50 protein-coding genes and 4 pseudogenes (2 of these 54 running past the window's edge) are annotated in these 56,225 nt (G+C 71.3%); 36 read left to right on the top strand and 18 right to left on the bottom strand.

What is annotated here, in order from left to right; genetic code table 11:
- A protein-coding gene (locus ACIBAF_RS13610) for an NTP transferase domain-containing protein (RefSeq protein WP_399463335.1) crosses the window boundary here: on the bottom strand, nt 1–431 show its 5' portion. The gene continues 181 nt to the left of window position 1, outside the view; 431 of the gene's 612 nt are visible here — the first part of the coding sequence; it begins with the start codon at nt 429–431; its stop codon lies beyond the left edge, outside the window.
- A gap of 206 nt (nt 432–637) precedes the next feature.
- On the opposite strand from ACIBAF_RS13610, the gene ACIBAF_RS13605 reads away from it, so the two are divergent.
- The gene (locus ACIBAF_RS13605) at nt 638–925 is read left to right on the top strand and encodes a DUF5955 family protein (RefSeq protein ID WP_399463379.1); all 288 of its coding nucleotides are present in this window, start codon (nt 638–640) and stop codon (nt 923–925) included.
- A gap of 11 nt (nt 926–936) precedes the next feature.
- Here ACIBAF_RS13605 and ACIBAF_RS13600 read toward each other — a convergent pair whose 3' ends face one another.
- Nucleotides 937–1,245, bottom strand: coding sequence for an antibiotic biosynthesis monooxygenase family protein (locus tag ACIBAF_RS13600; protein ID WP_399463334.1), 309 nt, complete (start codon nt 1,243–1,245; stop codon nt 937–939).
- Between the two features lie 79 nt (nt 1,246–1,324).
- Complete coding sequence (locus ACIBAF_RS13595; protein WP_399463333.1) at nt 1,325–2,122, bottom strand: IclR family transcriptional regulator; 798 nt, start codon at nt 2,120–2,122, stop codon at nt 1,325–1,327.
- A gap of 257 nt (nt 2,123–2,379) precedes the next feature.
- On the opposite strand from ACIBAF_RS13595, the gene allB reads away from it, so the two are divergent.
- The 3 genes from allB (at nt 2,380) to ACIBAF_RS13580 (ending at nt 5,983) form a co-directional block, all read left to right on the top strand.
- Complete coding sequence (allB, locus tag ACIBAF_RS13590) at nt 2,380–3,717, top strand: allantoinase AllB (protein WP_399463332.1); 1,338 nt, start codon at nt 2,380–2,382, stop codon at nt 3,715–3,717.
- Nucleotides 3,718–3,797: 80 nt separating this feature from the next.
- Nucleotides 3,798–4,913: an allantoicase gene (alc, locus tag ACIBAF_RS13585; protein ID WP_399463331.1), complete on the top strand. Its 1,116-nt coding sequence runs from the start codon at nt 3,798–3,800 to the stop codon at nt 4,911–4,913.
- 59 nt (nt 4,914–4,972) lie between these two features.
- The gene (locus ACIBAF_RS13580; protein ID WP_399463330.1) at nt 4,973–5,983 is read left to right on the top strand and encodes a hypothetical protein; all 1,011 of its coding nucleotides are present in this window, start codon (nt 4,973–4,975) and stop codon (nt 5,981–5,983) included.
- A 19-nt stretch (nt 5,984–6,002) separates the two neighbouring features.
- On the opposite strand, the gene ACIBAF_RS13575 is transcribed toward ACIBAF_RS13580, so the two are convergent.
- A complete protein-coding gene (locus tag ACIBAF_RS13575) occupies nt 6,003–6,749 on the bottom strand; it encodes an SDR family oxidoreductase (RefSeq protein WP_399463329.1) in 747 nt (248 codons plus the stop codon).
- Between the two features lie 130 nt (nt 6,750–6,879).
- On the opposite strand from ACIBAF_RS13575, the gene ACIBAF_RS13570 reads away from it, so the two are divergent.
- The 3 genes from ACIBAF_RS13570 (at nt 6,880) to ACIBAF_RS13560 (ending at nt 8,895) form a co-directional block, all read left to right on the top strand.
- On the top strand, nt 6,880–7,707 hold the full coding sequence (locus ACIBAF_RS13570; protein ID WP_399463328.1) for an AIM24 family protein: 828 nt from the start codon (nt 6,880–6,882) through the stop codon (nt 7,705–7,707).
- Between the two features lie 75 nt (nt 7,708–7,782).
- The gene (locus ACIBAF_RS13565) at nt 7,783–8,412 is read left to right on the top strand and encodes a dihydrofolate reductase family protein (RefSeq protein ID WP_399463327.1); all 630 of its coding nucleotides are present in this window, start codon (nt 7,783–7,785) and stop codon (nt 8,410–8,412) included.
- A gap of 96 nt (nt 8,413–8,508) precedes the next feature.
- On the top strand, nt 8,509–8,895 hold the full coding sequence (locus ACIBAF_RS13560) for a ribonuclease domain-containing protein (RefSeq protein WP_399463326.1): 387 nt from the start codon (nt 8,509–8,511) through the stop codon (nt 8,893–8,895).
- A gap of 68 nt (nt 8,896–8,963) precedes the next feature.
- Here the strand turns inward: ACIBAF_RS13560 and ACIBAF_RS13555 are convergent, their stop codons facing one another.
- On the bottom strand, nt 8,964–9,164 hold the full coding sequence (locus tag ACIBAF_RS13555) for a hypothetical protein (protein WP_319344738.1): 201 nt from the start codon (nt 9,162–9,164) through the stop codon (nt 8,964–8,966).
- Nucleotides 9,165–9,364: 200 nt separating this feature from the next.
- On the opposite strand from ACIBAF_RS13555, the gene ACIBAF_RS13550 reads away from it, so the two are divergent.
- From ACIBAF_RS13550 to ACIBAF_RS13535, 4 genes are read left to right on the top strand one after another with little or no spacing between them, the layout of a single operon-like run.
- Entirely contained in the window at nt 9,365–10,648 is a 1,284-nt protein-coding gene (locus tag ACIBAF_RS13550; protein WP_399463325.1) for a histidine kinase, read from the top strand.
- Between the two features lie 53 nt (nt 10,649–10,701).
- Nucleotides 10,702–11,412: a response regulator gene (locus ACIBAF_RS13545; protein WP_399463324.1), complete on the top strand. Its 711-nt coding sequence runs from the start codon at nt 10,702–10,704 to the stop codon at nt 11,410–11,412.
- A 43-nt stretch (nt 11,413–11,455) separates the two neighbouring features.
- The gene (locus ACIBAF_RS13540; protein ID WP_399463323.1) at nt 11,456–12,634 is read left to right on the top strand and encodes a cytochrome P450; all 1,179 of its coding nucleotides are present in this window, start codon (nt 11,456–11,458) and stop codon (nt 12,632–12,634) included.
- 35 nt (nt 12,635–12,669) lie between these two features.
- Nucleotides 12,670–13,170: a hypothetical protein gene (locus ACIBAF_RS13535; RefSeq protein ID WP_399463322.1), complete on the top strand. Its 501-nt coding sequence runs from the start codon at nt 12,670–12,672 to the stop codon at nt 13,168–13,170.
- On the opposite strand, the gene ACIBAF_RS13530 is transcribed toward ACIBAF_RS13535, so the two are convergent.
- The gene (locus ACIBAF_RS13530) at nt 13,163–14,185 is read right to left on the bottom strand and encodes a Gfo/Idh/MocA family oxidoreductase (protein WP_399463321.1); all 1,023 of its coding nucleotides are present in this window, start codon (nt 14,183–14,185) and stop codon (nt 13,163–13,165) included. The genes ACIBAF_RS13535 and ACIBAF_RS13530 overlap by 8 nt on opposite strands.
- A 129-nt stretch (nt 14,186–14,314) precedes the next feature.
- On the opposite strand from ACIBAF_RS13530, the gene ACIBAF_RS13525 reads away from it, so the two are divergent.
- The 7 genes and pseudogenes from ACIBAF_RS13525 to ACIBAF_RS13495 all read left to right on the top strand — a co-directional run bounded on the left by ACIBAF_RS13525 (nt 14,315) and on the right by ACIBAF_RS13495 (nt 23,754).
- The gene (locus ACIBAF_RS13525) at nt 14,315–15,052 is read left to right on the top strand and encodes a GntR family transcriptional regulator (RefSeq protein ID WP_399463378.1); all 738 of its coding nucleotides are present in this window, start codon (nt 14,315–14,317) and stop codon (nt 15,050–15,052) included.
- A 169-nt stretch (nt 15,053–15,221) separates the two neighbouring features.
- Nucleotides 15,222–15,519, top strand: a pseudogene (locus tag ACIBAF_RS13520) (hypothetical protein); the annotation flags it as partial.
- Nucleotides 15,516–16,664 carry an ROK family glucokinase gene (locus ACIBAF_RS13515; RefSeq protein ID WP_079658688.1) on the top strand — a complete coding sequence of 383 codons (1,149 nt, stop codon included), beginning with the start codon at nt 15,516–15,518 and terminating at the stop codon, nt 16,662–16,664. The pseudogene ACIBAF_RS13520 and the gene ACIBAF_RS13515, both read left to right, overlap by 4 nt.
- Before the next feature lie 78 nt (nt 16,665–16,742).
- Nucleotides 16,743–17,336: a sugar kinase gene (locus ACIBAF_RS13510; protein ID WP_399463320.1), complete on the top strand. Its 594-nt coding sequence runs from the start codon at nt 16,743–16,745 to the stop codon at nt 17,334–17,336.
- Between the two features lie 137 nt (nt 17,337–17,473).
- Nucleotides 17,474–20,335: a DEAD/DEAH box helicase gene (locus ACIBAF_RS13505; RefSeq protein WP_399463319.1), complete on the top strand. Its 2,862-nt coding sequence runs from the start codon at nt 17,474–17,476 to the stop codon at nt 20,333–20,335.
- Nucleotides 20,335–22,788 (top strand): SWIM zinc finger family protein, encoded by a 2,454-nt coding sequence (locus tag ACIBAF_RS13500; RefSeq protein WP_399463318.1) that lies wholly within the window; start codon nt 20,335–20,337, stop codon nt 22,786–22,788. The genes ACIBAF_RS13505 and ACIBAF_RS13500 overlap by 1 nt, the downstream gene beginning before the upstream one ends.
- Before the next feature lie 228 nt (nt 22,789–23,016).
- Nucleotides 23,017–23,754: a flavodoxin family protein gene (locus ACIBAF_RS13495; protein ID WP_399463317.1), complete on the top strand. Its 738-nt coding sequence runs from the start codon at nt 23,017–23,019 to the stop codon at nt 23,752–23,754.
- Between the two features lie 123 nt (nt 23,755–23,877).
- Here ACIBAF_RS13495 and ACIBAF_RS13490 read toward each other — a convergent pair whose 3' ends face one another.
- Together ACIBAF_RS13490 and ACIBAF_RS13485 are read right to left on the bottom strand one after the other, a co-directional pair.
- Complete coding sequence (locus tag ACIBAF_RS13490) at nt 23,878–24,720, bottom strand: alpha/beta fold hydrolase (protein ID WP_399463316.1); 843 nt, start codon at nt 24,718–24,720, stop codon at nt 23,878–23,880.
- A 67-nt stretch (nt 24,721–24,787) separates the two neighbouring features.
- Entirely contained in the window at nt 24,788–25,513 is a 726-nt protein-coding gene (locus ACIBAF_RS13485; protein WP_399463315.1) for an alpha/beta fold hydrolase, read from the bottom strand.
- A 342-nt stretch (nt 25,514–25,855) separates the two neighbouring features.
- Here ACIBAF_RS13485 and ACIBAF_RS13480 point away from each other — a divergent pair, with 342 nt between their 5' ends.
- From ACIBAF_RS13480 to ACIBAF_RS13450, 7 genes are all read left to right on the top strand, one after another.
- On the top strand, nt 25,856–26,692 hold the full coding sequence (locus ACIBAF_RS13480) for an alpha/beta fold hydrolase (protein ID WP_399463314.1): 837 nt from the start codon (nt 25,856–25,858) through the stop codon (nt 26,690–26,692).
- A gap of 180 nt (nt 26,693–26,872) precedes the next feature.
- The gene (locus tag ACIBAF_RS13475) at nt 26,873–27,958 is read left to right on the top strand and encodes an LLM class flavin-dependent oxidoreductase (RefSeq protein WP_399463313.1); all 1,086 of its coding nucleotides are present in this window, start codon (nt 26,873–26,875) and stop codon (nt 27,956–27,958) included.
- Nucleotides 27,955–28,569 (top strand): FMN reductase, encoded by a 615-nt coding sequence (locus tag ACIBAF_RS13470; protein ID WP_399463312.1) that lies wholly within the window; start codon nt 27,955–27,957, stop codon nt 28,567–28,569. The genes ACIBAF_RS13475 and ACIBAF_RS13470 overlap by 4 nt, the downstream gene beginning before the upstream one ends.
- Before the next feature lie 362 nt (nt 28,570–28,931).
- The gene (locus ACIBAF_RS13465) at nt 28,932–31,724 is read left to right on the top strand and encodes an ATP-binding protein (RefSeq protein ID WP_399463311.1); all 2,793 of its coding nucleotides are present in this window, start codon (nt 28,932–28,934) and stop codon (nt 31,722–31,724) included.
- Nucleotides 31,725–31,906: 182 nt separating this feature from the next.
- Nucleotides 31,907–32,833 (top strand): helix-turn-helix domain-containing protein, encoded by a 927-nt coding sequence (locus ACIBAF_RS13460; protein ID WP_399463310.1) that lies wholly within the window; start codon nt 31,907–31,909, stop codon nt 32,831–32,833.
- 148 nt (nt 32,834–32,981) lie between these two features.
- Nucleotides 32,982–33,422 (top strand): SsgA family sporulation/cell division regulator, encoded by a 441-nt coding sequence (locus tag ACIBAF_RS13455; RefSeq protein ID WP_399463309.1) that lies wholly within the window; start codon nt 32,982–32,984, stop codon nt 33,420–33,422.
- A gap of 453 nt (nt 33,423–33,875) precedes the next feature.
- On the top strand, nt 33,876–34,325 hold the full coding sequence (locus ACIBAF_RS13450) for a DUF5709 domain-containing protein (protein ID WP_399463376.1): 450 nt from the start codon (nt 33,876–33,878) through the stop codon (nt 34,323–34,325).
- A gap of 87 nt (nt 34,326–34,412) precedes the next feature.
- On the opposite strand, the gene ACIBAF_RS13445 is transcribed toward ACIBAF_RS13450, so the two are convergent.
- The 6 genes from ACIBAF_RS13445 to ACIBAF_RS13420 form a co-directional block, all read right to left on the bottom strand.
- Nucleotides 34,413–34,934: a MaoC family dehydratase gene (locus ACIBAF_RS13445; RefSeq protein ID WP_399463308.1), complete on the bottom strand. Its 522-nt coding sequence runs from the start codon at nt 34,932–34,934 to the stop codon at nt 34,413–34,415.
- A 41-nt stretch (nt 34,935–34,975) separates the two neighbouring features.
- Entirely contained in the window at nt 34,976–36,676 is a 1,701-nt protein-coding gene (locus ACIBAF_RS13440; RefSeq protein WP_399463307.1) for an MFS transporter, read from the bottom strand.
- Between the two features lie 25 nt (nt 36,677–36,701).
- Nucleotides 36,702–37,439 (bottom strand): YoaK family protein, encoded by a 738-nt coding sequence (locus ACIBAF_RS13435; RefSeq protein WP_399463306.1) that lies wholly within the window; start codon nt 37,437–37,439, stop codon nt 36,702–36,704.
- A complete protein-coding gene (locus ACIBAF_RS13430; RefSeq protein WP_399463305.1) occupies nt 37,420–37,944 on the bottom strand; it encodes a DoxX family protein in 525 nt (174 codons plus the stop codon). Before ACIBAF_RS13430 ends, ACIBAF_RS13435 begins: the two co-directional genes overlap by 20 nt.
- A 71-nt stretch (nt 37,945–38,015) precedes the next feature.
- Nucleotides 38,016–38,678 (bottom strand): hydrolase, encoded by a 663-nt coding sequence (locus ACIBAF_RS13425; RefSeq protein WP_399463304.1) that lies wholly within the window; start codon nt 38,676–38,678, stop codon nt 38,016–38,018.
- Nucleotides 38,679–38,810: 132 nt separating this feature from the next.
- The gene (locus ACIBAF_RS13420) at nt 38,811–40,706 is read right to left on the bottom strand and encodes an amidohydrolase (protein ID WP_399463303.1); all 1,896 of its coding nucleotides are present in this window, start codon (nt 40,704–40,706) and stop codon (nt 38,811–38,813) included.
- Between the two features lie 356 nt (nt 40,707–41,062).
- Between ACIBAF_RS13420 and ACIBAF_RS13415 the strand changes: the two genes are divergently transcribed.
- Nucleotides 41,063–41,638, top strand: coding sequence for a Dps family protein (locus ACIBAF_RS13415; protein ID WP_399463302.1), 576 nt, complete (start codon nt 41,063–41,065; stop codon nt 41,636–41,638).
- 61 nt (nt 41,639–41,699) lie between these two features.
- On the opposite strand, the pseudogene ACIBAF_RS13410 reads toward ACIBAF_RS13415, so the two are convergent.
- Nucleotides 41,700–42,031, bottom strand: a pseudogene (locus tag ACIBAF_RS13410) (type III effector protein); the annotation flags it as partial.
- 14 nt (nt 42,032–42,045) lie between these two features.
- Between ACIBAF_RS13410 and ACIBAF_RS13405 the strand changes: the two are divergent.
- Nucleotides 42,046–42,416 (top strand): annotated as a pseudogene (locus ACIBAF_RS13405) (DUF2267 domain-containing protein).
- Between the two features lie 21 nt (nt 42,417–42,437).
- On the opposite strand, the gene ACIBAF_RS13400 reads toward ACIBAF_RS13405, so the two are convergent.
- A complete protein-coding gene (locus ACIBAF_RS13400; RefSeq protein WP_399463301.1) occupies nt 42,438–42,797 on the bottom strand; it encodes an excisionase in 360 nt (119 codons plus the stop codon).
- A gap of 68 nt (nt 42,798–42,865) precedes the next feature.
- On the opposite strand from ACIBAF_RS13400, the gene ACIBAF_RS13395 reads away from it, so the two are divergent.
- From ACIBAF_RS13395 to ACIBAF_RS13385, 3 genes are all read left to right on the top strand, one after another.
- Nucleotides 42,866–43,837, top strand: a complete 972-nt coding sequence (locus tag ACIBAF_RS13395) for a Clp protease N-terminal domain-containing protein (protein ID WP_399463300.1) — start codon at nt 42,866–42,868, stop codon at nt 43,835–43,837.
- Nucleotides 43,834–44,946 carry an FAD-dependent oxidoreductase gene (locus ACIBAF_RS13390; protein WP_399463299.1) on the top strand — a complete coding sequence of 371 codons (1,113 nt, stop codon included), beginning with the start codon at nt 43,834–43,836 and terminating at the stop codon, nt 44,944–44,946. Before ACIBAF_RS13395 ends, ACIBAF_RS13390 begins: the two co-directional genes overlap by 4 nt.
- Before the next feature lie 74 nt (nt 44,947–45,020).
- Complete coding sequence (locus ACIBAF_RS13385) at nt 45,021–45,509, top strand: GNAT family N-acetyltransferase (protein ID WP_399463298.1); 489 nt, start codon at nt 45,021–45,023, stop codon at nt 45,507–45,509.
- A 148-nt stretch (nt 45,510–45,657) separates the two neighbouring features.
- On the opposite strand, the gene ACIBAF_RS13380 is transcribed toward ACIBAF_RS13385, so the two are convergent.
- Together ACIBAF_RS13380 and ACIBAF_RS13375 are read right to left on the bottom strand one after the other, a co-directional pair.
- The gene (locus ACIBAF_RS13380; RefSeq protein WP_399463297.1) at nt 45,658–46,176 is read right to left on the bottom strand and encodes a hypothetical protein; all 519 of its coding nucleotides are present in this window, start codon (nt 46,174–46,176) and stop codon (nt 45,658–45,660) included.
- Nucleotides 46,177–46,269: 93 nt separating this feature from the next.
- Nucleotides 46,270–48,225, bottom strand: coding sequence for an amino acid transporter (locus ACIBAF_RS13375; protein WP_399463296.1), 1,956 nt, complete (start codon nt 48,223–48,225; stop codon nt 46,270–46,272).
- A 503-nt stretch (nt 48,226–48,728) separates the two neighbouring features.
- Here ACIBAF_RS13375 and ACIBAF_RS13370 point away from each other — a divergent pair.
- From ACIBAF_RS13370 to ACIBAF_RS13345, 6 genes and pseudogenes are all read left to right on the top strand, one after another.
- A pseudogene (locus tag ACIBAF_RS13370) lies at nt 48,729–50,656 on the top strand (APC family permease).
- A 260-nt stretch (nt 50,657–50,916) separates the two neighbouring features.
- A complete protein-coding gene (gene kdpF, locus ACIBAF_RS13365) occupies nt 50,917–51,006 on the top strand; it encodes a K(+)-transporting ATPase subunit F (protein WP_010351568.1) in 90 nt (29 codons plus the stop codon).
- A gap of 1 nt (nt 51,007) precedes the next feature.
- Entirely contained in the window at nt 51,008–52,687 is a 1,680-nt protein-coding gene (kdpA, locus tag ACIBAF_RS13360) for a potassium-transporting ATPase subunit KdpA (protein ID WP_399463295.1), read from the top strand.
- A complete protein-coding gene (kdpB, locus tag ACIBAF_RS13355; RefSeq protein ID WP_399463294.1) occupies nt 52,684–54,816 on the top strand; it encodes a potassium-transporting ATPase subunit KdpB in 2,133 nt (710 codons plus the stop codon). The genes kdpA and kdpB overlap by 4 nt, the downstream gene beginning before the upstream one ends.
- A 25-nt stretch (nt 54,817–54,841) precedes the next feature.
- On the top strand, nt 54,842–55,510 hold the full coding sequence (locus tag ACIBAF_RS13350) for a potassium-transporting ATPase subunit C (RefSeq protein ID WP_399463293.1): 669 nt from the start codon (nt 54,842–54,844) through the stop codon (nt 55,508–55,510).
- A gap of 174 nt (nt 55,511–55,684) precedes the next feature.
- Nucleotides 55,685–56,225, top strand: partial view of a response regulator gene (locus ACIBAF_RS13345; protein WP_399463292.1) — the 5' portion only. The gene runs 143 nt beyond the window's last position; only the first 541 of its 684 coding nucleotides appear in the window; its start codon is at nt 55,685–55,687; its stop codon lies beyond the right edge, outside the window.

The raw sequence follows: 56,225 nt of genomic DNA, 5'->3' as shown, positions 1-56,225 counted from the left end.
CGTACGCCGTCGTAGGCGGCGGAGACGAGGGAGGAGTCGTCCTCGTATGCGGCGAGTACCCGGGCCGCCGCCTGAGGCCCGATGCCGGGCTGGTCGACGAGTGAGACGAGCGCCGCACCCGCCCCGGTCCCGGCGAGCGAGTCGAGCCCGGCTCGCAGTGACGTGCCCATGCCCTGCTCCCACTCCGGGTTCTCCACCAGCACGCACCCGTCCAGCCGCGCCCGCTCCCGGACGGCGTCGGCGGCGGCCCCGAGGACCACGTGCACGCGCGTGCAGCCCGCCGCACGCAGCACCCCCACCGCATGTTCGACCAGCGGCCGCCCCCGGTGTTCGAGCAGCGCCTTGGGCCGCCCGCCGAGCCGCCGGCCCCCGCCCGCGGCCAGCAGCAGGCCGACCACCTGGTCCCGGGCCCGGTCTTCCTTTTGCGTCATGCGTCCTGCATACCTGACGCGGTGTCGACCACACGGTTTCCGGGGGCTGAATTTCCGTCCGCGCAGTGGCGCACCCGGCATCGGGTGGCGTTTACTGACCCGCGCGTCCTCCGACGCCCGACCAGCGCCCCGGGGGGTGCGGGGTGGGAACACGCGAGAGTGTGCCAGGGGGGAGAGCTGTGTTGCGGAGCTTGGGGCAGAGAGCAGTGACCGGCAGCGACGAGGATCCGAGGGTGGCGGAACTGCGGACCGCGGTGTCCCGGCTGCGCCGCGAACTCGCCGCGCACCCGGCCGAGTTCCCCGACCGGGTCATCGCCGAGGACGAACTCGCCGCACTGGCCGCGATGGCGACCCACGGCATCCCGGAAGTCCCCCGGTTACGCCGTTCCCTGCTCCTCGTCGCCGGCGCGATCGGCTCGGTGAGCGCGCTGGCCCGCGGCCTGTCGGACGTGCGCGACGCCGTGGAGCTGTTCGGGCAGACGCCCCGCCGCTGAGCCGCGGCCGCTCAGATCTCGACGACCAGCTCGTAGCCGCTGCTCTGCATGTCCTCGCACAGGGCGTAGGCGGCGTCGAAGCGCTCCTTGAACCCGGGCGAGCCCTGCCAGGCACGCATCGAGTCGAGGTCCTGCCAGGCGGCGAAGGACACGAAGGAGTTCGGGTCCTTGAGGTCCCGGATCAGGCGCGCTCCGAGGAACCCCTGGTTCTCCTTGCCCGTCCAGGCGAGGAAATCCCGCCAGCGCTCGATGAACTCATCGGCTCGCCCCGCTGTGACCTGCCACTTTCCCGAGGACCAGTGCTTGTTCTCCTGCAGCATGATGGACACCTCGCTCCGCTGCCGTCCTCCTGCTTCCAGGCTAGGCCTCAGGCGTCCATGGTGCTGGGGTGCGGTCGGGCTAGGCGGCCGGTCCCGAGTTCGTCAGCGCCTCCGACAGCTCCGCCGCCACCTGCTGCAGCACCGGCACGATCTTCTCCGTGGCCGACTCCGTGACGCGGCCCGCCGGGCCGGAGATGGAGATGGCCGCGGCGGTGGGGGAGTCCGGCACGGACACCGCCAGGCAGCGGACGCCGATCTCCTGCTCGTTGTCGTCGACCGCGTATCCGGCCCGGCGTACGTCCCCCAGGGCGGCCAGGAAGCCCTCCGGCGTGGTGATCGTCTTCTCCGTGGCGGCGGGCATGCCGGTGCGGGCGAGCAGGGCGCGCACCTCGGCGTCCGGGAAGCCCGCCAGCAGTGCCTTGCCGACGCCCGTGGAGTGCGGCAGGACCCGACGGCCGACCTCGGTGAACATCCGCATCGAGTGCTTGGACGGCACCTGCGCCACGTACACGATCTCGTCGCCGTCGAGCAGCGCCATGTTCGCCGTCTCGCCGGTCTCCTCGACCAGGCGGGCCAGGTAGGGGCGGGCCCAGGTGCCCAGCAGCCGGGAGGCGGACTCGCCGAGCCGGATCAGGCGCGGGCCCAGCGCATAGCGGCGGTTGGTCTGCTGACGGACGTATCCGCAGGCCACCAGGGTGCGCATCAGGCGGTGGATGGTCGGCAGGGGCAGTCCGCTGCTCGCCGAGAGCTCGCTCAGGCCCACCTCACCGCCCGCGTCCGCCATCCGTTCCAGCAGATCGAAGGCGCGCTCGAGGGACTGGACCCCTCCGCCGGCGGACTTGGCGGAGTCGGTGGTGCTGGCGCTGGACGTCGGCACGGCGCGTTCCTTTCGAAACAGGCGGGAAGGGCTGAAGCCTACCCGGCGGTCGGTTGACTCCTCGCTTGTGCGTAGCTACGTTCTGCTTGACGGAATGCTAATTCCGCTTTGTGGAAACGTCCAGAGTGGCGGCAGTGGGTGCACTGTGGAGAAGTGTGCTCTTGACGGCGTGAAGGCGGGAGTGAAGACTCCTTCAACAGAACGTTGAATTTCGTTACGCGGAAGTTTCCGGAGAACGCGAACAGAGAGGGGTCCGGGTGCCCGACGCCGAACTGGTGCTGCGCTCGACACGCGTCATCACTCCCGAAGGGACGCGGTCCGCCGCGGTCGCCGTCGCGGGCGGCGAGATCACCGCCGTCCTGCCCTACGACGCCCCCGTCCCCGAGGGCGCCCGGCTGGAGGACTTCGGGGACGACGTCCTGCTCCCCGGCCTGGTCGACACGCACGTGCACGTCAACGACCCCGGCCGCACCCACTGGGAGGGCTTCTGGACCGCCACGCGCGCGGCGGCGGCCGGCGGCGTCACCACCCTCGTCGACATGCCCCTCAACTCCCTCCCGCCGACCACCACCGTGGAGCACCTGCGCGTCAAGCAGGAGGTCGCAGCCGACAAGGCGCACATCGACGTCGGATTCTGGGGCGGCGCCCTGCCCGACAACCTCAAGGACCTGCGCCCGCTGCACGACCGTGGCGTCTTCGGCTTCAAGGCCTTCCTCTCCCCGTCGGGCGTGGACGAGTTCCCGCACCTCGACCAGGACGCGCTCGCCCGGTCGCTCGCCGAGATCGCCGCCTTCGACGGCCTGCTGATCGTGCACGCCGAGGACCCGCACCACCTGGACGCCGCCCCGCAGCAGGGCGGCCCCAAGTACGCGGACTTCCTCGCCAGCCGCCCGCGCGACGCCGAGGACACGGCCATCGCGCACCTCGTCGCGCAGGCCAAGCGCCTGCACGCGCGCGTGCACGTCCTGCACCTGTCCTCGTCCGACGCGCTGCCGCTGATCGCCGCCGCCAAGGCCGACGGCGTCCGCATCACGGTCGAGACCTGCCCGCACTACCTGACGCTCACCGCCGAGGAAGTCCCCGACGGCGCCAGCGAGTTCAAGTGCTGCCCGCCGATCCGCGAGTCCGCCAACCAGGACCTGCTGTGGCAGGCCCTCGCGGACGGCGTCATCGACTGCGTCGTCACCGACCACTCCCCGTCCACGGCCGACCTGAAGACCGACGACTTCGCGACCGCATGGGGCGGCATCTCGGGCCTGCAGCTCAGCCTGGCGGCCGTCTGGACCGAGGCCCGCAGGCGCGGCCACGGCCTGGAGGACGTCGTGCGGTGGATGTCCGCGCGCACCGCCGCCCTCGTCGGCCTGACCCGCAAGGGCGCCATCGAGGTGGGCCGCGACGCCGACTTCGCCGTCCTCGCCCCCGACGAGACCTTCACCGTCGACCCGGCGAACCTCCAGCACCGCAACCGCGTCACGGCGTACGCCGGCCGGACCCTGTACGGCGTCGTCAGGTCGACCTGGCTGCGCGGCGAACGGATCGTCGCAGACGGCGAGTTCACCGAACCGAAGGGCCGACTGCTCACCCGCACCCCCTGAGCCGAAGGCGTGCCCGCCCCGCACCCCCGACGCCACCCGCACCCGCACCGGCCGACTCCCGAAAGGCAGACCTGATCACCGTGACGGCGATAGAGAGCTTCACCGGCGACGCGAACCCCTACGGCGGCGGCGACCCGTACGCGGACTACCGCACCGCCGACTTCCCCTTCACCCACCACGCCGACCTCGCCGACCGCCGGCTCGGCGCCTCGGTGATCGCCGCCAACGACGAGTTCTTCGCCCAGCGGGAGAACCTGCTGATCCCCGAGCCCGCGGAGTTCGACCCGGAGCGCTTCGGACACAAGGGCAAGATCATGGACGGCTGGGAGACCCGCCGCCGCCGCGGCGCCTCGGCCGAGCACCCCTGGCCGACCGCCGAGGACCACGACTGGGCGCTGGTCCGCCTCGGCGCGCCCGGCGTGATCCGCGGCATCGTCGTCGACACCGCCCACTTCCGCGGCAACTACCCGCAGGCGGTGTCGGTCGAGGGCGCCTCGGCGCCGGGCTCGCCGTCCCCCGAGGAGCTCCTCGGCGACGACGTGAAGTGGACGACCCTGGTCCCGCGCACCCCGGTCGGCGGCCATGCGGCGAACGGTTTCTCCGTGTCGGTGGAGCAGCGCTTCACGCATCTGCGGGTCAACCAGCACCCCGACGGCGGCATCGCCCGCCTGCGCGTGTACGGCGAGGTGATCCCGGACCCGGAGTGGCTGGCGGTGCTCGGCGCCTTCGACGTCGTCGCCCTGGAGAACGGCGGCCGGGCCGAGGACGCCTCGAACCGCTTCTACGCCCCGGCCTCCAACACCATCCAGCCCGGCCGCTCCCGCAAGATGGACGACGGCTGGGAGACCCGCCGCCGACGCGACCGGGGCAACGACTGGATCCGCTACCGCCTGGCGGCCCAGGCGCAGATCCGCGCCCTGGAGATCGACACCGCGTACCTGAAGGGCAACAGCGCGGGCTGGGCGACGGTGTCGGTCAAGGACGGCGAGGACGGCGAGTGGACGGAGATCCTCCCGCGCACCCGCCTCCAGCCCGACACCAACCACCGCTTCGTCCTGCCGGCGCCGGCCGTCGGCACGCACGCGCGCGTGGACATCTACCCCGACGGCGGCATCTCCCGCCTGCGCCTGTTCGGCTCGCTCACGGAGGCGGGCACGGCGGCGCTGCGGGCCCGCCACCAGGAACTGGGCGGCTGAACCGGCCTCCGCTACGGTGAACACCCCGTCGGGAAACGGGGTGTTCACGGGGAGGCACGATGGCGGTCCTGCTCTACTACCCGTTGGTGAAGCCACCGACGGAGGTGCTGCACCAGGCGCTGCTGTACTGGGACGGCATCGCCACGGTCGTGCCCCGCGACCCCGAGGTGTACGAGGCCGCCGTCTCCGCCGAGCTGACGGAGCTACGGGACCGCGCGCTGTACACGCCGTTGGTCTTCGGCCGGGGCGCGATGGAGCGGCTGGACGACCCGTACCACGGCATGGTCTCCCTCGGCTCCCTCACCTCCCAGGTGCTGCTCTGGGAACTGCACCGCCTGGCCGAGAGCCCGGACCGGCCGCGGCTCCCCGTACCGCCCGACACCTTCATCTACGGCTCGAAACTGAGCCGCTGGCTGGAGGAGGAGCTGCTGCGCCTCGGCCTGGCCGAGCGCTGCGACCGCGGGTACTGGAGCCTGGCCGTGCCGCAGCGGGTCCAGCAGCTCATCGTCGGCGTCATGGCGCGCGAACTGGCCCACGCCGGACAACTCGCGTACGTCCCGTACACCGACCGCGCGGAGGCCGCGGCCGCGTGCCTGGCCGCCCCCGACGAGCACCGGCTGCCCGCCTACCAGGCGGACCTCGGCGGCCTCCTGCCGGTTCCCGCGCCCGGCACCCCCACCGCCGACGTCCTCGCCTTCCGCGACCGGTACGGCGACGAACGGGAGCGGCTGATGCGGGCCCTGCACCGGATGCTCGGCGACCTCCGTCGCGACTACGCCCACCCGGCCGACGTCCTGGCCCAGCTGCGACGCGAGATCGACGAGTCCGTCGCGGACTACCGCGCGGCCGCCAGGAGCAGCCGGATGGCCTGGGTGGAACGGTCCGTGATGGTGACCGTGGGCCTCACGGCCGCCGCCGGCGAGGTGGTCCGGCCTGGCCTCGGCTGGGTCCTCGGGGCGGTCGGCGGCATCGCGCTGAACGTGGCCACCCGTGAGATCCGCCCTCTGGCCCGAGCCCGCGAGGACCACGACTTCAGCTATCTGCACCGCGTCCGGGAGGCCCTGGCCTGACGGCCAGGCACTCCCGCGCTCACGCCGCGTGCCCGCCGTCCACGGCGAACTCCGCGCCCGTGACGTAGGCGGCCCCCGCCAGGTGCGCGACCGTCGCCGCGACCTCCTGCGCCGTCCCGAAGCGGCCCAGCGCGGTCATCGTCGCCTGACCGGCCGCGTACGGGCCGTCCGCCGGGTTCATATCGGTGTCGATGGGGCCGGGGTGGACGAGGTTCGCCGTGATCCCGCGCGGGCCCAGCTCCCTGGCGAGCGCCTTGGTCAGCCCCACCAGGGCCGACTTGCTCATCGCGTACAGCGTTCCGCCGGGACCGGGCACCCGCTGGGTCATGCAGGTGCCGATCGTGATGATCCGCCCGCCGGCCGGCATCCGCCCGGCCGCCGCCTGCGAGGCCAGGAACACCCCGCGCACGTTCACGGCCAGCACCCGGTCCACGTCCGGGAGGGCGAGCTCCGCCAGCGGACCGAGGACGCCGACGCCCGCGTTGTTCACCAGCACGTCGAGGCCGCCCAGCGCCTCCACCGCACGGTCCACCGCCCCGGCCGCCTCCGCCGGGTCCGCCGAGTCCGCGCGCAGGGCGACCGCCCGCCGTCCCAGCGCCTGAACGGCCGCCACGACGTCCGCGGCGGCCTCCTTGCCGTTCACGTACGTCACCGCCACGTCCGCGCCCTCCTGGGCGAGCCGCAGGGCCGTCGCCGCCCCGATGCCGCGGCTGCCGCCGGTCACCAGGGCCACCTTGCCGTCGAGAGTTCCGTAGGTCGTCGTCATGGGTCCATCCCAGCGGCCGGCGCCCCGCAATGCTGGCGGCGAACGGACACCGAGGTCCAGGGCCGAAGGAGCCGGTGGCCGAAAGAGGGCAGGCCGGAACTCTTTCCTCCGCCTCCTGCGTTCTCCCCTCGTGACCCTTCAGCAAGAGATCGTCGGCAACGCCATGCAGATGGCCGTCGTCAGCCTGCACCCCGGCCAGACCGTGTACTGCGAGGCCGGAAAGTTCCTCTTCAAGACGACCAACGTGACCATGGAGACCCGCCTGGGCGGCCCGTCCGGCGGAGGCGGCGGCCAGCAGCCGCAGAGCGGTGGCGGTGGCGGCGGAGGCATGGGCGGCATGCTGCGCCAGGCCATGGGCACGGCCATGCAGGTCGGCCAGCGTGCCCTCGCGGGCGAGTCGCTGGCGTTCCAGTACTTCACCGCGCAGGGCGGCGAGGGCACGGTCGGCTTCGCGGGCGTGCTCCCCGGTGAGATGCGCGCCCTGGAGCTGGACGGCACGCGCGCGTGGTTCGCCGAGAAGGACGCCTTCGTGGCCGCCGAGTCCACCGTCGACTTCGGCATCGCCTTCCAGGGCGGCCGCACCGGCATGAAGGGCGGCGAGGGCTTCATCCTGGAGAAGTTCACCGGCCGCGGCACGGTGATCATCGCGGGCGCCGGCAACTTCATCGACCTCGACCCGGCGGACTTCGGCGGCCGCATCGAGGTCGACACGGGCTGCGTGGTCGCCTTCGAGGAGGGCATCCGGTACGGCGTCCAGCGCGTCGGCGGGCTCAACCGCCAGGGGATCATGAACGCCGTGTTCGGCGGCGAGGGCCTGTCCCTGGCCACCCTGGAGGGCCAGGGCCGCGTCATCCTGCAGTCCCTCACCATCGAGAGCCTCGCCAACGCCCTGAAGAAGGCCCAGGGCGGCGACAAGCAGGGCCCGACGGGCGGACTGTTCTCGACGAACGCGGGCTGAGCCCATGAGTTGCGGGCCGCGGTGGGGTCTGAGGTGATGACAGCAGGACCCCACGGAAGAAAGCAGGCACGCGCCATGGGCAAGCTGGTCTCCACCATGTTCGTCACCCTCGACGGCGTCTACCAGGCCCCCGGCGGCCGCGACGAGGACACCCGCGGCGGCTTCGAGCACGGCGGCTGGAGCTTCCCGTACGGGGACGAGGACTTCGGCCGGTTCATCTCCGGAGTCTTCGACCACGTCGGCGCGTTCCTCCTCGGCCGGCGCACGTACGAGATCTTCGCCGGGTTCTGGCCGAAGGTCACCGATCCGGGCGACCCCGTCGCGGGCAAGCTGAACGCACTGCCGAAGTACGTGGCCTCCACGACCCTCACCGACCCCGCCTGGGCGGGCACCACCGTGATCCGCGGCGACGACCTCGCCCAGGAGGTCACCGCCCTCAAGGAGCGCACCGACGGCGAGCTCCAGATCCACGGCAGCGGCGCCCTGGCCCGGTCGCTGTTCGCGCTGGACCTCGTGGACACCGTTCACCTGCTGACGTTCCCGGTCGTGCTCGGCTCAGGCCTGCGGCTGTTCGCCGAGGGAGCCCTGCCCACCGCGTTCCGGCACACCGGCGGCCTGATCACCGCCGCGGGCGTCTCCGTCCAGACGTACGACCTTCAGGGCCGTCCGAGTTACGGCTCGTACGAACTCCCGGACAACGGCTAGCCGCAGGTTAACTTCCCGAAAACTCAACGGACTTGCCGGGAAAATCCTCGAAGTTGTCATTGACATGCCACTGTCTACGCGCGTCATCATGAGGGCATGAGATTCCCCCCACGCATCACCCGCATAGGCGCCTCGGCCGCCGTCCTCTCCGCCCTCCTGGTCGGCGGCGCCGTCTCCGCCACGACGGCGAACGCCGCGGTCGGCAGCGTCTGCTACAGCAGGCTGCCGTCCCAGGCGTACGACACGCTCGACCTGATCGAGCAGGGCGGGCCGTTCCCGTACTCGCAGGACGGCTCGGTCTTCCAGAACCGGGAGGGCGTACTGCCCTCGCAGTCGACCGGTTACTACCACGAGTACACGGTGAAGACCCCCGGGTCGTCGACGCGCGGAGCGCGCCGCATCGTGACCGGGAAGAAGACCGCCGAGGACTACTACACCGCGGACCACTACGCCACGTTCAACCTGATCAACTACGGCTGCTGAGCCGTCGGGCGATCAAGAGTTGACCGTCGAGGAACGGTGCGACCGGCCGGAGGTCCGACTCCCCCCACTCAGTCGGACCCCCGGCTCTCCGCCGCCGCGAACAGGGCGAACGCCAGGACGATGAGCGCGGCGCTGGCGTAGACCTCATAGCCGTCGAGGAAACCGATCCGCTGCACCAGGCCCACCCGCCAGTCGCTGAACTCGTGCACCAGGCCCAGCACACCCTGCACCAGGGCGAGAAAACCGATCACTTCCAGCAGTTCCTTCATGTCCAGGACTGTCGCCCCGCGGACCCTCGCAGGCCATCGGCCGTGCGGCGAGACGCGTCCGACGGAAGGCTCCGCTCCGCCGGTCCGGCGGCGCCGAAAGTAGCCGGCGGCGCGACTTCGGTCGACGGTCGTCTCCCTTCGGTGGCGGATCCCGTCCACAGGGAGGTGGCGCGCCCCCGCGCTGCGTAGATTCGTCGACCATGAGGGCAGACGACGACACGGATGTCGCGGACGGCGCGACCCGGACGGCGTCCGGGTTCACGGGACGCCGATGGCTGCTGCCGTCCGCCCTGGTCTCGGCGCTCGACCCGGACGCCGAGCGGCCCGGCCGGCGGCAGCGGCGCACCGCACGCGACTGGGTCGTCGACTTCTGCTGCTTCCTCCTGGCCGTCGCCGTCGGCCTGGCCGTCGCGGACGCCTTCCCCGGCGAACGGGATCTCCCGCCCGCCTTCGCCCTGACCGACCAGCTCCTGGGCGCCCTCGCCTGCGCGGCGGTCTGGCTGCGCCGCCGGTGGCCCCTCGGCCTGGCGGCCCTGCTGGTCCCCCTCGGCTTCCTGTCGACCACCTCGTCCGGCGCCTGCGTCGTCGCCCTCTTCTCGCTCGCCGTGCACCGGCCGCTGCGGTACGTGGCCTGGGTGGGCGGCGCCGAGCTCGCGCTGATCCCGGTGCTCGCCTGGGTGCGCCCGGACCCCACCCTGACGTACGGGCCCGCGGTGGCGTGGAGCGTGCTGATCACCGTCACGGCCGTCAGCTGGGGCATGTTCGTACGGTCCAAGCGGCAGCTGATGCTGAGCCTGCGCGAGCGCGCCCGACGCGCCGAGACAGAGGCCCGGCTGCGCGCCGAGCAGGCGCAGCGGCTGGCCCGCGAGGCCATCGCGCGGGAGATGCACGACGTGCTCGCCCACCGGCTCACCCTGCTCAGCGTGCACGCGGGCGCGCTGGAGTTCCGTCCCGACGCGCCCCGCGAGGAGATCGCGCGGGCGGCCGGCGTCATCCGCGAGAGCGCCCACGAGGCCCTGCAGGACCTGCGGGAGATCATCGGCGTGCTGCGGGCCGGCGAACCCGACGACGCCGGCCGGCCCCAGCCGACGCTGGCCGCCCTGGACACGCTGGTCGCCGAGTCCCGCGAGGCCGGCATGAAGGTCACCCTCGACCAGCGCGTCACCGACGCCGCGACCGTCCCCTCCTCCGTCGGCCGCACCGCCTACCGCATCGCGCAGGAGTGCCTCACCAACGCCCGCAAACACGCCCCCGGAACGGAGACCGCGATCACCGTCACCGGCGGCCCCGGCGAGGGCCTGGCCGTCACCGTGCGCAACCCGGCCCCCGAGGGCGACGTACCGCCCGTCCCCGGATCCGGCCAGGGCCTCATCGGCCTGACCGAACGAGCGACGCTGGCCGGGGGCCGACTGCAACACGGCCCGTGGGGAGACGGCGGCTTCGAGGTACGGGCGTGGCTGCCGTGGCCGGCGGCGGCGCCCTAGCCAGCGGTGAACTCGCCGACTGGGCGGCCCGCAATCGTGATTACGTGAGGACCATGACTGCGATCAGACTCCTTCTCGTCGACGACGATCCCCTGGTGCGGGCCGGTCTCGCCTTCATGATGGGCGGCGCCGACGACATCGAGATCGTCGGTGAGGCCGCCGACGGCGGCGAGGTCGAGGGGCTCGTGGACCGCACCCGGCCCGACGTCGTCCTGATGGACATCCGGATGCCGGCCGTGGACGGGCTCACCGCCACCGAGCGGCTGCGCGGGCGGGCCGACGCCCCACAGGTGGTGGTGCTCACCACCTTCCACGCCGACGAGCAGGTGCTGCGGGCACTGCGGGCGGGGGCGGCCGGCTTCGTCCTCAAGGACACCCCGCCCGCCGAGATCCTCGACGCGGTGCGCCGGGTCGCGGCCGGTGACCCGGTCCTGTCGCCCACGGTCACCCGGCAGTTGATGGACCACGCGGCCGGCACGGCGGCCGACACCCGACGCGCCCACGCGCGCGTGCGGCTCACCGAGCTCGGCGATCGCGAACGCGAGGTGGCCGTCGCCGTCGGCCGCGGACTGTCCAACGCGGACATCGCCGCCGCACTCTTCATGAGCGTCGCCACCGTCAAGGCCCACGTCTCCCGGATCCTGGCCAAGCTCGACCTCAACAACCGGGTGCAGATCGCCCTGTTGGCGTACGACGCGGGGCTCCTGGAGGAGAGGGCGGGAGGGGCGGCGGGAGTTCAGGACGCGGCGGAGGACGGGCACTAGGCGTCGCTCCCGTCCGTTGGGGGAGTGACGGAGGGGGAGTGGCATGGCCGAGGTGATCGACCTGGGGGAGTTCGGCGACGGGCTCCGGAGCGACCCGCACACGGTGTACGGGCGACTGCGCGAGCATGGTCCGGTGCACCGGGTGCGGCTGCCCGGCGCCGGCGAAGACTATGAGACCTGGCTCGTCGTGGGGTACGAGGAGGCGCGGGCGGCGCTCGCCGATCCGAGACTGTCCAAGGACAGCAGCCGGCTGGGGGGCTTCGACGATCAGCTCATCGGCCCGTATCTGCTGACCGCCGACCCGCCGCAGCACACACGCCTGCGCGCGCTGGTCGCCCGCGCCTTCACCATGCGCCGCGTGGAGGAACTGCGGCCGAGGGTCCAGCAGATCACCGACGAACTGCTCGACGCGATGCTGCCGCACGGCCGCGCCGACCTCGTGGAGTCACTGGCCTTCCCGCTGCCCATCACGGTCATCTGCGAGCTGCTCGGCGTTCCCGAACTGGACCGCACGGAATTCCGCAAGCTGTCCACGCAGGTGGTGGCGCCCACTGACGCGGACAGCGAGTATGACGCGCTGGTCCGGCTCGCCGAGTACCTCACCGAGCTGATCGAGGACAAGCGGTCCACCGGACCGGGCGGCGACCTGCTGAGCGACCTGATCCGCACCACCGCGCAGGACGGCGACCGGCTCTCGCCCGGCGAGCTGCGCGGCATGGCGTTCATCCTCCTCGTCGCGGGCCACGAGACGACCGTCAACCTGATCACCAACGCGGTTCACGCCCTGCTCACCCACCCGGACCAACTCGCCGCCCTGCGCGCCGACATGACCCTCCTGGACGGCGCGGTCGAGGAGGCCCTGCGCTACGAGGGGCCGGTGGAGAACGCCACCTTCCGCTACGCGGCGCAGCCGTTGGAGATCGGCGGCACGCCCATCGCGCAGGGGGAGCACGTGATGATCGGCCTCACCGCGGCCGACCGGGACGGGGCCCGCTTCCCGGATCCCGACCGCTTCGACATCCGCCGCGAGACCCGAGGCCACCTCGCCTTCGGCCACGGCATCCACTACTGCCTGGGCGCCCCGCTCGCCCGCCTGGAGGCGACCACGGCCCTGCGCTCCCTCCTGGACCGCGCGCCCGGCCTCGCCGCCGGCGGCCCGCCCGGCGACTGGCTCCCGGGCCTGCTGATACGCGGGGTGCGCAGCCTGCCGGTGCGCTGGTAGAACACCGTGATCCAGACGTTCTCAGGGGGACATGCGTGCTGCGCACCGCGGAGATCACCGCCGAGCTGACCGGCCCGCTCACGGGCGACGACTTCCACAATCTGCACTGGAGTTCCAAGCTCGAGTTCAGCGTGGACTGCTTCATCTGCGAGCGGACCGGCCGCACCACGGCCTACGAGCGCGGCGCCGAGCGGGCGCTGTGCTCGGGCAGCCGCAGCGGCTTCCAGAGCCACTACACCGCGGGCCGGATCGCCGCGTACGACACGACCTCCGGCTCCGAGCGGCTCGCGCTGCGGGCCCTGGTGGACTTCTGGTGGGCCCCGTTCGAGGACGCCAGGGACAGCAGACGGGGCCTTGCGCCCACCAGCCATCCCTGGGTGCGCCTGCACCTCGGGTACTACTGCCCGAAGACCAAGGAGTCGGGCACGAACAGCATCCAGACCAACCTGGTCCGGCCGTACCGCCTGACATGCGCCCACTGCGAGTCCCTCATGGCGACGGACGCCGCGGCCCCCGCGATACGCCTGCTCACCTGAACGCCGACTCCACCCCGCCCGGGATCTCGGCGAGGGCGACCGGTCTGCGGTCCCGCCTGGACAGCTCGCAGGCCTCGGCGATCCTGAGCGCCTGCAGGGCCTCGCGGCCGTCGCACGGGTTCGCCCGCCGGCCGAGCACCACCTCGACGAAGGCGGCCAGCTCGGCCCCGTAGGCGGGCTCGAAGCGCTCCAGGAACCCCGTCCACGGCTTGTCCGCGGCCGGCGGACCGGTGGGCTCGGTGGACGCGATCGGCGTGCGGTCGTCCAGGCCCACGACGATCTGGTCGAGCTCCCCGGCCAGTTCCATGCGGACGTCGTAGCCCGCGCCGTTCAGCCGCGTCGCCGTCGCCGTGGCGAGCGTGCCGTCGTCGAGGGTGAGCACCACGGCGGCCGTGTCGACGTCCCCCGCCTCGCGGAACATCGCGGGCCCGGCGTCGGACCCGGCCGCGTACACGTCCGCCACCTCGTGGCCGGTGACCCAGCGCAGGCAGTCGAAGTCGTGGATGAGCGCGTCCCGGTAGATCCCGCCGGACACCGGCAGCCACGCGGCCGGCGGCGCCGACTCGTCGGACGTCAGCGCCCGTACGGTGTGCAGCCGTCCGAGCCGCCCCGACCGCACCGCCTCCCGGGCTCCCGCGTACCCCGCGTCGAAGCGCCGCTGGAAGCCCATCTGAAGGATCGTTCCGGCGGACTCGACCTCGGCGATCGCCTGTAACGTGCCCGCCAGATCCAGGGCGATCGGCTTCTCGCAGAAGACCGGAAGCCCGGAGCGCGCTGCCCGACCGATCAGTTCGGCGTGGGCCGAGGTCGCCGTCGTGATCACCACGGCGTCCACGCCCCAGCGGAAGATCTCGTCCACCCCAGGGGCGGCCGTCTCGCCCAGCCGATGCGCGAGCTCCTGGGCCCGCGCATGGTCCGCGTCCGTCAGGATCAGGGATCCGACCTCGCGGTGACGGCTGAGTGTGTTCGCATGAATGGTGCCTATGCGGCCCGTCCCGATGACCCCGATGCGCATGAAACCAAAGTGGCGGCGCGGGCCGCACGCTGTCAATGCGTATGTCCGGACAACCGAACTACACAACTTCCCGTCAACCGGCGGCGGAGCTACGCTCGGCCCGTGCCGAAACCAGAGGTGGACCCGACCGTGCAGCTCGAACTCCGTGTGGACCGAAGCTCTCCGGTGCCGTTGTACTTCCAGCTGGCCCAGCAGTTGGAGGCCGCGATCGAGCACGGCTCGCTCACCCCCGGCAGCCTGCTGGGCAACGAGATCGAGCTCGCCGGACGGCTCGGCCTGTCCCGGCCGACCGTCCGCCAGGCGATCCAGTCGCTCGTCGACAAGGGCCTGCTGGTCCGTCGCCGGGGCGTGGGCACCCAGGTCGTGCACAGCCAGGTCAAGCGCCCGCTGGAACTCAGCAGCCTCTACGACGACCTGGAGGCGGCCGGGCAGCGTCCGGCGACGACGGTCCTGGTCAACACCGTGGTCCCGGCGTCGGCGGAAGTCGCGGCCGCGCTCGCGGTGGCCGAGGGCAGTGACGTCCACCGAGTGGAGCGGCTGCGGCTGGCGCACGGGGAGCCGATGGCGTACCTGTGCAACCACCTCCCCTCCGGGCTGCTCGATCTGAACAGCGACCAGCTGCAGGCCACCGGCCTGTACCGCCTGATGCGGGCCGCCGGGATCACCCTGCACAGCGCCCGTCAGTCCATCGGCGCCCGCGCCGCGACCGCCGACGAGGCCGAGCGGCTCGCCGAGGACGAGGGCGCCCCTCTGCTGACCATGCAGCGCACGACCTTCGACGACACCGGCCGGGCGGTGGAGTTCGGCGATCACATCTACCGGCCGACCCGCTACTCCTTCGAGTTCCAGCTGCTCGTGCGGCCCTGAGAGCCGGGAGGGAAGCCCGAAGGCATCGCCATGTCCTGACCATGCGATCGGATGTCCGGACAAGGTGACTGCCGGATGACGGCGAACGTCTGGGCGGGCGTCGCGGTCTCCCTGCTCGCCACCCTCGCCCCCGGCGCCCGGGCCCGGAGCCGAGGAAGGGCCTCGGTGTGTTGTGTTGATCACCCACAACCCGCACCACGCTTATCCGGTCGGGGACGGGTTCGTCCTCCTGAAGCGGGGTGCGACGGTGGGGAGCCACCCGCGGGACTCCCTCACCCTGGACGACGAGCTGACGAGCTGACGAGCTGACGAGGCAGATGGCGGGCGGAAACGAGCTCGACGATCTTCGGCACTACTGGGAACGCACCCGTTGGGGCACGGGGCCGGCGCCGGTGTGCGGTTGCGCCGCACGGGCACTGCCCCACTCGGCACCCGACGTGTCGGTGAGGCAGAATCGGCGACGATGAGCACCTACGGCAACTTCAGCGCCCCCATCGGCTCCCGCCGCGCCCCCGCACTTCGCACCGTGGGCACGAGGGAGCGCCGCTCGCACCTCACCGCACCCCGTGTGCCGACCGTCGGCATCGACATCGGCGGCACCAAGGTGATGGCGGGCGTCGTCGACGCCGACGGCAACATCCTGGAGAAGGTCCGCACGGAGACCCCGGACAAGTCCAAGAGCCCGAAGGTCGTGGAGGACACGATCGTCGAGTTGGTCCTGGACCTGTCCGACCGCCATGACGTGCACGCGGTCGGCGTCGGCGCGGCCGGATGGGTCGACGCGGACCGCAACCGCGTCCTGTTCGCGCCCCACCTGTCCTGGCGCAACGAGCCGCTCAGGGACCGCCTCTCCGGCCGTCTGGCGGTTCCCGTCCTGGTGGACAACGACGCCAACACCGCCGCCTGGGCGGAGTGGCGGTTCGGTGCGGGCCGCGGCGAGGACCACCTCGTCATGATCACGCTCGGCACCGGCATCGGCGGCGCGATCCTGGAGGACGGCCAGGTCAAGCGCGGCAAGTACGGCGTCGCCGGCGAGTTCGGCCATATGCAGGTCGTGCCCGGCGGCCACCGCTGCCCGTGCGGCAACCGCGGCTGCTGGGAGCAGTACAGCTCGGGCAACGCCCTGGTCAGGGAGGCGCGCGAGCTGGCCGCGGCCGACTCCCCGGTGGCCTACGGGATCATCGAGCACGTCAAGGGCAACATCGGGGACATCACCGGCCCCATGATCACCGAGCTGGCCCGCGAGGGCGACGCCATGTGCATCGAGCTGCTCCAGGACATCGGCCAGTGGCTCGGCGTCGGCATCGCCAACCTGGCCGCCGCCCTCGACCCGTCCTGCTTCGTGATCGGCGGCGGCGTCTCGGCCGCCGACGACCTGCTGATCGCCCCCGCGCGGGACGCGTTCAAGCGCCAGCTCACCGGCCGCGGCTACCGCCCCGAGGCCCGGATCGTCCGCGCCCAGCTCGGCCCCGAGGCCGGCATGGTCGGCGCCGCCGACCTGGCCCGACTCGTCGCCCGCCGCTTCCGGCGCGCCAAGCGCCGCCGCGTGGAGCGCTACGAGCGCTTCGAGCGGTTCACGGAGGCGGCCCGCCGCACCCAGGACACGGCATGACCGCCACGACCGCCGCACTGCCCCGTACCCAGGACACGGCATGACCGCCGCGCCACCCCGCACCATCCGGGACGCCGCATGACAGCATCGCTGCCCCGCCAGGCCGCGCCCCCCGACGAGCCCTCCAGCCCACCGGAGGACCGTCGGCATGTGATCCGCCGCAGGGCTCTCACCCTGCTGATCATCGTGCTGCTCATCGGTGTCCCGGCCGGTTACCTGGTGATCTCCGCGAACCAGAGCCGCGACAGCGGAAAGGACAAGGAGGCGAAGTACTCGGCGACCGGCCTGACCGCGGACTGGCCGTCGAAGGTCCAGCGCCGCCTGTACCAGGTGCCGATCCCGCACCCCTCCAACCAGGTCGCCTACTACGAGACGAACAACTGGAAGACCAGCCGGCTCTACGTGCAGTTCCAGACCACGCAGGCCGGTCTCGACCAGTTCCTCGCGGACATCGGCGTCAGCAGGGCCGCCCTGAAGAAGGGCGACATCGAGATCAGCGACCGCGACCAGGAGATCACCGGCTGGAAGTTCACCGGCCGCGGCTCCCGTCCCGGCGACGACTTCGGCATCGTCCGCGAGCGGGAGAACCCCGATCCGACGCTGGACGTGGTGGTGAACACCGGCAACGCGCTCTATCCCTTCGTCTACGTCGTCTCCCGCACGGTGCCCTGACCGGACCGGACCGGACCGGACCTGAGCGGACCGGACCCGATGGGGTGGCCGGCCGGCCTCCGGGACCGATTGTCAGACCCCGCCCGTAGAGTCGAAGACGACTGATCCGACACGCGGGCGGGAGGTGGACACAAGGTATGAGCGCCATGGTCGGCGAGGCGGCTTCGGCCGAGCCCGGCGCCGTCTCCGTGCGGCTCGCCGCCGTCTTCCTGCCCGCACCCCTCCCGCGCGAGGGCCGCGTCGCCTTCTGGGACCCGTCACAGGGCCCGCCGACCCTCGCGGCGGACGCGGACCCTGCGGGGCTCACGGAGTTCACCGAGCTCACCGTCGTCCGGCGGCACGGCTCCTCCATCCGCCGTACCGAGTCCCCTGCCCTGTCCCTGCCGCTGGACAAGGCACTTCCGCTGCTCGTGCGCGCCCGCCGCGACCCCGCCGCCCATCCGGCCACCGCCTGCTGGGGCGCCGCCGCCCTGCACGCGTTGCGGCTCACCGCCCGCGGTCGCCTGCTGCCCGGACTGACGCCCGCCGGACACGACGCCTGGCGCGCGGGCCCCCTGGACCCCGCGGACATCGCACACCTGCGCGCGATCGCCGCCGCACTCCCGCCCGAGGGCCACGCGGTGCCGCTCCCCGGCCCCGGCCCCCTGCGGCTGCCGAAGCCGGAGGCCCTGATGCGGTCCTTCCTGGACGCCGTCGCGGACACCCTGCCCCGCACCCCGGCCGCGCCGCACGCCTGCGGGAAGCCCTTCGCGGACCGCCGGCCCCAGCGGCTGCCCGGCGCACACGACTGGGCCGCCGAGGTCGCGGCCGGCATGGACGCGGGCGTGCGGATCTCGCTCCGCCTCGACCTGTCCGCGTACGACATGTTCGACGTGTCCGACGACGGCGAGCGGGTGCGCAGCGCGGGCGCCGCGATCGTCCAGGTGCACAGCCTTGCCGACCCGACCCTGGTGACGGACGCGGCGACCCTGTGGGCGGGCGGGGCCGACGCCGCCTTCGGGGCACGCGCACGCGTGGACGCGGCCCTCGCCGTGCGGCGCGCGGCACGCGTCTGGCCGCCGCTCGCCCGGCTCGCCGAACAGCACGCGCCGGACGTCCTGGCCCTCTCCGAGGACGAGCTGGGCGATCTGCTCGGCGTGGCGGCCACCCGGCTCGCGGCGACCGGCGTCGCCGTGCACTGGCCGAGGGACCTGGCGCAGGACCTCAGCGCGGCCGCCGTGGTCCGGCCCGCGCCGGGCTCGGCGACGGACGGCGCCGGCTTCTTCGAGGGCGAGGAACTGCTCCAGTTCCGCTGGCAGCTGGCGCTCGGCGGCGACCCCCTCAGCGAGGCGGAGATGGACGCGCTGGCGGAGGCCCACCGCCCGGTGGTGCGGCTCCGCGACCAGTGGGTGCTGGTCGATCCGGCACTCGTCCGCAAGGCCCGCAAACGGGAACTGGGCCTGCTGGATCCGGTCGACGCCCTGTCCGTCGCCCTCTCCGGCGCCGCGGAGGTCGACGGCGAGACCGTGGAGGCGGTCCCCGTCGGCGCCCTGGCCGCCCTGCGCGACCGCCTCACCGCCGGGGTGCACCCCGCGCAGCCGCCCGCCGGCCTGCACGCCACCCTCCGCGACTACCAGCTGCGTGGCCTGGCCTGGCTGGACCTCATGACCTCCCTCGGCCTCGGCGGCTGCCTCGCCGACGACATGGGCCTCGGCAAGACGATCACCGTCATCGCCCTCCACCTGAAGCGGGCCCGCACCGAACCGACCCTCGTGGTCTGCCCGGCCTCCCTCCTGGGCAACTGGCAGCGCGAGATCACCCGGTTCGCGCCCGCCGTCCCCGTCCGCCGCTTCCACGGCCCCGACCGCAGCCTGACGGACCTGACCGGCGGCTTCGTCCTCACCACGTACGGCACGATGCGCTCGGCGGCCGCCACCCTGGCCGGGCAGCCCTGGGGCATGGTCGTCGCGGACGAGGCCCAGCACGTGAAGAACCCCTTCTCGGCGACGGCGAAGGCCCTGCGCACGATCCCGACGCCCGCGCGCGTGGCCCTGACCGGCACCCCCGTCGAGAACAACCTCTCCGAGCTCTGGGCCCTGCTCGACTGGACGACGCCGGGACTCCTCGGCCCCCTGAAGTCCTTCCGCGCCCGGCACGCGCGCGCGGTGGAGAACGGCGAGGACGACCTCGCGGTGGAGCGCCTCGCCCGCCTGGTGCGCCCCTTCCTCCTGCGCCGCAAGAAGTCCGACCCCGGGATCGTGCCCGAACTGCCGCCCAAGACGGAGACGGACCACCCGGTCCCCCTCACCCGGGAACAGGCCGCCCTGTACGAGGCGGTGGTGCGGGAGTCCCTGCTGGCCATCGAGACGGCCGACGGCATCGCCCGGCGCGGTCTGGTCCTGAAGCTTCTCGGCGCGCTGAAGCAGATCTGCGACCACCCGGCCCTGTACCTCAAGGAGGAGAGCGCCTCGGTCGGCGACGCGCTGGCCGCCCGCTCCGGCAAACTCGCGCTCCTGGACGAACTGCTCGACACCTTGCTCGCCGAGGACGGCTCGGCCCTCGTCTTCACGCAGTACGTCGGCATGGCCCGCCTGATCGCCGCCCACCTCACCGCCCGCGCGGTCCCGGTCGACCTGCTGCACGGCGGCACCCCGGTACCCGAGCGGGAGCGGATGGTGGACCGCTTCCAGAGCGGCGCGACCCCGGTCCTGGTGCTTTCCCTGAAGGCCGCAGGCACCGGCCTCAACCTCACGCGCGCGGGTCATGTCGTCCACTTCGACCGCTGGTGGAACCCGGCGGTGGAGGAACAGGCCACCGACCGCGCCTACCGCATCGGGCAGACCCAGCCGGTGCAGGTCCACCGCCTCATCACCGAGGGCACGGTCGAAGACCGCATCGCCGACATGCTCCAGGCCAAGCGCGCCCTGGCCGACGCGATCCTCGGCTCCGGCGAGTCGGCCCTCACGGAACTGACGGACCGCGAGCTGACCGACCTGGTCAGGCTGCGGAGGGAGGCGTGATGGGGGAGCCGCACGAGCAGAAGAGGCACGACGCGGTCCCGCCCGGGGCCGAGGTGGAAACCGGGGCCGAGGTGGAAACCGGGGCCGAGGTGGAAACCGGAGCGGAGGTGGAGACCGGGGCCGAGGCGGAGACCGGAGCGGAGGTGGAGACCGGGGCCGAGGCGGAGACCGGGGGCGAGGTGGAGACCGACGCAGTGACCGGGGCGGCGCACCAGGAGCAGGGCAGCAGGCCGGCCGACGAGGCCCGCCGCGCGCTGCGGGCGGCCCGGGAACGGCGGCAGGAACAGTCGGCGCAGGAGTCGTCGCAGCAGCCGGGAGGCCCTGCACCCCGGCCCGGCGACGCAGCCCGCGCGGCCCTGCGGCGCCCGCCGGACCCCACTCCCGCACCGACTGCTTCCACGTCGGCCACCGCTCCCGCGGACGGCGCTCCGGCAGCCGCCGACGCCCTCCCCGCAGCGGCCCCCACTCCACTCGCGGACGCCGGACCGGCGGCCGACAAGCCGCACCCCCGGCAGGGAACGACCGGCGCGCGCCCCGCCGACATCGCCCGTGAGGCCCTGCGGGCGGCACGCGCGCAGGCGCGGCAGGATGCGGCCGAAGCCGAGGAGCAGGCAGGACGGGAGAGCGAACCCGGCGGTCGGCACCCGCGCCCGCGCCCGCGTACGGACGCCCGGCGTCCCGGCCGCACGCGTGACCATGTCGCCGAAGAACGCGCGCGTGCCGTAGAGGAGTTGCTCTCGGACGCCTTCCGAATGCCACCGGAGGAAACACGCGACCTCAGTCCCGCCCCCGACCTGAGTCCCGACCGCGGTCCCGCCCTCGATCCCGACCTCGGTCCTGGCCCCGAGGTGGGTTCCGCACCCGGTCCCGACCCTGATCCCGACCGCGGTCCCGACCTGAATTCCGACCCCGATCCCGACCTGGGTCCCGATCGCGATCCCCGCCCCGAGCCTGGACCGCGTCCCGAGCGGGATCCGCGTCTCGAGCAGCGTCCGGATGCTGAGCGGCACCCGGATCGCGAGCGGCACTCGGATGCTGGGCGGCGCCCGGATTCCGAGCCGTACCCGGATGTTGAGCGGCACCCGGATCGCGAGCCCGGGCCCGTCCGGCACAACGCAGCGGCCCCGCGCGCCGGGGTTGGTGCGCCGTTCTCGGTGGCCGCCGGACCGCCTCGCGCTCCCGCCACCCCCCGCTCCATGGCCGCCCCCTCCCGGGACGGGGACCACCGTCGTACCTTCCCCGCCTTTCCGCCGCGCACCGGCGGATCGTTCGCCGAGACGTGGTGGGGCAACGCCTGGGTGACCGCGCTCGAAGAAGGCGCCCTGGACCCGGGGCGCCTGGCCCGCGGCCGCGGTTACGCCGAGCAGGGAAACGTGGACGCGATCACGGTCACCCCTGGGCTCGTCCTGGCGTATGTGCAGGGCAGCCGCCCCCGCCCCTACCGCGTCCAGGTGCGCCTGCGCACGCTGGGGGACGAGGAATGGGAGCGGTTCCTGGACGCCGCCGTCGAGCGTCCCGGACACATCGCCGCGCTGCTCGACAAGGAGCTGCCCGAGTCCCTCGCCGACTGCGGAGTGCCGCTGCTGCCCGGCCCCGGCGACCTCGACCCGCACTGCAGCTGCCCCGACCGCGGTCACCCCTGCAAGCACGCGGCCGCCCTCTGCTACCAGAGCGCGCGACTGCTCGACGCCGACCCGTTCGTGCTGCTCCTGCTGCGCGGTCGGGGCGAACGCGACGTACTCGACGCGCTGTCCCGCCGTAACGCCACGCGGGCGGCCCGTGCCGCACAGGAACAGGAACCGGAGCCCCTGCCGGGCGTAAGGGCCGCCGAAGCGCTCGCCGAACGTCGGCTCCCGCCCCTTCCGGCCCCGTTGCCCGTGCCTGCGCATCCCGAGCAGCCACCGGCGTATCCGTCCGCGCCGAACGGCCCCGACTCCTTCGCGCTGGACCATCTGGCGACCGACGCGGCGGCCCGCGCCCACGTTCTGCTGGCCACCGGTCATGACGAGATCGGCGAACTGACCCTCTGGCAGGACGCCGTACGCCTCGCCGCGTCCCGCCCGGGCTCCGGGCTCACCGCCACCACGCGTTCCCTCTACGCCTCGCTCGCCTCCGCCGCCGGCCGTACCCCGTCCGAGCTGGCGCGCGCGGTGGCCGCCTGGCGGCAGGGCGGGCCGGACGGGCTCACCGTCCTGGAGGAGTCCTGGGATCCGCCGGCCGGCCGCTTCGACCGGGCCCGCCCTCTCCTCCTGGCCGCCGACCTCCCCGCCTTCCGCCCCCGCCGCAACCACCTCACCCACCCCCGCGGTCACGTCCAGCTCCGCTTCGGCCGCGACGGCCTGTGGTACGCGTACGAGTCGGAACCGGGCCACGACGACTGGTGGCCGCGCGGCACCCCCGACCCGGACCCGGTGGGCGCCCTCACCGGACTGGGCGGCTCGGAGGACCTTTGATGCACGGGGCTCCAGGCGTAAGGAGATCCGCAGCAGGCAAGGCGGCAGACAGCAGGCGGCGCGCACGATGAGCTGCTGGACCTCTGGGAACTCACCGCGCGCCGGTGCGTCGTAACGGGGCAGTGCGCGATTTCCGCGAGACGCTGCCACTGGCATCACCCCGCGCCCTGGGCCCCTCGCCCTTCACCCTCCCCCCTGTCCGCTCTGCTCCCCTCCCCGGAGTCCGCCATGGCAGCACCATCAGCCCCGTCCACCGAGGACGGCTACCGCTTCGACGATCTGCGTGCGCTCTTCATCAACTGCACACTCAAGCCGTCTCCCCAGCTCAGCCACACCCAGGGACTCATCGACAAGAGCCGGGCGATCATGGACGCGCGCGGGGTGACCACGGAACTCGTCCGCGCGGTCGACCTGGACATCGCGCCGGGCGTCTACCCGGACATGACCGAACACGGTTTCGCCACGGACGTCTGGCCCGCGCTCTTCGAGCAGGTGATGGCCGCGGACATCCTGGTACTGGCAGGCCCCATCTGGCTGGGCGACAACAGCTCCGTCACCAAGCAGGTCATCGAGCGCCTGTACAGCTGCTCCAGCCTGCTCAACTCCCAGGGACAGTACGCCTATTACGGGCGGGTCGGCGGGTGTCTGATCACCGGCAACGAGGACGGCGTCAAGCACTGCGCCATGAACGTCCTCTACAGCCTGCAGCACCTCGGCTACACCATCCCGCCGCAGGCGGACGCCGGCTGGATCGGCGCCGCGGGCCCCGGCCCCTCCTACCTGGACCCCGGTTCGGGCGGCCCGGAGAACGACTTCACCAACCGCAACACCAGCTTCATGACCTGGAACCTGATGCACCTGGCGGCCCTGCTCAAACGGGCCGGAGGTGTTCCGGCCCACGGCAACCAGCGCACGGAGTGGGACGCCGGCTGCCGACCGGGGGCGGACAACCCCGAGCACCGCTGAAACGGCCGGGTGTCCCACGCCTCGGTGATCATGTCGAGGAGTGCGGGAAGGGGCCCGTCCGGGATGCGGGCGGGCCCCCTCGCCGTACGGCACCGCTTCGTGGTGTCGCAGAGAGTCGGTCGGTCAGCGGACCGAGCGGGTGGCGCGCAGGATCAGCTCGGTGACGGGGCCCGGGTCGCTCACCGCGACCGCGTGGGGCGCGCGGACTCCGACGGTGTGGGCGCGGGCGCGTTCGGCCATCCACTGCTCGGCGGCCGGAGGGATGTTGCGGTCCTCGGTGGCCACGAGGTACCAGCTGGGGATCTGCTTCCATGCCGCAGCGGTGGACTTCTCCTGGAGCGCGGCCAGGGCGATCGGCCGCTGCCCCACGGCCATCACCTGAGCGGTCCTGGTCGGCACGCCCGCCGCGAACTGCTCCCGGAACAGTTCCTTCTTGATGACCAGCTCCTCGCCCTGGCCGCCGTCGGGCAGCGGGTAGTACTGGGTGGAGACGGCCTGCGCAAGGGTGCTGCCGGGGTACTTGCCGGTGAGTTCCAGTGCGCTTTCGCCAATGTCCGGAACGAAGGCGGCTATGTAGACCAGGGCTTTGACCCGAGGCGCGTCTGCTGCGGCGACACTGATGACCGCTCCGCCGTAGGAGTGGCCCACCAGCACGATCGGGCCCGCAACGCTGTCCAGGACGCTGCGGATGTAGGCGGCGTCACCGGCCAGCCCGCGCAGCGGCAGCGCCGGAGCCAGGACATGGTGGCCTTGCCGCTGAAGCCGCTCGACGACGGCGTTCCAGCTGGAGGCGTCGGCGAACGCGCCGTGGATCAGGACGATGGTGGGACGCTCAGGCCGGTGACGTCGGCCCGGCCCGTCCTGCGTAGGTGCCGGAGCGGCGAGCGCGGCGCCGGAAGTCCCCAGAGCGGCGGCTCCGGCCAGGAGCGAGAGGGTGACGGTGCGGCGTGGGATCGGTGAGTTCATCGTTCGCTTCCAAGGGTGGTGTCCACGGTTTCGGCTTCGGACGGTCCGGCGTCCAGGACCCGGGCGGTCACCGGGCCGTGGCCTGGACCGCCTCGTCGATCAGTTCGGCGACACGCTGGGGATGGGCGAGCATCACCAGGTGCGAGGAGTCGACCTCGACGGTGGTCATTCCGGCCCGCCGGTAGCCGAAGCGCTCCACGTCGGGGTTGATCGTGTGGTCGGCCGAGGCGACCAGCCCCCAGGAGGGCTTGGTCTTCCAGGCCGCGACGGGCGCCTGCTCGGCGAACGCCTGCGCGGCCAGCGGACGTTGGGAGACGGCGAGAACGGAGGCCAGGCGGGGCTCGACGTCGGCGGCGAAGATGGCCGGGAACCTGTCGATCCGGACCGACACATCGGTACCGGGAGTGGCCGAGCCCTCGATCGGGAACGGCGTGTAGACGAGTGCGGCGGCGAGGTCGGAGTCGGGGAAGCGGCCCTGCAGTTCGCCGAGGCTCTCACCCTTCTCCAGGGCGTAGCCGGCCAGGTAGACCAGCGCTGTGACGTTGTCCTGCGCACCGGCGACGGTGATGACGGCACCGCCGTAGGAGTGGCCCACCAGGACGACCGGGCCAGGTATCTGGCGGACGAGCGACGCGACATAGGCGGCGTCACCGAGCAGGCTGCGGTTGGGTACCGCCGGGGCCACCACGTCCAGGCCGCGGGCGATCAGCTCGGGGATGACACGGGAGAAGCTGGAGGCGTCGGCGAAAGCGCCGTGGACCAGGACCACGGTCGGGCTGCCGGATCGAGACATGGCACAACTCCTTGCGCAGGGTGGTGACCGGCCGGACGCCCGGCCGGGCGGAGAGCCTCAGGTACGAACAGACGGTAAGGACGTACGGCGACGGCGCCTTGCCTGTGAGTGCCCGAGCCGTTGCCTGTCCGCGCTGGCGCGGTCTGCGCCGTCAGGCAAGGACCAGTGCGCTGCGAGGCAACACGGGGCTCAGCGTCCGACCTAGCGTGAAGGGCGTTCCGTGCCGCCCACGCCTGCCGACCGGCCGCCGACGGTCCGGTCTTCCGGTACGACGGCGCCCTTCCCCGCAAGGCAGGGCGTGGCCGCGCGCACCAGTCATTCCGGAAAACGAGGTAGCAACCCATGCCGTACATCACCGTGGGCCAGGAGAACTCCACCGCCATCGACCTCTACTACGAGGACCACGGAACCGGGCAGCCGGTCGTCCTCATCCATGGCTTCCCGCTCGACGGCCACTCCTGGGAGCGGCAGAGTGCCACGCTGCTCGACGCCGGCTACCGCGTGATCACCTACGACCGCCGCGGCTTCGGGCAGTCCAGCCAGCCGACGACCGGCTACGACTACGACACCTTCGCCGCCGACCTGAACACCGTGATGGAGACGCTCGACCTGCGGGACGCGATCCTGGTCGGGTTCTCGATGGGCACCGGCGAGGTAGCCCGGTACGTGTCCGCCTACGGCTCCACCCGGGTCGCCAAGGTCGCCTTCCTGGCCTCGCTGGAGCCCTGCCTGCTCAAGAGCGACGACAACCCGGACGGGGTCGCCCCCAAGGAGTTCTTCGACGGTGTCGTCGCGGCCGTGAAGGCGGACCGGTACGCGTACTTCACGGCCTTCTACAAGGACTTCTACAACCTCGACGAGAACCTCGGCACCAGGATCAGCGAGGAGGCCGTCCGCAACAGCTGGAACGTCGCCGCGGGCAGCGGCTTCTTCGCCGCCGCCGCCGCGCCGTCGACCTGGTACACCGACTTCCGCGCCGACATCCCGGCCATCGACGTGCCGGCCCTGATCCTGCACGGCACGGGCGACCGCATCCTGCCCGTCGAGGGCACCGCCCGCCCCTTCCACAAGGCGCTGCCGTCCGCCGACTACGTCGAGATCGAGGGCGCCCCGCACGGACTGCTGTGGACCCACGCCGAGGAGGTCAACGCGGCGCTCCTCACCTTCCTGGCGAAGTGACCGAACGGGAGCCGGGGCGTCTTCGAGGGCGCCCCGGCTCCCGCATGTCTTCGGCGGTGGGGCGCTGACGGACAAGCCGCTCCGCACGCACAGGCAGGTCGACCGTTCGATCGGTGCCTACATTTCCGGCACCCACACAGTCACAGTCACAGTCACAGTCACCGGAGTGAAGAGGACCCCATGCAGTTCGGAATTTTCTCGGTGGGGGACGTGACCCCCGACCCGACCAACGGCCACACCCCGCCGGAGCATGAACGCATCAAGGCCATGGTGGCCATCGCCCTGAAGGCGGAGGAGGTCGGCCTGGACGTCTTCGCGACCGGCGAGCACCACAACCCGCCGTTCGTGCCGTCGTCGCCGACCACGATGCTCGGCTACATCGCCGCCCGTACCGAGAAGTTGATCCTTTCCACCGCCACGACGCTGATCACCACCAACGACCCGGTGAAGATCGCCGAGGACTACGCGATGCTCCAGCACCTGGCCGACGGGCGCGTCGACCTGATGATGGGCCGCGGCAACACGGGTCCGGTGTACCCGTGGTTCGGGCAGGACATCCGGCAGGGCATCAACCTCGCCAAGGAGAACTACGCGCTGCTGCGCCGGCTGTGGCGCGAGGACGTCGTGAACTGGGAGGGGAAGTTCCGCACTCCGCTGCAGGGGTTCACGGCCACGCCCCGTCCGCTGGACGGCGTACCGCCGTTCGTGTGGCACGGCTCCATCCGCTCCCCGGAGATAGCCGACCTGGCGGCTTTCCACGGCGACGGCTTCTTCCACAACAACATCTTCTGGCCGGCCGAGCACACGAGGAAGATGGTCCAGCTGTACCGGCGGCGGTACGCGCACTACGGGCACGGCCGGCCCGAGGAGGCCATCGTCGGCCTCGGCGGGCAGGTGTTCATGCGGAAGAACTCCCAGGACGCGGTGCGGGAGTTCCGCCCCTACTTCGACAACGCGCCCGTCTACGGGCACGGGCCGTCGCTGGAGGAGTTCACCGAGCAGACTCCGCTGACGGTGGGCTCTCCCCAGGAGGTCATCGATCGGACGCTGTCCTTCCGCGCGACCGTCGGCGACTATCAGCGGCAGCTGTTCCTGATGGACCACGCGGGCCTGCCCCTGAAGACCGTCCTGGAACAGCTCGACATCCTCGGCGAAGAGGTGGTGCCGGTGTTGCGGAAGGAGTTCGCGATCGGCCGCTCGGCCGGCGTGCCGGACGCTCCCACCCACGCGTCGCTGCGGGCGGTTCAGGAGGTGTCCGCCGTATGAAGCTCCTCGCCGTGTCCGCCGGGTTGAGCACTCCGTCCTCCACGCGCCTGCTCGCCGACCGTCTCGCCGAGTCGGCCCGCGACGAGCTCGCCGACGGAGGCCACGCGGTGGAGACCGAGGTCATCGAGTTGCGGGAACTCGCCGTCGCCGTCGCCAACAACCTCGTGACGGGGTTCCCGGCGCCCCCACTGGCCGCCGCGATCGACGCGGTGACCGGCGCCGACGGCCTGATCGCCGTGACTCCCGTGTTCACCGCCTCCTACAGCGGGCTGTTCAAGTCCTTCTTCGACCTGATCGACCCGGAGGCGCTCACCGGAAAGCCGGTCCTCGTCGCGGCGACGGGAGGCACGGCCCGCCACTCCCTGGTGCTGGAGCACGCCCTGCGCCCGCTCTTCGCCTACCTGCGCGCCACCGTCGTACCCACCGCGGTGTACGCGGCGTCCGAGGACTGGGGAGCCGGCGGCGACGAGTACACCGAGGGCCTGCCCGCACGCATACGGCGGGCGGCCGCCGAGCTGGCCGCCCTCACGGCCGCCCGCCCGACCCAGGAGACACCCGACGACGACATCACCGCGCTCGAACGGCAGCTCTCCGACCTGCGCTTCGACTGAGACCCCCGGCGGGCCGCCAGTGACCCGGTCACGTACCGATGCCGGCCCGCCATGGCAGGCTCGTCCCCGGCCGACCGCTTCGGCCGACCTCCCGGGACGGGCTGCCCCGCGCCGGACCGGCACATGGGTGCAGGGCGGCGGATCACCTCACCGCGGTCGGCCACGCGGTCGGCGTGCTCTTCCCGGTCCGGTTCGGCTCGATCAAACGCCCCCAAACCCCCCGTCTGGCTGAAACATGGCATGCTTCGTGCAGATTCAGCGCATCGCACGCCCGCGACAGCCGCATTCTGTGCGGCCACGGCTTTTCGGGATGGCACGTGGACCGGTTTACGAAGCAACCCCCGACCGGCAGAACGGGTGCCGTGCAGGTGCCGGTGCGCGGCCGGGACGACGAGCTGGCGTTCATCGGCGCACGACTCGACGTCCTTTCCCGCGGACACGGCGGGATCGTGTGTGTCGAGGGTGCGCCGGGCAGTGGCAAGACCCGGCTCCTGGCGGAGGGGCACGCCGCCGCGGTGCGGCGGGGCATCCGGGCGTTCCGGGGAGGCGCGGATCCCGATGAACACTTCGTGCCGCTCGGTCCGCTGCTGGAGGGTCTGCTGTCGGGAGTCGAACCGCTGCTCGACACGGCGACGGTGCGAGAGCTCTCCGCGGCGCCCGACCAGCGGTTCTGGCTGCTTCAGGAGCTGCAGGACCGGCTGGAGCAGACGGCCCTCGACACGCCGCTGCTGATAGTCCTCGACGACGTGCAATGGTGCGACGACCTGACCCTTCTTGCCCTGCGAACCCTCTCGGCCAGGCTTTCGTCGCACGCGATCCTGTGGGTGGTGGCCGTTCGCAGCGGGACGGGGACCCCGTCGGTACGAGTGACACTTGACCGACTTCAGCAGGCCGGAGCGCACGAGCTGCGCCTCGGCCCGCTCACCGACGAGGCGGTCGCGAGAATCGCCGAGGACGTCCTGGGAGCAGCGCCCGATCCGGCCGTCATGAGGGCCGCCCGCCGGGCGGAGGGCATGCCGCTGCTGCTGGTGGAACTGCTCGGCGGGCTCCGCGACGAGGATTCGGTGATCATCGAGAACCAGGTGGCACGGTTGGCGCGTGGCCTGATCCCCGAGCGCCTGCGCTCCTCCGTCCAGCGGCGTCTCGACCAGCTCTCCGAGCCGGCCCGCGAGGTCGTGCAGGCTGCCTCGGCGGTGGGCCGCACCGTCCCCATCGATCTGCTGGCCGAGCTGATGGGCAGACCGGCGGCCACCCTGATCGCGCCCGTGCGGGAATCCCTCGACTCCGACCTGCTCGTCGAGCAGGACAGTCACCTGCGGTTCCGCCACGACCTGATCCGCGAGGCCGTCGACGGCAGCCTCCCCGCCTCCGTACGCCGGGCGCTGCGGCGCCATGCCGCCGACGTGTTGCTGGCGCGCGGTGCCCCGGTACTCGAAACCGCCACGCTGCTGGCCGACAGCGCGGACTTCGGCGACCGCGCGGCCGTCGAACTGCTGCGCGGCGCCGCGGCGGAACTCGCGGCCACCGCGCCCTCTTCGGCGGCGGAACTCAGCGGCCGAGCCCTGGGACTCACCGCCGACCGGGCCCCGGATCGCTCGGCGATCGTCGCCGAGACCATCCTCCTTCTGTGGCAGACGGGGCAGGCCGCACGAGCCCGCGCGCTCGGCGCCGCGACGCTGCCCGGCAGCATGCGGCCGCAGGACGAAGCACAGGTGCGGCTCAATCTGGCCCGCATGTCCAGCCAGTACGACTTCGCGGAGGCCGTCCGGCAGGCCCGTACCGGCGCGGCGCTGCCCGGCATCCCGGCGACGCTGCGGGCACAGCTGCTGGCGCTGCTGTGCCTCAATCTGTCCATGGTGGGCGACATGGAGGCGACCGCCGACGCGGTGACCGAGGCGCTGGAGGCCGCCGCGCAGGCGGGGGACCAGGTCGCCGAGGCCACCGCGATCGCCGTCGACTCGGTCGTGCTCTTCTACCGGATGGACTGGAGCGAGTCGTTCCGGCTGGCGGACCGGGCCGCGGCCTTGGCCGCCGGTCTCGGGATCGCGCACTCGCTGTGGGTGCCGGAGGCACTGTGGACGACTTTCCTGCTGAACGCTGCGGGGCGGTCCGCTGAAGCGCTCGCGGCGTCCGAGGCCGGCGTCCGGGAGACCCGGCAGCAGGGGCAGGCCGCCGCCATGCTCCTGTGGCTCATGAACCGCTCGCGCACCCTCCTGGACGCGGGGAGGCTGGCCGACGCCCGGGCCGAGGCGGAAGGCGCCTCGGCCATGGTCGACGAGCTGGGCATGGGCAACTTCGCCGACGCCACACTGCTGTACACGTTGGTGCGTGTCGCCCTCCACACGAATGACCTGGACGCCGCCCGCGCTTATGTCGCGCAGGGGAGGCGGATGCTGAGCGACGAGGCGCCGCTCGTCCGCAACGTGGGCTCGTGGATGGCCGCACTGCTGGCGGACTTCGAGGGCCGTCCCGACGATGCCATGGCGGTACTCGACGAAGCGGCGGCGGCGCTTGCCGAGGAGGGGCCCTCCCTGGCCAGTCCGGACGATCCCGCCGACGCCCCCGTCTTCGTCCGTATGGCGCTGCGCGCCGGAGCGCGCGAACGTGCCGAGCTGGCGGTCTCCGTGGCGGAGCGACGGGCCACGCTCAACCCCGGGTTCACGATCCTGGCGGCTACGGCCGCGCACGCCCGAGGGCTGCTCGACAACGATCTCGCTCATCTGCTGCGCGCGGTCCGGCTGTACGACGACTGCCCCCGGCTGCTGGCACGGGCGTCAGCGCTGGAGGACGCCGGACGCAAGCTGGCCGCCACCCGTGGGTCCGAAGGCGTGCCCCACCTCGATTCGGCCCTCGCCCTCTACACGGAGGCGGGTGCCGAGTGGGACGCCGCACGGGTCCGCCGCCGTCTGCGGGCCATGGGCGTCCGGCGTACGACGTCCGCGGGATCCGTGAAGGGGTGGCCGGAGCTGACCGTCTCGGAAGTCGGCGTGGTGCGGCTCGTCGCGCAGGGACTGACGAACCGGCAGGTCGCGGAGCGTCTCTCGCTCTCGCCGCACACGGTGAGCTCGCATCTGCGCCGCTCCTTCACCAAGCTCAACATCTCCTCGCGCGTGGAGCTGGCCCAACTGGTGGCGGCCCGCGACAACGGAGAGTGACCGCTTCGTATCGCACGACGGTTTCCCATCACTTGGCGAACCGTGGGATGTGGGGGTGTGGGCGGGTCGCCAGGATGGTGACAGGTGCTTGAAACCTTGAAAGGAGGACGGGAATCATGACGACGGTCACCTCTCCGCCTGCCGAAGGCCCTCGCGTGAGCAGCCTCCTCACCACGGATTCGATGCCTGTCCGTCAGAGACGGGCGTACTGGCGCGAAGCTCTGTCCCAGACATTCGCCGCAGCTGACGTGGCCGTCCCGGACGAGGTCTGCTCGGGAACCATCCGGACGTTCCCGCTGGGTCATCTGCAGCTCGCCACGGCGGACGGCGGTCCCATGCGGGCGTGGCGCACTCAGCGGCTGATCGCACAGGGCGGCAATGAGGAGTACGTGGTCGTCAACCTCCTGGGAAGGGGCGCCGCCAGAATCGAGCAGGATGCCCGCGAGGTGTACCTGAGTCCCGGAGAGTTCACCTTCTGCGACATGTCGCGTCCGCTCTGGATGGATTTCCCCCATCGGTACCAGACGAAGTCTCTCGTCCTGCCACGGCAGGTCCTGGGTCTGAGCGAGTCGGAGCTGCGGCGGATAACGGCATCTCCCCTTCGCTCCGAGACGGCGCTCGGCGGACTGCTGTCGCCCCTGCTGTCCCGGTTTGCGGACACCGCAGAAACGTTTGGGCCGCGCACCGGAGAGTTGGTCGCCCGCAATGTGGTGGATCTGCTGACCGTCCTGGCCGACGAACAACTCGGGAGGGACTCCGAGGGGACACCGAGCGGCGATGCGGTGTTGCTGCTGCGGATCCGGGCGTTCATCGGCCGGCGCCTGGCCGATCCGGACCTGAGTCCGGAGGCCATCGCCCGGGCCCACCACATCTCCGTGCGCTACCTGCACAAGGTCTTCGAGGGCGAGGACACCACGGTCAGCCGCTGGATCCAGAAGCGTCGCCTGGAGGCGTGCCGACGGGATCTGATGCGCCGCGAGGCAGCGCATCGCACCATCGTCGCGGTGGCGCACCAGTGGGGTTTCACCAGTGCCGCCCACTTCAGCCGGGTGTTCCGGACCGCCTACGGGATGTCCCCCAGCGAGTGGCGTGCGGCCTCCAGGCCGTGATCGCGCCCCTCCGGGCCCGTGAAGGAAGCCCGCGCCCGGTGCTCTCTCGGACAAGACTTCGTACGTTCTTCGGCTAGCTGCTTCAATCGGCGGTTTTAGGGTCAATTGCGTAGACGCTGCCCCCCAAAGCTGCTGATCGGGGTAAGACATGACACAGCCGTTTTCCAGCGCCGACGGGACCCGGGTCGCCCACGAGGTGGTGACATACGTCGTCGTCGCGGACGAACCGCCGGTATCACTGCCCGCCGAACTGCGCTACGACAGCGCAGACCCCTATGCCGTGTGCCTCTCCCTTGGGGTGACATCGACCGGCACGGTCGAGTGGGTGTTCGCGCGCAGCCTCCTGTCGGAGGGACTGCGCCGACCGGCGGGTGCCGGAGACGTCCTGGTGACACCTCCGCACCACTGCCATCGGCACTCGGTGCGCATAGTCCTCAGGTCCAGGGTCGGCATCGCCGTGCTGGACATCGCGACCACGTCGGTCGTCGCGTTCTTGAAGAAGACCGACATGCTGGTGCGACCGGGCACGGAGGGGCTCCACATCGACCTGGATCGCGTCGTGGCCGAACTCGTGGCGGGAAGCGAGTGACAGGTCGGCTCGGTCAGCACGCCGTCCTGGCCGGCAGCCTGACAGACGGCGACGTGCCGCCGGCGGGGCTCGCCGGCGGCACGTCGGCAACGGGCGGGATCCCCGCCGGGGATTCCCGTACCGACCACGTACATGCCTGCCGTTCGCTGGGGGACATGCCGTGGCGTCGCGGAACGCCCGGCTGAAATGCGCCGGGCTGACGAAACCGTCGGGCAGTGCCGGTCCGGCCGGAAATGCCAACCCGGCGAACGGCGTCCTCCGCGCGCCCACCGCTTGCTCAGGAGTGCACGGTTTCCGCTTCGGGAGGGGTGGCGAGGGATCCGGGGCGGGACACTGGTGGCTCTCACCGTCTTCGCCGCAACGGCGCGGTGCGGTGGACGGGCCTGGTGGGGGCGGCTACCCCCAGCTCTCGGGCCCCCGGACGACTAGGGAGCGCAAGTGGCTGACGAAGCGATGGGTGACGACGTCTACCAGCCGGACGGTTCCGAGGTGCAGGACGACGTCGGGCTGCTCGACGCGTCGGACACCCTGGACTACCGGGCCGACGATGAGGCCCTGGACGAGGGCTACTCGCCCCCGGAGCGGCCCTGGGGTGTGGAGCACACCGGTGTCACGGCGTCGGAGCAGCGGTGGGGTGAGAGCCTGGACGAACGTCTTTCCGAGGAGCTGCCGGACATCGGGGTCCCGGCGGGCGACGGCATCGGGGACACCTGGGACACGGACGGGGAGCTTGTCGACGACGAGGTCGGAGACGAGCGCGCGGGCCGACTGATCGCGCCGGACGAGGGCAGCCATGAGAACACCGAATACGACATGGTCGCCTACGACGTCGGTCTGGACGGTGCCGGGGCGTCGGCCGAGGAGGCCGCGATGCATGTGATCCCCGAATCCGAGCCCTACTGAGGGGACGGCGAGCGCAGGACGAGGGGCCGGTGCCCGTGAGGACCGGCCCCTGGTCCCCGCGTCCCGCGTCCCGCGCGGACCAGGCTCTCAGGTCGAACCGGTGCGGCGCAGCAGATACTTGTGCTGTCCGGAAAGGACGAGCTCTCCGCGCTGGTTGTGGATGGTGGCCGCCGTGACCACCACGCCGCTGCCGTCCTGTGGAACGAGGTCCGTGACGGTCAGGGCCGGGTAGAGCGTGTCGCCGGTGTGGACCTCACCGAGGAAGCTGGCCGACAGCTCCAGGAAGCTGATGAAGACCTCGCCGATGAAGTGCGGGAACAGTGTGGCGCCCGGCGCGGTGAAGGCCAGTACCTGCAGTCCGTGCACCACCGGAGCCGTATGGCCGTGCCTGCGCGCGAAGACGGCGTCGTAGTGCACCGGGTGGTTGTCCGCCGAGACCGTCTGGAAGGCTGCCGCGTGGGCTTCGGTCAGCGTACGGCTGGGGGCGCGGAACACCTCTCCGACTTCGAGGTCGTCGAAGGTCCTGGCGGGGACCACCAGGAACGATTCGGGGTCGAAATCGTCGGAGTCGGTCAGGACCGTTGCGTCGGACTCGTCGTTCTTCGCCATCGTGGATTCCTTCCTTGGGGTGCGCACACTGAGGTCCCGGTTCACCTGGACCTTGCCGCGTCCGGTGGGGGTGCAGACGTCCGGGACGGAGACCACCCGGCTGAGGTGGTGTCGTCCGCATCCGGTATGACGGGTCCTGACGCGGCGTCGAAGGCGTGGGTCACCCGGGGCGCGGTGCCGGGGACGAGGAGTCGGCGAGCCTGCTCCTCGTGGTGGCGGTCGGTGGCGGTGAGCCGGGTGTGGTGCTGGGCGAGATGCTCCGACCACGATGCGACCAGGTAGTTCTCGATGAACTGCGCCGGATCGTTGCCGTCCTGGTAGAGGCCCCAGGTGAAGGCGCCCGTACGCCGTCGTGAGCGGGCGACCCGGTCCATGCGCTCGGTGAAGGCGGCGTGGTTCTCGGGGGCGACCCGGTAGGCGACGGAGACCAGCACCGGGCCGTCGGTCGGTCCGGGCTCGAACACCAGAGGGGGAACGGGCCAGTGGTCGGACGGCGACGGGTCGATGTGGGCGGCGTCATGCAGCGGCCAGCGGCGCACGCTGACCGCGCTGACCAGCATCAGGGCGCTGCCGACGAGCAGGGAGGCAGGGAGCCCCAGGCAGACGGCCAGGGCGCCCCACAGCGGTGCCGTCAGGGCCTGCCCGCCCTGGAAGACCAGGAGATAGACGCCGAGTCCGCGGGCCCTGACCCAGCCCGGAAGACGTGTCTGCACGGCCGCGTTGAGGGTGGACAGGACGCCGATCCAGGCGAGACCGGCGGGCAACAGCACGACCGCAGCCAGCCACGGGATCCGGACCGTGGCCAGCACCGCCAGAACGCAGGCGAAGACCAGGGCGCCGACGCCGAGAACGCCGTTGGCGCCGAGGACGCGACGCAGCCGCGGCAGGACGAACGCGCCCGCCACGGCGCCCACGCCGACCGCTCCCAGCAGCAGCCCGTACCCGTCCGAGCCGAGGCCGAGGGAGCGGCTCGCGATCACCGGCAGCAGTGACCACAGGGCGGCGCCGCCGGGAATGAACAGCACCGTGCGCAGGAGGACTCGGCGGACGCCCGGCGCGTGCCACACATAGCGGCGACCGGCGTACAGCGCGGCCAGCAGCTTCTCGTCCCCGCCGGCGGGGGAGGCCGTCGCGGGTCGCCGCCACAGCAGGAGGACGGCCGCGATGCCGAGGTAGGAGGCGGCGTTGAAGGCGAAGACCCACCCTGCGCCCGCCGCCGCGACCACCACCCCGCCGAGCGCGGGTCCGACGGCACGGGCCAGGTTCATGTTGACGGCGCCCAGCGCGGCCGCCTGGGGGAGCCGGCGGCGTTCCACCAGTTCCGGTTGGATCGCCTGCCAGGCCGGGCCCATCAGCGCGGTGCCGCAGCCCAGGAGGAACGTGAGCGCGAGCAGCAAAACGGGGGTGAGCGCGTCCGTGAACGCCAGTGCCGTCAGGACGCAGGAGACCGTGAGCATCGCGAACTGGGCGGCCAGCAGCACCGTACGGCGGTCGAAGCGGTCGGCGACCACACCGGAGGGCAGGGCGAGCAGCACGATGGGAAGGCTGGAGGCCGTCTGCACGAGAGTCACCAGAGCCGCGTTGTCCCCGATCAGCAGCCACTGGGCTCCCACCGTCTGCATCCAGCTGCCGATGTTGGACACCAACTGGGCGATCCACAACGCCCGGAAGACGCCGGCCGCGAGGGGCGCCCAGGGCGAATCCGGCTTGGAGGGCTCTGGTGGTGAGGGTGCGAAGCTCATGCTGGTCCCTGCCTCTCTTGACGCCTCAGGACTGCGGTCGGGCCCAGGCGGCGTCGTCGGTGGACAGGAGGTGGGTGGTCACGGACGTCACCGTGAGGAGCAGCAGAGCGAGCCCCAGAGTGACGAGGAGGTGGTCGTGCAGGAGGAGTCCGGCGCCGGCGAACGCTCCGAAGAACATGGCCAGTACGGACAGGATCCGGCGGCCGGGCCGCGGCGCCGCGCCGCCGGCCGGGGTGGAGTCCGCGGCCAGCCCGGTCAGGGTCAGGGTCAGCACGGTGGTGGTGAGGTCCGGGACGCCGAGGCGGCGCGCGGCCGCGTTCTGCAGGCCCATGGCGATCCCGAGCAACACGATCAGGGTGTACTGGACGCCGGTGGTGACTCTGCCGTCCGACCCGGCGGCGACCACGAGGGCGACCGCGACCAGGATCGTCTGCACGGCCGTCGCCGTGCGCAGCAGACGCCCGCGGTGCAGGGCGAACCGTGTGCCGAGCCTGCCCCCCGCGAGCGCGCCGACGAGGAACGCGGCCATCGAGACGACGGACGCGAGCGCGGACAGGCCGTCGGCGCCGGCCAGGGCGAACCCCAGGAAGACCACGTTGCCGGTCATGTTGGCGACGAAGACGTGCCCGAGGGCCAGATAGCTCACGGCGTCGACCAGGCCGGTGGCCACCGTCAGAGTCAACAGCAGGGGAGGCAGCGGACCGTGACGTTCCTCTCCGCGCGGTATCAGCGTGCGGACCACGTCACTCAGCAGTGCGCGCATATCGCGTCTCTCCCCTGGTGGCGGCCGGCCGGTGCAGCACCATGCGGGTGAGCAGTGCGCTCACCGGCCCGAGCACGATCGCGGGAAAGGTGATCCACGCGGGCCAGGGGGTGATGGCCAGTGCGTGGTCCACGGACCACCGCCCGGGCCCGGTGAGGGCCAGCGCGGCGGAGACGACGACCAGGACGAGGGGGTATTCGTAGCCGTCGTTCTGTACCCACAGTCCCTTGGGCCGCTTCACGGTGCCGGCGACCGTCATCACGCCCATGGCGGCCATCGCGGCCAGGGGCGTGAGCAGGCCGGCGGCCAGGAACAGGCCGGACCCGATCTGACTGGCGCCCGCGACGAGCGCGGTCAGCCGGCCGCCGCGGAACCCGTCGTGGCGGAACTCCTCGGTCCCGCCCGCCAGGCCGTTGCCGCCGAGCCGGAAGCTCACCTTCTGCACCCCGTGCCCGGCGATGAGCAACCCCACCGCCAGCCGGAGGACCAACAGTCCAGTGTCCATCGTGTTCTTGCCCGTTCCTGACCGTTGCTGCTTGCTGCTGCCTGTTCCTGGCGTTCTCGTCGTGCGTGGGCTCAGCCGGCGGCGTGGGCTCCGATGACGGCCTGCGCGTAGACCATCCCGAGGCCGTAGGCGCCGCCGTGCTCCTTGACCACGTCGCCGACGGCGGCGTACGTCTCGGTACGGGCCCAGTCGCGCTGCAGCTCCAGGAGAACCTGAACCCAGGTCACCGGGACCGCGCCGCCCTGCACCATGCGCTGGATCGCGTGCTCGTGGGCCTGCGGGCTGACACCGCCGGAGGCGTCCGTGACCACGTAGACCTCGTAGCCCTGAGCGATGGCGGACAGCACCGGCAGGACCACGCAGACCTCGGTCCACAGACCGGCGATGACGAGCTTCTTGCGGCCGGTGGCCTTGACGGCCTCGACGAAGGCGAAATCCTCCCAGGCGTTCATCGTGGTGCGGTCGATGATCTTCTGTTCGGGGAAGACGGCTGCCAGCTGCGGCATGATCGGGCCGGAGAACGACTCGGCGGCCACGGTGCTCAGCACGACCGGCACGTCGAACGCCCTCGCGGCCTTCGCGAGGCCCAGGGTGGAGTTGATGATGGCGGTGCGGTCACCGCTGCCGGTGCCGAAGAACATCTGCGGCTGGTGGTCGATGAAGAGCACCGTGCAGTTGTCCGGGGTGAGCAGGTCGGGGCTGGGGGACGCGGTGACGTCGGCGATGTCGACCATGAGTGTGAGCCTCTCTCGGTGAGCGGTGGCACGGACAGTTGTCGGTGCCGTGGGAAGCACCGTCCGGTCGGACGGAGCCGGTGGGCGACGGTCCGGAAGGGGCGGCTCAAGAGCCGGGACCCTTACGGGAGTTCAGAGGTCGAAGCAGGGATCGAAGGGGGTGCTCGCCACGTCCGGGGCGTGCCCGCGTGCGATGCGCCACCGGCGGTGCTGCTCCGATTCGGCGACGGCCTGGCCGAGCGACTCCGCTTGACGGGCGCCGGCAAGCGCCGCGTGGCGGGACGCGGCCTGGTAGCCGCCGAAGTGCGCGACCGGGCTCCAGGCCGGGCTGACGGGGGGAAGTTCCTCGTCGAGCCCCTCGTACTCGGCGGCGGCGTACACGATCCGGCCGCCGGTCACCGTCAGCAGCGACTCAATGTGCGCGATGTCCGGCTCCGGCACGGCGAAGTAGTCCTCGGACAGGATCGCGAGGTCCGCGTAACATCCCGGCCGCAGCACGCCCTTGACCTCGTCCTCGCCGGTGAGCGCGGCGCCGGCGCGCGTGAACATCGCCAGCGCCGTCTGCCGGTCGACGCGGTTCGCCGGCGGGCGCAGCGCCAGATCGCCGAGGGTGCGGCCGCTGACGAGCCAGTGCAGGGCGACCCAGGGGTTGTAGGTGGAGACCCGGGTGGCGTCGGTGCCGGCGCCCACGGTCAGTCCGCGGTCCAGCATCGCCCGGATCGGCGGGGCGTCCGCGGCTGCTCCCGGGCCGTAGCGCCGCAGGAACGCCTCGCCCTGGAAGGACAGGCGGTTCTGCACGGACATCGCGCCGCCGAGGGCGGCGACACGGTCGAGGCTGTCCGGGGAGGCGGTCTCCGCGTGATCGAACAGCCACCGGTTCCCGGCCGGGAAGAGCCCTTCCGCGGCGAGCTTCTCGAACACCGCGAGATCGCGGCGGATCGTCTCGTCATACGTGGCGTGCAGCCGGAATCCCCAGCCGTTCTCCGTGAGCAGGCGCACCGCTTTCTCGAACTCCACCTCGTAATCAGGTGTGTGTTCCGGACGCGGCTGGGCGAAGTTCTCGAAGTCCGCCGCCGCCCAGGTGAGGTTCTCGCCCGCACCATTGAGGCGCAGCCATTCGTCCCCGTCTTCGGGGCGGGCCATTTGGATCCAGCGGGCGAGATCGTCGATTTCCTGACCCGCGGTCTGCGGAAACAGGTGATAGGCGATACGCATCGACAACTGTCCGGCCTTGGCCAGTTCGATGACGGTGGCGTAGTTGTCGGGGAAGTTCTGAAACCCGCCGGCGGCGTCGATCGCCGAGGTCAGTCCGAATCTGTTCAACTCGCGCAGGAAATGCCGGGTGGAGGTCTTCCGGTCCTCCTCGCTCTCCAGTACCGGCGCCTTCGCCAGGGTCGAATAGAGGATGAGGGCGCTGGGTGCGGCGAGCAGCATGCCGGTCGGTTCCCCGTCCCGGCCGCGCACGATCTGGCCGCCCTTGGGGTCGGGAGTGTCCCTGGTGAACCCGGCGGCCTTGAGTGCCGCCCGGTTCAGCACGGCCGACTGATACAGGTGCAGGACGAACACCGGGGTGTCCGGGGCGGCGGCGTTCAGTTCGGCGACGGTCGGCAGCCGGCGTTCGGCGAACTGCTCGGCCGACCAGCCGCCCACCACCCGTACCCACTGGCCCTTCGGGGTGCGAGCGGCCTGCTCACGCAGCATCGCCAGACCCTGACGCAGGCTGCGCACTCCGTCCCAGCGCAGTTCCAGTACGTAGTTCAGTCCGCCGCGGATCACGTGCAGGTGGGCGTCGTTGAGGCCGGGGATCACCCGTCGCCCGAGCGCGTCGACCACCTTCGTGGTCAGGCCGACGTGGGGAGCCACGTCCTTGTCGTCACCCATGACCGTGATGACGCCGTCGCGGACGGCGAGTGCCTCCGCGTGCGGGCGGCCGGTGTCCCCGGTATGGATCTTCGCGTTTCGGACGATGAGGTCCGCGCCGTCGTCGATGGCGTGCGGAACCAGCCCGCCGACCGGCATTGCTGACATCTCTTGAAACCCCCTTGGGGAATGACGACTTCGAATCGAGTCATGACCGGCGGCGACGGAGGAGGGCTTTTTCAGTCGACCGAGATGAATTCGACCGACACCGTTCGTGCCCTGAGAAACCAGGACAAGCCCTGTGCGTGAGGCTGCTTCGCCATCACGATAGGCACGATCGATGTGCTGCCCTGTCCTGCCAGCGCACTGGTCTTTGCCTCACCGTGCACCGGCTCATCCCCGCACCGAATTCACGAGAGTGTGCACTGCCGGGCATCACCCCGTGCGTTCCTGGACAACCGGTCCGCAGCGCGCGCACCTAGCGTCTTTGTGCAACCGGATCCCGGACCGCAGGAGGCGGAACAATGACCATCAGCTCCCAGCACCTGAGCAGCCAACCGCTGCTGCATCAGAAGGGCGAGATCATCCAGGAGTTCGGGACCGTCAAGCAGTTCCCTCTCGGCCTCTCCTACGAGGCGCGCATGTACTCCGCCCAGCGCCTCAACAAAGTTCTGGCCGACACCCAGATCCTCTACGGCCTCTACAAGAAGCACCACTGGCTGATGCGCGGGGCGACCTTCTACCAGCTGCATCTGGTGCTGGACAAGCATGCGGGGGAACAGCTCGAACTCGTGGACGCCCTCGCCGAACGGGTCCAGACCCTGGGCGGTGTCGCGGTGGGGGACCCCCGGCACGTCGCCGAGATCACGTCGATCCCGCGCCCCCCGGACGGTGTGGAGGAGGTGCCGGCCATGCTGTCGCGGTTGCTGGAGGCACACGAGACGATCCTGACCGACGCCCATGACGCGGCGGCCCGGGTCGCGGAGTTGGGCGACGACGGCACCAACGACCTGCTGGTCTCCCAGGTGGTGCGGACCGGCGAACTCCAAGCGTGGTTCCTGGCCGAGCATTTGGTCGACACACCCCTGGTCCGCGCCTGAAGGGCCCGCACCGCCGATGCTCGCGACGTAGCGTCATCCTGCGAAAGCCTTCAGGAGGATCTCAGGTCCTGTTTCGGCTGAGTTCGGCCAGTGGGATGCCGGCGGCGGCCGGGAGGCCGGTGAGCGCCGTGATCTGGCCGGCGAGCTGACGCAGGGCGCCGGCGTTGGCGCGGGCCCAGGCGGTGACGGTGCGGTCGGCGGCGCGGTGGTCGCGGGTGGCCCGACCCGCTGCTCGCCCATGGACCCCGGGGTCCCGGGGCGTACGCGCAGGCAGCGGCGTTCGGCGGCCCGGCGGCTGGAGACGCCGAGGGGCTGGGCGAGCTCGGCCCGGCTGGCGCCCGCCTCCCGCGCGGTTTCGATCAGGCCCGGTTCCCACTCGGCGAGTTGCTCGCGCGCTGCTGGAACAAGTGCGCTACGAAGGCGCCTATGCCACCCGCGCCCAAGCCGAGCAGGCCGTGCGCGCCGTGCCGGCCGCCTTCGGGCGCGCGCTCACCGGCGATGAGCGCGTGGAGCCCGCCGCCCGGCTGCCGCACGAGGCCGCCGTCATCTTCTCCTCCCAGATCCCCGCCACCGAAGCCCCCACCGGCTGGGGGGTTTCGTCAAGGACTTGGCGACCCGCACCGGCGGCACACCGGCCACCACCCGCTGGGACACCGGTACCGTCCTGCGTATCGTGGCCCACCTCGCCGGCGAGGAACTCCTCGACCGCGTCCTCGCCCGACTCCCCTCCGGCTACGCCCTGCTGTTCGGCCGCGCCGAGCTCACCCGGGCGGCCTGACGCACAGCGCGGCGAACACGGTCACCGTCGCTCCAACGCGGCCAGCCGTAGCTCAAGCTGGTCGACCCGGTGCCGTAGCAGGGTGACCTGGGCTTCCAGGCTCACTTCTCGTTCCGCCCTGCGTTGAATGCGCGGTGACGCGGCGGCCCGCTCGATCACCGCGTCCAACTGGACCAGACGCTGCGGCCCGTTCGGGCCGTCCACCAGCCGCGACCGGATCTCGCCGTTGCGGTACCAGGACCGCAGGGCCGAGCGGGAAACGCCGGTCTCGGCCTCCGCCTTGGCCAGCGTGACCCACGGGGTCTCGTCCAGCTGCTCGAACAACTCCAGCTCGTTGCGCCAGCGCGCGAGCCGGTCCTCCCAGTCCGACGGCGTCTCCATCACACCCCTCCCTTCAGCATGGTGACCCTGTCAATAACAGTGTATTGACAGGGTTGGGACCATGGAACATGACCTTTGAAAGGTTCACGGTGAAAGCCCGCCAGGCGGTCGTAGCGGCCCAGGAACAGGCGAGGCTGCTCAAACACCTCCACATCGGCACGGAGCACCTCCTCTTGGGGCTGCTCGACGTGCCGGACAGCACGGCGGCGAAGGTTCTGCACCGGCTCGGGTACGACAAGGAGGCGGCGCAGGCCGACATCGCCGCGGTGGTCCCGCCCGGCACGCAGCAGCTGAGCGGCCATATCCCGTTCGAGTCGCGCGCGACGAAGACGCTGGAACTCGCCCTGCGCGAGGCGCAACAGCTGCACCACCACGACGTCGGCACGGAACACATCCTGCTCGCCCTGGTCAGGGAGGGTGAGGGCGTCGGCGCGAAGGTGCTCGCCGAGCGGATCCATCCGATCAGCAAGATCCGTGCCGCGGTGCTGGCATCGGTGGAGGGATCGCAGGACGTCACGGCCGCCCCATGGCCGGCCGGCACGCCCGCCACCGAGGACACCGTGTCCGCCGCCAGCGCCCTGGCCGGCGGCGCACCGGTCGGCAGCCATCACCTCCTCGAAGCGATGCTGCGGGCGGAGAACAGCATGGCGGCCAGGGTGTTGCGCGAACTCGGGGTCGACCCGGACGCGGTCGCCGCCAAGATCGACGAACTGGACCCGGAGACGACCACGGACGCGAACCCGGAGGAAGCCGCCGCGCGCAAGATGGAAATCCGGGTGGTCGACGACGAGGTGCACCTGATCCTCCGGGACCCGACGACGGTCACGCTCGCCAAGGAGGTCGCCGAGCTGTGCGACGGCCCGGTCCAGGGCGTCGGGCCGGTCGCCGGCCTGTTCGTCCCGCTGTCGCGGTCGACCGACCAGCTGCTGCTGCAGCTCCGGGGCATGCTCGAACCGGAACCCGAAGAAGACGACGGATCCGCCGCGAGCAAGGTGGCCAAAATCGTGCGCACGGTCCTCGCACCCCGGCTGCGCCGATGAACCGGCTTGCCATCGTCGGAGCCGGTATGGGCGGCCTGGCCCTTGCCCGGGTGCTGCACGTGCACGGCATCGACGCCGTCGTCTACGAACGTGAAGCGTCGCGCGGCGCGCGCGGCCAGGGCGGCATGCTCGACATCCACTCCGGCCAGCGTGCGCTGCGCGAGGCCGGTCTGATCGAGCAGTTCAACGCGATCGCCCGTGGTGAAGGCCAGGACATGCGTCTTCTCGAGCCGGACGGCACCCTGCTGCTCCAGGAGGACACGCCCGACGACGCCCCGCTCGACCGACCCGAGGTCGACCGCGCCGATCTGCGCGACCTGCTGCTGGATTCCCTCCCCGACGGCATGGTGCGCTGGGGCCACGCGTTCAGCTCCGCCGACAACGGCCTGCTGCACTTCGCCGACGGCAGCAGTGCGACGTATGACCTGCTGGTCGGCGCGGACGGTGCGCAGTCCCGGGTCCGCGCGCTGCTCACCGACGCCCGTCCCGCGCACATCGGCCAGAACGTCGTCGAGGTCGGCATTCCCGACATCGACCGCACGCACCCCGACCTCGCGGCGATGGTCGGGCGCGGCAACTACTGGGTGCTCGGCGGCGGAATATCCCTGGCGGCGCAGCGCAACGGCGACGGCCGCGTCCGTATCGGCGTCAGCTTCTACAACACCGCCGAGGACTGGCTCGCCACCAGCGGGATCCCGTTCGACGACCCGGCCGCCGCCCGGGCGCGGCTGATCGAGCTGCTCCCCGGCTGGGACCCACGGTTCACCGCGCTGATCGCAGCCTGCGACGACACGGTCGTGCCGCGGTCGATCAGCACGCTCCCGGTCGGCCTGACCTGGCCGTCGACGCCAGGCGTCACGCTGCTCGGCGATGCCGCGCACCTGATGCCGCCGGTGGGAGAGGGCGCCAACATGGCGCTGCTCGACGGCGCCCTGCTCGCTCTCGCGCTGGCCGCGCACCCGGACGACTTTCCCGCCGCCGTCAAGGAATACGAACGCGAGATGTTCGAACGCACCGGCACCGCCGCCCGGATGTCCGCGAACATGCAGGAATTGCTGATGTCGCCGGACGCCGCCCAGAAACTGCTCGCCTTCTTCCGACCTGACTGAACGCATCAACGTGAGCCGTGCGAGATGAGAGGGTCCCTCCATGGGCACCTCAGGGGGTGCGAAATACTGTCCCGATGAGTTCACGGACTTCCCCGGTCAGCCAGCCGATCACGATACGGAGGGCTGTCGCGCGGGATGCCAAACGGCTCACGCGGCTCGTGCGTGGCTCAGGCGCCTACGAGGGCAAGTACGCAGCCGCAGTCGCGGGCTACCGGGTCGGTCCTGATTACATCGAGGCTCACCGCGCCTTTGTGGCCGTCGGCGCCGACGAGCAGGGAGGCCGGGTCCTCGGGTTCTACTCGCTCGTCCTCGCTCCACCGGAGCTCGACCTGCTGTTCGTCGCCGACGACGTGCAAGGACGGGGTATTGGACGGCTGCTCGTCGCGCACATGCAGTCCGAGGCCCGTGCCGCCGGTATCGACCGTCTCAAGGTCGTGTCGCACCTTCCCGCCGGGGGCTTCTACCACCGTGTCGGCGCGGTGCGGACCGGGACCGCGTTCGCGAACCCGCCCGCCGTGCCGTGGGACCGTCCCGAATTCGAGTTTCGCATTTCTTCGGGATGACGCGGTGTGCCGGTTGGCGGGGCACCGGCTTCGCCTGCAGGGTGACCGGCTTGCAGGAGCCGCCGGACGCCGCGCGCCGCTCTGTCGGCCGGCGCGACGTAGAACATCTCAGTTGAAGGTGTGGGTCGGGCTGTGATTCGGGTCTTGTTCAGGAGAGCCCGGACGCCCTGAGGACTGCCTGCGCGGTCTCGTCGTCGATCCGGTGACCGAGCCGCTCCAGGACCTCCGCCCCTTGGCGCAATGTGCCCCGGTCGACGGACCGGCGTACGCCCGTGTCGAGCTCGTGCCAGATCAGCGGGTTCGCGGTGAGGACGCGAGGGTCGAGTTCCAGGCGGCGGCCGTACGTGTCCCGCAGGACGAGGTGGGAGGAGGCGCCGTCGTGCTGCCATACAGTCGTCAGCGCGTCCGTGCGCACCATGCACCGGCGCCAGGGTGTGCGCACCGTCAGCCAGCCGGGGCCCGCGGACACCTGGGGCGGCAGCAGGACGGCGCACACCGCGGTCGACAGAGCGACCCACAGCAGGGCGCGCAGAGGCGTCAGGCTCTCCGCGTCCCAGTCGACCAGCAGAGTCATCGCGCAGAAGACCAGGGCGCAGCTCACCGCGAACCGGGCGCTGCCACGCCAGTGCCGGTCCCCGGCCGGGCTCAGCTGTTCGCTCCGTCGCATGGCGCCGACGCTAGGCCGCTGAGCGAGGCCCGGCGACTGCCGCTTACGGGTCCCTGACGCCGTACAGGCGAATCTTGACGGGACCCTGACGCCTCAGCCCGTGTGGACGCGGGGACGGCGGGCGCGGTCCGGTTCCGCCTCGCGCAGCACCTCGCGGGTGACCGGGGCGACCTCGCCCTGGCCGAAGAGGAAGAAGCGCAGGAAGTTGGCGAAGGGCGTGCCCTCGGTCCACTCGAAGTACATGTGCGGGATGCAGCTCGTCGAGTCGCGGACGTGGAGGAGGAGGGCCGCCAGGGCGTTCGGGATGGAGGAGGACTCCAGGGTCAGGACGCGGTAGCGGTTGTGCAGGACCTCGCCGCGGACCGTCAGGCCCGCCTCGAATTCGGAGGGGTCGGTGACCGTCACCTCGACGAAGACGAAGTCCTCCTGCTCCGGCATGTCGTTGTCCGCCCGGATCTGCTCGATCTTGTCGCGGTACTCGGCCTTGTCGCGCCGGTCGGGCTCGTTGGCGATGAACCGTATCTTGCGGCTGGCCATGTCCCGGATGAACCGTTCCGCCATGTCGTCGAGGGTCACGCTGGTCACGCGCAGCTCGAAGGCGCGGGCCAGGCGGGAGAGGAGGGAGACGAGGATGATGCCGGCGATGAAGCAGGCGCCGATCTTCACGCCGTCGGGGCGCTCGACGACGTTCGCGACCGTCACGTACAGCAGGACCGCCGAGACCACCGCGAAGGCGATGGTCCAGTTCCGCTGTCCTGCCTTGCGGGCTGCGATGGTCACGGCGATGGCGGCGGAGGACATCAGGACCAGGACGCCGGTGGCGTAGGCGCCGCCCTGGGCGTCGACGTCGGCGTCGAAGATCCAGGTGACCAGGAAGGCGACCAGGGTGAAGACGATGACCATGGGGCGCACGGCGCGGGCCCAGTGCGGGGCCATGCCGTAGCGGGGCAGGTAGCGGGGCATCAGGTTGAGCAGCCCGGCCATGGCGGAGGCCCCGGCGAACCACAGGATGGCGATGGTCGAGACGTCGTAGACCGTGCCGAAGGCGTTGCCCAGGTACTCGTGGGCCAGATAGGCGAGGGCGCGGCCGTTGGCCTGGCCGCCGTCCTCGAACTCCTTCTCCGGGATCAGCACCGTGGTGATGAAGCTGGTGGCGATCAGGAACACGCTCATGATCAGCGCGGCGGCTGTGAGCAGCTTCTTGGTGTCCCGGATCCGGCCTTTCGGCTGTTCCTCGGTGTCGCCCGGGTCGCCCTGGACGTGCGGCATCACGGCGACGCCGGTCTCGAAGCCGGAGAGGCCGAGAGCGAGTTTCGGGAAGACCAGCAGGGACACGCCGATCATCGCGAAGACGTTGCCGTGCTCGGCGGTCAGGGCGCTGGTCCAGTCGGTGACGACGTGCCCCTCGGTGAGTACGTGCCACATGCCGACCAGCACGACCACGATGTTCAGCCCGAGATAGGCCACCACCAGGGCGACCGCGACCCCGATCGCCTCCAGGAAGCCCTTGAGGAACACCGCGCCGAGCAAGGCCACGAGCGCGAGGGTGATGATCATCTGCTTGCCGTGCAGCGCACTCTCCAGGTGCGGGTTCTCGACCAGGTGGGTGGAGGCGTCGGCGGCGGACAGGGTGATGGTGATCAGGAAGTCGGTGGCGGCGAAGCCCAGCAGGGTCAGGACGAACAGCTTGCCCTTCCAGAAGGACAGCAGTCGCTCCAGCATGGCGATCGAGCCCTCGCCGTGCGGGCTCTCCTCGGCCACCCGGCGGTAGACCGGCAGGGCGCCCGCCAGGGTGACGACGACCAGCACGACGGTCGCCACGGGGGAGAGCAGACCGGCCGCGAGCGCGGCGATGCCCGGCTGGTAGCCGAGGGTGGAGAAGTAGTCGACGCCGGTCAGGCACATCACCCGGTACCAGCGCTGACCCTTGTGTGGAGACTCCGGCTCGGCGTGCGGCCCCGTGTGGCCCCCGGCCTTGCCCATGTCGGACAGGCCCTGCAGCATCCACGTGCGCATGCGGCTCGGAGGCGGGTGTTCGGTGGCGGCCATCGACGTGCTCTCCTGACGTGCGGCTCAGCGTGCGGTCCGGGCCATCACGCGGACGGCTGAACCAGCGTAAGCAGAGAGTGACGTGCGGGCCTGTGGATGAGCCGTCCGGGGGCATCAATCTTCCGTTAAGAACATCCCGGCGAATGGCGGAAACACATCAAGACGGTGAGGTCTCCGGCGTGTGGCCCGGGAGCTGCGCCAAAGGGGGCAGCGACGGGCGGTGGATCAGGAGCGGACACCCAGGGTCATGTCATGCGCCGTCGGAGCCGGTGCCGGTACACGCACGTCGGCGGTCCGACGGTAGTTGACCTTGCTGCCGAGATGTGGACACCAGTGCCGTCAAGGTCCCGTCAAACAAGCCTGAGGAAGCGTCAGGAGGCCGTCAACGCCGGCCGCTGGTGGCCGATTCCGGTCGCAGACTGAGCGGCACGAGGGACGGGCGCACCGTCCGTGGCGTGACCTTGGGGGGCTCGTGACGATCACGGCCGGAACCACGCGCAGTCCTGAAGCGGAGACGCACACAGCTGCCGTCCCGCCCGGGACGACCTCCGGGCCGGCGCCCCGGAGGAGGTCGCGGCGCCCGGCAGTCCGGGGCACCGCATCCCTCACAACACCGTCGCCGCGTGGCCCGCTCTGCGCCGCCGCTACTGGGCCGCCCTCCCCGCACGGCTGCGGCTCCTGCGCGCGGCCACGGTCTCGCTCACCACCGCGCTCGCCTGCTGCTCCTGCTGGCCGGACTCGCCGCCACCGGCACCTGGGACACCGTCGCGGAGCGCGACGCGCCCCGGACCACCAGCGCCGCCGACCTCGACCTCGCCCTCGACGACATGGACGCCCAGGCCGCCAACATCCTGCTGGCCGGCGGCGGTGGCTCCTACGCCGTGGCGAAGACGCACCTGGGGGCGCGGACGAGCCTGGTGGCCGCCGCCTCGCTGGTCCTGGACTACGTCCTCAACGTGGCCGTCGCCGTCACGGCCGGTGTGGCCGCCCTGACTTCCGCCTTCCCCGCGCTGTACGACGCGACCGGCTGTGGCTGTGCCTGGGCGTACTGGTGCTGATCACGGCCGTGAACCTGCGCGGCATCGTCGAGTCGGCGAGGGTGTTCATCGTGCCGACCGCCGTCTTCGTCGGGTCGATCCTCGTGCTGATAGGCGTCGGCCTCTTCCGCTCCGAACCGGCGAGCACGGCCACCGCGGCCGGGCACGCGTCGGTTCTGGCGGACAACGCGACCACCGTGGGCACGGTGCTCCTGCTGAAAGCCTTCGCCTCCGGGTGCTCCGCGCTGACGGGCGTCGAGGCGATCGCCAACGCCGTGCCCTCCTTCCGCCGCCCGCGCGTCAAGCGCGCCCAGCGGGCGGAGGTCGCCCTCGGCGCGGTCCTCGGAGCGATGCTGATCGGCCTGTCGGTGCTGATCTCCCGCTTCCACCTCCAGCCGGTCGAGGGCGTCACCGTCCTCGCCCAGCTCGCGGACGCCTCCCTCGGCCACAACTGGGGCTTCTACGTCATCCAGTTCGCGACGATGATCCTGCTCGCCCTGTCGGCGAACACGTCGTTCGGTGGCCTGCCCGTGCTGCTGAAGCTGCTGGCCCGCGACAACTACCTGCCGCACGTGTTCGCCCTGAAGGCCGACCGCCAGGTCCACCGGCACGGGGTGCTCGCCCTGGCCGCCGTCTCCGCCGCGCTGCTGGTCTTCTCCGGCGGCGACACCAACACCCTCGTGCCGCTCTTCGCCATCGGCGTCTTCGTCGGCTTCACCATCGCCCAGGTGGGCATGGGCCGGCACTGGCTCCTCGAACGCGGGCCGGGCGGGCACGGCAAGGCGCTGCTCAACGGCTTTGGGGCGGCGCTGACGGGTGTCGCGACGGTCGTCGTCACGGCGAGCAAGTTCGATGAGGGCGCCTGGCTGGTCGTCGTCGCACTGCCGCTGCTGGTGGCGGCCTTCGTCGCCGTACACCGCGCCTACGCGCGAATCGGCGAGCGGCTGGGCCTCGGCCGCGTCCCGGAGCACCCGCACCGAGACCGGTCCGTCGTGATCGTTCCGGTCTCCTCGCTCTCCCGTCTGACGTCCGAGGCGCTGAGCGCCGCCGCCTCGCTCGGCGACGAGGTCCGCGCGGTCACCGTCTGCTACCCGGACCCCGAGGACCGCGCGCAGCTGCACGCCCTGGAGGGTGCGTGGGCCGAGTGGGACCCCGGTGTGCCCCTGGTCCGGCTGGCCTCCGAGCGCCGCACCCTGGGCCACCCCATCGCTGCCTACGTGCGTGAGGTCATGGCGTCCGAGTCGGCCACCCGGGTCACCGTCCTGATCCCCGAGACCGAGCCGGAGCGGCTGTGGCGGCGGCTGCTGCAGAACCAGCGGGGCGCGGTCGTCGCGCACGCCGTGCGGCGCGAGACGGACCCGGTCATCTGCCGGCTCCGCTTCCGGCTGCTGTGAGTGACGTCCCGCACAGTCACGGGCGGCTCGCCCACCGGTACCGATCAGGGGCCGTAAGGGTCCCGTCAAAGCTGTGGGTGTCGCCGTAAGAGAGCCGTCAATGGCCGGCCGGATCCGGCCAAGGAGGCAGTTTCCTCTAATCGTCCGTTCTTCTCCCGCACCTCACTCCAGGAGTTCGCGATGGCCGATCTGGCCTTCGTCGTCACCACGATCGCGGTGTTCGCGCTGGTGGCTCTCGTCGCCAAGGGGGTGACGAAGCTGTGACCGTCGAAAACGTCGTCGGCCTGATCGTGGCCGTCGCCCTGCTGGGCTATCTCGTCCTCGCCCTGATCTTCCCGGAGAGGTTCTGAGATGGGTCCCGTACTCGCCGGCGTCCTCCAACTGCTCGCCCTCATAGGCGCACTGGCGCTCGCCTACATCCCGCTCGGCACCTACATGGCGAAGGTCTATTCCTCCGACAGGCACTGGCGGGTCGAGAAGTGGATCTACAAGGGCATCGGCGCCAACCCCGACACCGGCATGCGCTGGCCGGCCTATCTGAGGGGCGTGCTCGGTTTCTCGGTGGTCAGCGTTCTCTTCCTCTACCTGCTGCAGCGGGTCCAGGGCGTCCTGCCCGGTTCGCTGGGCTTCAAGGCGATCGACCCCGACCAGGCGTTCAACACCGCCGCGTCGTTCGTCACGAACACCAACTGGCAGTCGTACTACGGCGAGCAGGCCATGGGCCACGTCGTGCAGACCGCCGGCCTGGCCGTGCAGAACTTCGTGTCGGCGGCCGTCGGCATCGCGGTGGCGGTGGCGCTGGTGCGCGGCTTCGCCCGCTCCCGCACCGGTGAACTGGGCAACTTCTGGTCCGACATGGTGCGCGGAGTCACCCGCATCCTGCTGCCGGGCGCGTTCATCGCGGCGATCGTGCTGGTCGCCTGCGGCGCCATCCAGAACTTCTCCGGCATCCACGAGGTCGGTCAATTCTTCAATGGGCACAGCATGGGCGGCTCGCAGCAGTGGAACGGCGGGGCGGTCGCCTCACAGGAGGCCATCAAGGAGTTCGGGACCAACGGCGGCGGCTACTTCAACGCCAACTCCGCCCACCCCTTCGAGAACCCGACCCCCTTCACCAACCTCTTCGAGATCTTCCTGCTGCTGGTCATCCCGTTCGCCCTGACCCGGACGTTCGGCGTGATGGTCGGCAGTGTGAAGCAGGGTTACGCGATCCTCGCCACCATGGCCACCATCTGGGTCGGTTTCGTCGCGCTCATGATGTGGACCGAGTTCGCCCACCACGGCCCGGCGCTCCAGCTCGCCGGCGGTGCCATGGAGGGCAAGGAGGTCCGCTTCGGCGTCGGCTCGTCCTCGATCTTCGCGGTGTCGACCACCCTCACCTCGACCGGTGCGGTGGACTCCTTCCACTCCTCCTTCACCGGCCTCGGCGGCGGGGTGACGATGCTGGGCATGATGCTGGGCGAGATCGCGCCCGGCGGCACCGGCTCCGGCCTCTACGGCATGCTGATCATGGCGGTCATCGCCGTGTTCATCGCCGGTCTGATGGTCGGCCGTACGCCCGAGTACCTGGGCAAGAAGATCGGCACCCGCGAGATCAAGCTCGCCGCCTGCTACATCCTGATCACCCCGGCCCTGGTGCTCATCTTCACGGCCGCCGCGATGGCCCTGCCGACGCCCGGCAACTCGATGACGAACTCCGGCGCACACGGCTTCTCCGAGATCCTCTACGCCTATACGTCCGGCGCGAACAACAACGGTTCGGCCTTCGCCGGTCTGAACGCGGACACGCAGTGGTTCAACACCACGATCGGGCTGGCGATGATCCTGGGCCGGTTCCTGCCCATGATCTTCGTGCTGGCGCTGGCGGGCTCGCTCGCCGAGCAGCGGCCCATTCCGGTCACCGCGGGCACCCTGCGCACCGAGAAGCCGCTGTTCACCGGTCTGCTGGTGGGCGCGATCCTGATCATCACCGGCCTCACGTACTTCCCGGCCCTCGCCCTGGGCCCGCTGGCCGAGGGGCTGGCGTCATGACAACCGACACGACGAAGCAAGAGGACTCGATGTCCACAGCCACCCCGACCCGGGCGCCCCACAGCGACGTGCCCTCCGGGCACAAGCCCGCCGAGGGCCGTGTCGGCGCGGGCCTCTTCGACCCCAGGCAGCTTCTGAAGTCGCTGCCGGACGCTTTCCGCAAGCTCGACCCGCGGGTGATGGTCAAGTCGCCCGTGATGTTCGTGGTGTGGATCGGGTCCGTCCTGACCACCGTGTTCTCCTTCAAGGACCCGGGCGACTGGTTCGGCTGGACGATCAGCGTCTGGCTGTGGCTGACCGTCGTCTTCGCCAACCTGGCGGAGGCGGTCGCCGAGGGCCGGGGCAAGGCGCAGGCCGACACCCTGCGCAAGGCCAAGACCGACACCGTGGCACGCCGGCTGCTCAAGGACGGCGCCGAGGAGCAGGTGCCGGGCACGGAGTTGAGGATCGGTGACCTGGTCGTCTGCGAGGCAGGCGACATCATTCCGGGAGACGGTGACGTCGTCGAGGGCGTCGCGTCGGTCGACGAGTCGGCGATCACGGGTGAGTCGGCGCCGGTGATTCGTGAGTCGGGCGGCGACCGCAGCGCCGTCACCGGCGGCACGAAGGTCCTCTCCGACCGCATCGTCATCAAGGTCACGACAAAGCCGGGCGAGACCTTCATCGACCGGATGATCAGCCTGGTCGAGGGCGCGGCCCGGCAGAAGACGCCGAACGAGATCGCGCTGAACATCCTGCTCGCCTCGCTGACGATCGTGTTCCTGCTGGCCGTCGCCACGCTGCCGCCGTTCGCCGACTACGCGGGCACCCACCTGACGATGGTCGTCCTGGTCGCCCTGCTGGTATGCCTGATCCCGACCACCATCGGAGCCCTGCTCTCGGCGATCGGCATCGCGGGCATGGACCGCCTGGTGCAGCGCAACGTCCTGGCGATGTCCGGCCGCGCGGTCGAGGCCGCCGGCGATGTGTCGACCCTGCTGCTCGACAAGACCGGCACCATCACGCTGGGCAACCGCCAGGCGTCCGAGTTCGTGCCGGTGTCGGGAACCACGGAGGCCGAGGTCGCGGATGCCGCCCAGCTGTCGTCGCTGGCCGACGAGACCCCGGAGGGCCGCTCCATCGTCGTACTGGCGAAGGAGAAGTACGGCCTGCGCGAGCGACACCAGGGAGAGCTCGCCGGAGCCGAGTGGATCGCCTTCACCGCCCAGACCCGGATGTCGGGTGTGGACGTGGACGGCAGGAAGATCCGCAAGGGGGCCGCAGGATCGGTCATCGCGTGGGTGAAGGAACAGGGCGGCGAAGTCGCGCGGGACGCCTCGGATCTGACGGACCGCATCTCCGAGGCCGGCGGCACCCCGCTGCTCGTCGCGATCGAGGACACCGACGGCGCCCGCGTCCTGGGCGTCATCCACCTCAAGGACGTCGTCAAGGACGGCATGCGCGAGCGGTTCGACGAGCTGCGCCGCATGGGCATCAAGACCGTCATGATCACCGGCGACAACCCGCTGACCGCGAAGGCCATCGCCGAGGAGGCAGGCGTCGACGACTTCCTCGCGGAGGCCACCCCCGAGGACAAGATGGCCCTCATCAAGCGGGAGCAGGCCGGCGGCAAGCTCGTCGCGATGACCGGCGACGGCACCAACGACGCGCCCGCGCTCGCCCAGGCGGACGTCGGCGTCGCGATGAACACGGGCACGTCGGCCGCCAAGGAGGCCGGCAACATGGTCGACCTCGACTCCAACCCGACCAAGCTCATCGAGATCGTCGAGATCGGCAAGCAACTCCTCATCACCCGTGGCGCGTTGACGACGTTCTCCATCGCCAACGACGTGGCGAAGTACTTCGCGATCATCCCGGCGCTGTTCGCGGCCGTCTACCCGGGCCTGGACAAGCTCAACATCATGGGCCTGGACTCGCCGGACTCCGCGATCCTGTCAGCGGTCATCTTCAACGCGCTGATCATCATCGCGCTGGTGCCGCTGTCCCTGAAGGGCGTGCAGTACCGGCCGGTGAGTGCCGACAAGATGCTGCGGCGCAACCTCACGATCTACGGCATCGGCGGCCTGATCGCCCCCTTCGTCGGCATCAAGCTCATCGACCTGCTCATCTCCCTCATCCCCGGGCTGTAATCACCTGAAAGCGTGTTGAGCCGCCATGAACAACTCCGTATCGAACACCGTCCGGTTGCTCGGGGCGGCCCTGCGGGCCCTCCTCGTGCTGACCCTGGTGACCGGCGTCATCTACCCCCTCGCGGTGACGGGCGTGGCGCAGGCGCTTTTCAACGACGAGGCCAACGGCTCCGAGATCAAGGCGGACGGAAAGGTGGTCGGCTCGTCCCTGATCGGGCAGCAGTACAACCTGCCGCTGAAGAAGGGCCAGGAGACCCCGGAGCCCGACCTGAAGTGGTTCCAGGGCCGCCCGCAGAACGGCCTCGGCGCCAACAGCGTCAACACCCAGTACAAGCTGATCCTGTCCGGCGCCACCAACCGGTCCGCCGACAACAAGGACCTGATCGCCTGGGTGACCGCCGCCAAGGCCGCCGTCGTCAAGGACAACTCGACCGCCGACTACAAGGTCAAGCCGTCCGAGATCCCCGCCGACGCCGTCACCTCCTCCGGCTCCGGCCTCGACCCGGACATCTCCCCGGACTACGCGGAGATCCAGGCACACCGGGTCGCCGAGAAGAACGGCCTGTCCGTCGCCCAGGTGGAGAAGCTGCTCAAGGAGCACACCGAGAGCCGCACCCTCGGCTTCATCGGCGAGCCCCGCGTGAACGTCCTCGAGCTCAACATCGCGCTCAAGGAACTCGTGGCGAAGAGCTGAAGAGCTGAACAGCGCAAGAGCCGAAAGGCTGCTGAGCTGATGGCTTTACGCGACCTGCGGGGGAGTTGGCGGCCCGGGAGGAATCCTGGTTCCGTCAACTTCCGCGGTCATGACGCCGGTTGCCGTGCTCCTGGCGCCCACGTGCCCGACGTACGACAGGAAAGGCTCACGCCCATGACAAGGGTGCTGGTGGTGGAGGACGACCCGCAGCTCGTCCGGGCCCTCATCATCAATCTCCAGGCACGCCAGTACGGGGTCGACGCGGCCCCGGACGGCGCCACCGCGCTCCGGCTCGCGGCAGCACGTCAGCCCGACGTCGTCATGCTCGATCTCGGGCTGCCCGACATGGACGGCGTCGACGTCATCAAGGGCCTGCGCGGCTGGACCCGCGTCCCGATCCTGGTGCTGTCCGCCCGGCAGGCGTCCGACGAGAAGGTGGCGGCGCTCGACGCCGGCGCCGACGACTACGTCACCAAGCCGTTCAGCATGGACGAGCTGCTGGCCCGGCTGCGGGCCGCTGTCCGCCGTACCGAAGAGGTACCGCTCGTGTCCGGGGCGACGCACGTGGAGACGGACGACTTCACCATCGACCTGCTGGCCAAGAAGGCCGTACGCCAGGGCCGCGACATCCGCCTCACCCCCACCGAGTGGCACCTGCTGGAGATCCTGGTCACCAACCCGGGCCGGCTGATCACCCAGAAGCAGCTGCTCCAGG

The organism is Streptomyces sp. NPDC051677, assembly GCF_044453465.1.
Taxonomy (GTDB): Bacteria; Actinomycetota; Actinomycetes; order Streptomycetales; family Streptomycetaceae; genus Streptomyces.
Note: the sequence above shows the minus strand (reverse complement) of the source record. Positions and strands in the feature narration are given on the sequence as shown.

Coding starts and splice junctions, on each gene's coding strand:
- ACIBAF_RS13510 (WP_399463320.1), top strand. CDS start 16,743: ATGACAGCATCGCTGCCCCGCCAGGCCGCGCCCCCCGACGAGCCCTCC.
- ACIBAF_RS13600 (WP_399463334.1), bottom strand. CDS start 1,245: ATGCTGCAGGAGAACAAGCACTGGTCCTCGGGAAAGTGGCAGGTCACA.
- ACIBAF_RS13470 (WP_399463312.1), top strand. CDS start 27,955: ATGAAGCTCCTCGCCGTGTCCGCCGGGTTGAGCACTCCGTCCTCCACG.
- ACIBAF_RS13515 (WP_079658688.1), top strand. CDS start 15,516: ATGAGCACCTACGGCAACTTCAGCGCCCCCATCGGCTCCCGCCGCGCC.
- ACIBAF_RS13440 (WP_399463307.1), bottom strand. CDS start 36,676: ATGAGCTTCGCACCCTCACCACCAGAGCCCTCCAAGCCGGATTCGCCC.
- kdpB (WP_399463294.1), top strand. CDS start 52,684: ATGACAACCGACACGACGAAGCAAGAGGACTCGATGTCCACAGCCACC.
- ACIBAF_RS13445 (WP_399463308.1), bottom strand. CDS start 34,934: ATGGCGAAGAACGACGAGTCCGACGCAACGGTCCTGACCGACTCCGAC.
- ACIBAF_RS13490 (WP_399463316.1), bottom strand. CDS start 24,720: ATGAACTCACCGATCCCACGCCGCACCGTCACCCTCTCGCTCCTGGCC.
- ACIBAF_RS13495 (WP_399463317.1), top strand. CDS start 23,017: ATGGCAGCACCATCAGCCCCGTCCACCGAGGACGGCTACCGCTTCGAC.
- ACIBAF_RS13480 (WP_399463314.1), top strand. CDS start 25,856: ATGCCGTACATCACCGTGGGCCAGGAGAACTCCACCGCCATCGACCTC.
- ACIBAF_RS13555 (WP_319344738.1), bottom strand. CDS start 9,164: ATGAAGGAACTGCTGGAAGTGATCGGTTTTCTCGCCCTGGTGCAGGGT.
- ACIBAF_RS13580 (WP_399463330.1), top strand. CDS start 4,973: ATGGCGGTCCTGCTCTACTACCCGTTGGTGAAGCCACCGACGGAGGTG.
- ACIBAF_RS13385 (WP_399463298.1), top strand. CDS start 45,021: ATGAGTTCACGGACTTCCCCGGTCAGCCAGCCGATCACGATACGGAGG.
- ACIBAF_RS13545 (WP_399463324.1), top strand. CDS start 10,702: ATGACTGCGATCAGACTCCTTCTCGTCGACGACGATCCCCTGGTGCGG.
- ACIBAF_RS13560 (WP_399463326.1), top strand. CDS start 8,509: ATGAGATTCCCCCCACGCATCACCCGCATAGGCGCCTCGGCCGCCGTC.
- ACIBAF_RS13505 (WP_399463319.1), top strand. CDS start 17,474: ATGAGCGCCATGGTCGGCGAGGCGGCTTCGGCCGAGCCCGGCGCCGTC.
- ACIBAF_RS13575 (WP_399463329.1), bottom strand. CDS start 6,749: ATGACGACGACCTACGGAACTCTCGACGGCAAGGTGGCCCTGGTGACC.
- ACIBAF_RS13530 (WP_399463321.1), bottom strand. CDS start 14,185: ATGCGCATCGGGGTCATCGGGACGGGCCGCATAGGCACCATTCATGCG.
- ACIBAF_RS13395 (WP_399463300.1), top strand. CDS start 42,866: ATGACCTTTGAAAGGTTCACGGTGAAAGCCCGCCAGGCGGTCGTAGCG.
- ACIBAF_RS13375 (WP_399463296.1), bottom strand. CDS start 48,225: ATGGCCGCCACCGAACACCCGCCTCCGAGCCGCATGCGCACGTGGATG.
- ACIBAF_RS13565 (WP_399463327.1), top strand. CDS start 7,783: ATGGGCAAGCTGGTCTCCACCATGTTCGTCACCCTCGACGGCGTCTAC.
- ACIBAF_RS13415 (WP_399463302.1), top strand. CDS start 41,063: ATGACCATCAGCTCCCAGCACCTGAGCAGCCAACCGCTGCTGCATCAG.
- ACIBAF_RS13435 (WP_399463306.1), bottom strand. CDS start 37,439: ATGCGCGCACTGCTGAGTGACGTGGTCCGCACGCTGATACCGCGCGGA.
- ACIBAF_RS13455 (WP_399463309.1), top strand. CDS start 32,982: ATGACACAGCCGTTTTCCAGCGCCGACGGGACCCGGGTCGCCCACGAG.
- ACIBAF_RS13400 (WP_399463301.1), bottom strand. CDS start 42,797: ATGGAGACGCCGTCGGACTGGGAGGACCGGCTCGCGCGCTGGCGCAAC.
- ACIBAF_RS13430 (WP_399463305.1), bottom strand. CDS start 37,944: ATGGACACTGGACTGTTGGTCCTCCGGCTGGCGGTGGGGTTGCTCATC.
- ACIBAF_RS13450 (WP_399463376.1), top strand. CDS start 33,876: ATGGGTGACGACGTCTACCAGCCGGACGGTTCCGAGGTGCAGGACGAC.
- ACIBAF_RS13540 (WP_399463323.1), top strand. CDS start 11,456: ATGGCCGAGGTGATCGACCTGGGGGAGTTCGGCGACGGGCTCCGGAGC.
- ACIBAF_RS13390 (WP_399463299.1), top strand. CDS start 43,834: ATGAACCGGCTTGCCATCGTCGGAGCCGGTATGGGCGGCCTGGCCCTT.
- ACIBAF_RS13485 (WP_399463315.1), bottom strand. CDS start 25,513: ATGTCTCGATCCGGCAGCCCGACCGTGGTCCTGGTCCACGGCGCTTTC.
- ACIBAF_RS13550 (WP_399463325.1), top strand. CDS start 9,365: ATGAGGGCAGACGACGACACGGATGTCGCGGACGGCGCGACCCGGACG.
- ACIBAF_RS13350 (WP_399463293.1), top strand. CDS start 54,842: ATGAACAACTCCGTATCGAACACCGTCCGGTTGCTCGGGGCGGCCCTG.
- ACIBAF_RS13475 (WP_399463313.1), top strand. CDS start 26,873: ATGCAGTTCGGAATTTTCTCGGTGGGGGACGTGACCCCCGACCCGACC.
- ACIBAF_RS13500 (WP_399463318.1), top strand. CDS start 20,335: ATGGGGGAGCCGCACGAGCAGAAGAGGCACGACGCGGTCCCGCCCGGG.
- ACIBAF_RS13380 (WP_399463297.1), bottom strand. CDS start 46,176: ATGCGACGGAGCGAACAGCTGAGCCCGGCCGGGGACCGGCACTGGCGT.
- ACIBAF_RS13460 (WP_399463310.1), top strand. CDS start 31,907: ATGCCTGTCCGTCAGAGACGGGCGTACTGGCGCGAAGCTCTGTCCCAG.
- kdpA (WP_399463295.1), top strand. CDS start 51,008: ATGGGTCCCGTACTCGCCGGCGTCCTCCAACTGCTCGCCCTCATAGGC.
- ACIBAF_RS13420 (WP_399463303.1), bottom strand. CDS start 40,706: ATGTCAGCAATGCCGGTCGGCGGGCTGGTTCCGCACGCCATCGACGAC.
- ACIBAF_RS13425 (WP_399463304.1), bottom strand. CDS start 38,678: ATGGTCGACATCGCCGACGTCACCGCGTCCCCCAGCCCCGACCTGCTC.